Raw genomic sequence first — 57,671 nt, forward strand, 5'->3', positions numbered from 1 at the left:
CTAGTGCCGTGACCACGAACGTTGACGGTGTTGGGGTCAGGCTGCGCGGGTGGTGGGTTGGCCCCAGCGTCGTTGGCGTTCGCTGCGGATGCGGGCGCGTTCGCGGCGTTGGGCGGCCAGGACGTCGGGGTGGCGGGCGTTGGCGTTGCGCCAGCGCAGGTAGGCGTGCAGTTTCCGGGTCAGCGCGGGGTGGTTGGGGTGGTTCGAGCCGGCGATGACGAAGGTGCGTAGCGGTCCGAACTGGGCCTCGATCGGGTTGGCCCAGGAGGCGTAGGTCGGGGTGAAGCAGAGCTCGACCTTGTTCCGGGCCGCCCATCTGCGGATCTTGAGGCCTTTGTGCGCGGACAGGTTGTCCAGGATCACGTAGATCGGTGCCCCGTCCGGGCGGGCGGCGCGGATCGACTTCAAGGCGGCGAGGCTGTTCGCGGCGCTCTTGCGACGCCGCACGACGCCCCAGAGTTGGTCGTCACCGACGGAGTAGCAGCCGTGGAACTGCCGCACGCCGTGCAGCTTATGGTAGTTCGCCGGTAGCCGGTGCGGATGGCCCGCGGGCGCCCAGCCGGTGCCGGCCCGCGGGCGGATGACCAGGGGCCCGAACTCGTCGAAGGCAAACACCCGCTGCGGGAAGTGGCTGCTCACCTGCTCGATCCGGGCGAGCTTGACGTCCCGGTCGGGGTCGGTGGACTCCTTCCACGTCTTCGTCCGCTGGAACGTGATCCGATGCCGGTGCAGGATCTGCCGCAACCTCTCCCGCCCCACCCGGACCCGCCGAACGGCATGCGAGCCCAGGTGCTCGGCGAGTTTGCGGACACTCCACCGGGTGAAGGGCCGCCCCAGCTTCTCGGGGCGGGTGTTGGCCGTCTCGACGATGAACGCCTCTTCATCGAGACTGATCTGGCGGGGACGGCCACCCGCCCACTGAGGGTCCAGGCTGGCCATCCCCATCTCGTTGAACCGGTGGATGACCTGCCGGATCGTGTCCTCGTCGGCCTGCACGAGACGGGCGATCGCCGGCACCGTGTTCCCACCGGCCGAGGCGAGCACGACCATCGCCCGCCGAAGGCGGATCGGCGAGCCGGTACCTCTACGAGTGATCCTCAGCAGCTGCTGACCCTCCTGGTCACTGAGCCGCCGAACGCGAACGGGTTCTGCCACCGCCACAGCCTGACCGCCACGACCCCGCCCAGCCGACAGGCCGGACGGCGTGTCACCCAACACCGTGAACATTCGTGGCCACGGCACTAGCGTGCCGGGCATGGACCTCATCCTGATCCCGGGCTTCTGGCTCGACGGCTCGTCGTGGCGCGGGGTCGCGCCGGCCCTCGAACGGGCGGGCCATCGCGTGCGGGCGCTCACCCTGCCCGGCCTCGACCCGGCCGACGTCGACCGCGCCGGCGTCCGGCTGCGCGACCACGTCGCCGCGGTGGTGGCCGCCGTCGACGAGGCCGACGGGCCGGTCGTGCTCGTCGGGCACTCCGGCGGCGGGGCGATCGCGCACGCCGCCGCCGACGCGCGGCCCGACCGGGTCGCCCGGGTCGTGTACGTGGACGCCGGGCCGCTCGGCGACGGTCAACCCGTCAACGACCAGCTGCCGGTGGTCGACGGCGTGATCCCGCTGCCCGACTGGTCCGCGTTCGGCGAGGAGGACCTGCGCGACCTCGACGACGAGCTGCGGGCGGCGTTCCGGGCCCGGGCGGTGCCCCAGCCCGCGGCGGTCGCCCGCGACCCGCAGGTGCTCACCGACGCGCGCCGCTACGACGTGCCCGCCACGATCATCGCCTGCGAATACCCGGCCGCCCAGCTGCGCGAGTGGATCGACCAGGGGCACCCGTACGTGGCCGAGCTGGCCGCCGTGCGCGACGTCGAGTACGTCGACCTGCCCACCGGCCACTGGCCGCAGTTCACGAAGCCGGCGGAGCTGGCGCAGGCGATCCTCGCGGCGGTCGACCGACGCTGAGACGCCGGCCGGACTGCGGAACGGCGGCGGGCACGGCGCGCCGGGGCTGCGCCCGGGCCGGGGGCCGGGCTACGCCGGGGCGGGGGCCGGGCGGATGACGGTGAACACCGCGCCCGCCGGGTCGGCGAGCGCGGCGACCCGGCCGGTCGCGACGTCCCGGGGCGGCACCAGCAGCCGCCCACCCAGCCCCTGCGCCCGCCCGGCCACGTCGTCGGGGTCGGCGACGGCGAAGTAGACCATCCAGCCGGTGGGCAGCAGGCCCGCCAGCGGCGGGGGCAGCGCCAGCCGGCCCGCCACGGGCCGCCCGGCGGCCAGCAGCAGGGCGTACGAGTCGTCGGGGGCGCCCGGCGGCGTGCTCGCCCGCAGCCCCAGGACGTCGGCGTGGAACCGGTCGGCGTCGGCGGGGGCCGTCGTCATGTACTCGTACCAGCTGGGCCGGCCGGGGCCGGGGGCGACGAGGTCGGTGCCGGCGCGCAGCCGGAAGGACCCGCCGAGCGGGTCGTGCACGTCGTCGCCGTCGAGGCGCGCCCCGGACCGGCCGGCGGCGGCCCGGACGGCCTCGACGTCGCCGACGGCGAGGACCGTCCACCAGCGGGCCGGGGCGGCAGCCGGCTCCAGCTCGGCGGCGGGTGTCCCCCCGGCGTACGCGGAGGTCGCCCCGGCCCGTGCGGGGTGCGGGCCGGCCGGCGCGGCGTACGTCCAGCCGAGCAGGTCGGCGTAGAAGGCGCGGGCGGCGTCGAGGTCGGGGGTGGCGAGCGTGACGCCGCCGGGCAGCGCCGGTGCGGGGGATGCGTTCACCTGGGTCTCCGGGGGGCGGCGGGTCGGTGGTGGGGGGTCGGGTCGGGCCGGGGCGGCGGTCAGTGGTCGGGACGGCGGAGCGGAGCGTCCAGGGCGACGGGACCGTCGTCGGGCACCCGGTTGAGCAGGACGTCCAGCGGGACGGGACGGCCCAGGTGGAAGCCCTGGCCGGCGTCGACGCCCAGCCGGCGCAGGGCGGGCACCAGCGCGTCGCGGTCGACCGACTCGGCGACGGTGCGCATGCCCAGCCCGTGCGCGGCGCGCACGACCGCGTCGATGAGCACCGGGTCGGCGCCGCCCCGATCGGCCTGCCGGACGAAGTCCCCGGCGATCTTGACGGTGCTGAACGGCAGGTGCTTGAGGTAGGCGAACGAGCCGAAGCCGGCCCCGAAGTCGTCCAGGCTCAGCCGGCAGCCGGCGTCGCGCAGCGTACCGGCGAGGTTGCGCACGGCGGCGACGTTGGTGATCGCCGCCGTCTCGGTGACCTCCAGGCCCAGCCGGCGGGCCTCGACGCCGGCCGCGCGCAGCCGCCCCACCACCCAGTCGCCGAAGCCGGGCGACTCCAGCGACCGGGCGGAGATGTTCACGTCGAAGCGGGTCCCGGCCGCCGCGGCCGCCGGGTCGGCCAGCGCCGCCGTGGCGGTGGCCACCACCCACCGGTCCAGCTCCCCGATGAGGTCGTCGCGCTCCACCGTGGGCAGGAAGTCGGCCGGCGCCAGCTCCGGCTCCCGGCCGTCGCGCAGCCGGATCAGCAGCTCGTGGCTGACCACCTCGCCGGTCAGCAGGTCGATGATGGGCTGGGCGTCGAGGCGCATCCGGCGCTCGTCGAGGGCGCTGCGGACCCGGGCGACCACGTTGACCCGCTGCACGGCGTGCCGGTACTGCTCGGGCAGGTAGAGCCGGGCCCGGTTGCGCCCGGCGTTCTTCGCCTCGTAGAGCGCGAGGTCGGCGTGGGCGAGCGCCACGTCGCGGGTGTCGCCGGGGGTCAGCGACGCGGCCCCGATGCTCAGGGTGACCCGCAGGCCGGCGTCGACCAGCGGCACGGGGCTGCGCACCGCGGCGTTGCACAGGCTCTCGGCGACGGCGAGGGCCCCGCCGGCCGTGGCCTCGGGCAGCACGACCGCGAACTCGTCGCCGCCGAGGCGGCCCAGGACGGTGCCCGCCGGCAGGTGCCGGACGAGCAGGCGGGCCAGCACGCGGAGCACGTCGTCGCCCACGGCGTGCCCGTGCACGTCGTTGATGTCCTTGAAGTTGTCGATGTCGATCAGCAGCAGGGCGCCCGAGCGGCCGCCGCCGGAGGCGAGCAGGTCGTCGAGGCGGGCGAGCAGGGCGCGCCGGTTCGGCAGGTCGGTCAGGGGGTCGCGCTCGGCCAGCCGGGTCAGCTCGTCCTGGGCCCGGCGCATGGCCGTGATGTCGTGGGCGGTGCCCAGGACGCGTTCCGGGGCGCCGGTGACGCCGGTGACGACCTCGCCGTAGCACTCGAAGACGCGGATCGTGGCGCGGTCGGGCAGGTACATGCGGTGGGTGTAGGAGAAGGGCGCGGCGTTGGCCAGCGCCGTCTCCAGGGTCCGCTCGATGAGGCCGATGTCGTCGGGGTGCACCAGCTGCCGGTAGGACGGGTAGTCCAGGGTGGTGCCCGGCGGCAGGCCGAACATCTGCAGCAGCACGTCGGACCAGACGACCTCGCCGGTCGCCACGGTCCACTCCCAGGTGCCGACCTTGGCCAGCTGCTCGATGCGGGCCAGTCGCCACCGGTGGTTGCGGCCCCGCTCGCGCTCGCGGCGCTCGGCGCTGACGTCGCGTACCTCGTACACGCGCAGGGGTTGCCCGTCGGAGTCGACGCCGTGGCAGCACACCTGCAACCACCGGGTGGCGTGCTCGGCGGCCGGCCAGGGGACCTCGACGGCCGGGCCGCCCGGCTCCACCCGCGCCAGCGGCAGCTCGTCCGGCCGGACCCCGAGCCGGCCGGCGGCCACGTTGGACCAGAGGCAGCGGCCGTCGGGGGCGAGCACCAGCAGGGCGGTGCAGGAGGCGTCGGCCGCGACCGCCGCAAGAGTCATCACCTGGCGGGCACCCCATCCCTCTCCCCGGGCACGGATCGCACGAGGACGCCCTCGCACGAGGGGCCCCGACGCATGGTCATCCGGCCGCGACGCGGAGTCTACCCACGGTCGTGGCCGCCGCGCGTCCCGCGCGCCGCGCGCCCTGGTCCGTCCGGCGCGGCCAGGTAGTCGGCGAGGTCGCGGCGCGGCCGGTAGCCCTGGGCGAGGGCCCGGCCGAGGTCGAGCACCATGTCGCGGGCGAGCTGGTCGACCGCGTACCGGGTCAGCAGCGGCGGGCGGCGGGTGAGCCCCGACCACGCGGTCGACGCCGACGCGGCGGCACGGGCGAGACCGGCCGGCAGGTGCGCCAGCCGCGCCGGATCGCCCGCCGCGGCGAGGACCGCGCGCAGCACGGCGTCGCGCGAGTACGGCCGGGCGTCGGCGATGTTGTACGCCCCGGCCGGCCAGGCGGGGGCGGCCAGGCAGGCGTCGGCCAGGTTCTCCACGGCGGTGAGGCTGAGCCGCACGTCGGGGCCGGGCACCGGCAGCCATCCGCCCCGGCGGGCCCGCAGCAGCCGGGGCAGCAGGTGCGGGTCGCCGGGGCCGTAGACCGCCCGGGGGCGCAGCACGACGGCACCGGCGGCGAGGGCGAGGCACTCGCCGGCGGCCTTGGTGCGCCCGTACGCGGAGAGCTGCCCGTCGGTCGGGTGGTCCTCGGTGACCAGGGCCGCGCCCTGCGGCCGGTAGACGCTGGCGCTGCTCACCCAGACCAGTGGGCGACCGGCGGCGGCGTCGAGCACCCGGGCCGCCCCGTCGACGTTGACGGCCCGGTAGGCGCGTTCGGCGGCCCGGCCGGGCGGCGGGTCACCGACCGCCGCGGCGAGGTGGACGACGACGTCGGCGCCGGCGAGGTCGGGGGCGGTGCGGGCGGCGTCCCACGGGACGTGCCTTCCGACCGGGCCGGGGCGGCGGCCGAGGCAGCGCACCCGGGCACCGGCCGCCAGCGCGGCCCGGGCCACGGCGGCGCCGCAGAAGCCACTCGCTCCGGTCACCGCCACCTCGGCACCGTGGAGGTCCACGCGCCCGCCCCGCGCACCGGCCGAACTCACGCGCCGGCCCGGATCACCAGGCGCGCCCAGCCGGGCAGCGCGGCGCGGCCGTCGGCGCGGGCCCGCGCCACGACCGGCCGGTGCGGGGCGAGCGCGGCGAGGGTGTCGGCGAGCTGCGCGCGGGCCAGCCGGGCCCCCGGGCAGGAGTGCGGGCCTGCGCCGAAGACGAGCCGCGCGATCCGGGGCGGGGCCGGGTCGGCCGGGTCGGGTCCGGCGCGGTGCGCCCCGGCGGCGTGCCGGGCGACCAGCAGCAGCCGGTCCCCGGCCCGGACGGGGCAGCCGGCTGCGGTGCCCGCCGCTGCGGCGGCCCGGGGCAGCAGCGGGCTCGGCGCGGTGACCCGCAGCAGCTCGTCGACCAGGGTGTCCCGGCGGGCCGGGTCGGCGGCGGCGGCCCACAGCCGGTCGTCGGCGCACCAGGCGACCGCCCGGGGCAGGCCGGACACGGTGGTGTTGACGGCGGCGACGGCGAGCATGCCGGCCAGGCCGGCGGCGTCCGGCGGCACGCCGAGCAGGGCGGTCAGGTCGGCCACGGCGCGGCGGGCGGCGCGGGCCCGGCCGGGCGGGTGCGGGCCCGGTAGCTGCGCGGCGGCGGCCGTGGCGGCGGCGCGGCGGGCGGCGGCGGCCAGGGCGGCGGGGTCGGCGTCGACGCCCAGCAGCGCCGCCGTGGTGACGCCGGCCAGTTCGGCGGCGACCGGCACCAGGTCCACCGGCTCCCCGGCGGCGAGCGGGGCGAGCCGCCGCCGCAGCACCGCCGTCCAGACCGGGCGCAGCCGGGCCACCCCGGCGCCGCCCAGCCCGTCGTGCAGGGCGCGGCGCAGCCGCCGGTGCTCGGGGCCCTCCTGGTCGAACAGGAGCCCGTCGGCGCCGAGCCGGTGGGCGGTCTCGCCGACGGTGCCGGCGGCGGCCCGGTCCAGGGGCAGCCGGGTCAGCGCGTCGAGGTACGCCTGCGGGTCGTGCACGAGCACGGTGCGGCCCAGCCGCAGCGCCGGCCGGTGCCGGGTGGCGACGAGCAGGCCGAACAGCAGCGGATAGCGCCGCAGGTAGACCCGGCGGTCGCGGCGGCGGCCCCGGCCGGGACGTGCGGCCCCGGCGGGCCAACCGGGCCCGGCGGGGGCCGCGTCGGCAGGGGCCGCGGCGGCGGGGCGTTCAGCCACGGCCGCCCCGCCGGGGGCTCGGGACGGGCCGGCCCGTCGCGGCGGCGGCCAGGGCTGCCGTGGCGGCCCGGTCGGGCTTGCGGGACCGTCCGCTCGTCGGCACCGGGGCGATGAGCAGCGCGTCGGGGCGGGCGGCACCCATCCGCGCGAGCACCGGGTCGAGGGCCCCGCGCAGCCGGCCGGGGTCGGTGCCGGGCTCGGGTTCGACGACGGCCACGAGCCGTTCGTCGCCGTCGCCCGCGGGCACGCCGACCAGCACCGCCAGGTTGACCCCGGGCACGTGCAGGGCCGGCTCGTACAGGCCGGGGTAGATGTTCTCCGCGCCGCGCAGGATCATGTCCTTGCTCCGGCCGGCGAGGACGATGCGGTCGCCGTCGAGCCGGGCGACGTCGCCGGTGTCGACCAGCTCGTGCGGCTCCTCGCCGAGATAGCGGTGCGCCTGCCCCGGCCCGGTGAGCAGCAGCCGCCCGTCGGGCCCGACCCGGGCGTCCACCCCGGGCAGCGGCGCGCCGACGAGGTCGCCGTCGCCGGTGAAGGCGGCCTTCTCGGTCGCCTCGACGGCGGCGGCCGGGAAGAGCTCGGTGAGGGCGTACACCCCCCATGCCTGCTCGGCGCCGGCCCGCCGGGCCCGGTCGAGCAGGGTGGCGCTGACCGGCGCGGAGCCGCTGTAGAACCGGCCGGACAGCCGGGGCCGCTGCGCCAGCAGGGCGCGCAGCTGCGGCGGGGTGAGGTAGCTGGCCTGCGGGCACAGCCGGGCCACCTGCCGGGCCAGGACCCGGGGCGAGCGGGCCGGCAGGGCCACCGGCGCGCCGCTGGCCAGGGCCGGGACGAGGACGAAGAACGTGCCGCCGAGCACCGGCGCGCCCGCGCGCGGCCGGACCAGGTCGGCGACGGCGCGCATCCCGGCGTCCAGGCCGGCGCGGCGGTGCACGACCGCCCGGGGCCGGCTGGTCGTGCCCGAGGTGAAGATGATCACCGCGTCGTCGTCGGGTCCGCCCCGGTCGGGGGTCGGGCCGGAGCGGGGGCGCAGCGCCGGGGCGCAGCCGGGCAGCCGGCGGCCGACGGTGCGCACCGGCCCCAGCTCGGCCAGCCGGGGCAGGGCCAGCCGGGCCCGGTCGGCCAGCGGGCGCGCCCACCCCGCGACGGCCTGCGCCGCCGCGTCGGCGACGACCAGGGCCGGGCGGGCCAGGGCCAGGCGCGCGGTGAGCACGTCCGGGCCGGCGCTGGGGTCGAGCACCGCCACCCGCAGCCCGAGCCGGTGCGCGGCGAGCAGCACCGACAGGGCCCGGGGGCCGGGGCGCACCGCCACCCCGAGGGTGTCCCCGGCGGCGAGGCCGTGGTGGTGCAGGGCGGCGGCGTACCCGTCGGCGAGGTCGGCCAGCTCGCCCCGGGTGGCCCGGGTGCGGGTACGGCCGGTGGGGCCGGCGGCGAGCACGGCGGGCCGGTCGGGGTGGCGGCGCAGCACGGCGGCCAGTTCGTTGAGCATCGTGGGACTCGTTTCCGGGCGGGGGTGCGGTCAGCGCGGGTCCGGGGAGAGCCGGCCGCTGCCCCGGTCCAGGTACCAGGCGGCGGTGCGGCGCAGCCCGTACGCCCGCAGCCGCCGGGTGGAGTTCTCCACCACCATGGTGCGCTCGTGGACGATGGCGTCGGTGTGCCGGCGTACCCGGTTGAGGAACTCCCGGTCGGTCGGGGACGGGCGGCGGGGCATGCCCCCGGCGGCGAGGTACGCCTCGGCGGTGATCGCCATGTTGTTGCCCGCGTGCATCCGGTACGGGGCCCGGTAGCCGGGACCCCGGTGGGCGGGGCGCAGCCGGCCGAAGGTGGCGGCGACGGCGACCAGGCAGCGGAACCCGGCCCGGCCCAGCGGGCCGTGCTCGTCGCGGCGGGCCTCGATCCGGCCGCACGCCATGGCAGCCCCGCCGGTGAGGGCGCGGCGGGCGGCGGCCACCCAGCCGGGGTGGGGCAGGCAGTCGGCGTCGGTGCGGGCCAGCAGCGTGGCACCCTGCGCGATCGCGTGCCGGAAGCCGGTGTCGACGGCCGCGCCGACGCCCCGCTGTTCCTCCCGCAGCAGCCGGGTCGGCACCGGCGCGCGCACGGCGAAGCGGCGCACCTCGTCCCGGGTGCCGTCGGTGGAGCCGTTGTCGACCACGAGCAGGGTGAAGTCCCGGTCGGTCTGTGCGGCGAGGGCGGCGAGGGTGCCGCCGATGCGGGCGACCTCGTTGTACGCGGGCACCACCACCCACAGGGCGGTCACGACTTCTCCCAGACCATCGTCATCAGGCTGACGCCGCCGCCGAGGCCGACGAAGAGCACCCGGTCGCCGGGGCGCAGCGTGGCGTCGACGCGGGCGAGCTGCACGCCGAGGGTGGCGCTGGCGAGGTTGCCCAGCTCGCCGACGGTGATCTCCAGCTTGTCCCGGGGGACGCCGGTGACCTCGACGAACCGGTCGAGGTAGGGCAGGGTGACCTGGTGGACCAGGACCCGGGCGTAGTCGGCCCAGTCGAGGCCCGTGCGGCCCCGGACCCGGTGCAGGATGTCGCCGCCGATCTTCTCGAACACGTCGCGCAGGGCGCGCCCGTCGCCGGTGAAGTAGGTGTGTTCGTCGCCGCGGGGGTGGCGGGAGCCGCCGCCGGGGATGCCGCCGACCGTCCAGTGCTCCGACCAGGTCTCGGTGTCGACGTCGACGATCCCGCCGCGCGCGACCGGCTCGACCAGGACGGCGGCCCCCGCGTCGCCGAAGGTGTAGCCGGCGAACGCGCCCCGGGCCTGGTCGAGGTCGGTGACCTGCCAGCGCATGGCCCGGGTGGGGGTCTCCCCCGTCACGACCAGCGCGCGGCGGGCCCGGCCGGCGAGGATCGCCGAGCGGGCCAGGTCGATGCCGTTGAGGAAGCTGTTGCAGGCGTTGGTGACGTCGAGGGCGTGGGCGTGGCTGCCGAGTTCGGCCTGCACGATGTGGGCCGTGGCGGGTTCGGCGACGTCCCGGGTGGCGGAGGCGAACAGCAGCAGGTCCACCTCCTCGGGTTCCCGGCCGGCGGCGGCGAGCGCCTGCCGGGCGGCGCGCACGGCGAGCGTGGAGGCGTACTCGCCGTCGGCGGCCAGCCGCCGGGAGGAGATGCCGGTCATCCGCGCGAGCAGGCCGTCCGGCAGGGTCAGCCCGCTGGCCTCGGCGAGCCGCCGCTGCACCTCGGCGGTGGGCACGGCCTGCCCGGGCAGGCTGGCCCCGACGGCGGTGATGCCCACCCGCCCCCGGGCCGGGCTCAGTGGTGGTGTGGGGTCCATCATGCGTCGAGCTTGCCCAACGCCCCCGGCCAACGGATGAGTAGGGGTGCTCATGTTCGCCCGGCGGGGGCACGGCGCGCGCTCGCGGGCGCGCGGGGTGGCGGCGGAGTCGCCCGCCGCGACGCCACCCTGTGGCGGGAATCACGCGCCGCGGCGGCCCGGCGGGAATACCGGGCCGCCGCGCGGCGCGTCGTCCGGCCCGCTACCTGCGGAAGGGGCCGGTGATCTCGAACGTCGTGCCGGGGGCGTAGCAGTTGACGTACATGGTCCGCCGGTCGTCGGCGAAGCAGGCCCCGGCGAACTCGCCGTACGACGGCGCGGACTCGGTGCCGAGGTTCTGCCGGTTGCGGGCGAACAGGTACGGCTCGCCGTCGACGGTGGTGCCCATCAGGTAGCTGTCGCCGTCGCCGTCCTGGCAGAGCATCAGGCCGCCGGCCGGGGTCATGCAGATGTTGTCGGGCGTCTTGTACAGCTCCGCCCCCGGGTCGGTGCCACGGAACACGACGACCAGCGTCAGCGTGTTGGTGGCGGGGACGTACCGCCACACCTGGCCCTGGTGGTCGGCCTCGGAGCCGTGCTCGCGCACCGCGAAGGAGGAGACGAAGTAGGCCGCGCCGTCGGTGCCCCACCACGCGCCCTCCAGCTTCTGGGCGTGCGTCACGCCGCCGGGGCCGTAGTCCTGCAGCCGCACGGGCACGCTCGTGGCGAGGGGGTCGGGCACGTCGAGCCACTCGACGCCGCCGAAGACGGCCCCGGGCTCTCCAACGGTGGACAGGTCGGCCACGCCGGGCACCCGCATCACCTGGAGCCGCCCGCCGGCCCGCAGGCTGCCGTGGCCGCCGAGCGGCCGGCGGGGCAGGAAGCGGTAGAAGCAGCCGAACTTCTCGCCGTAGGCGTCCTCGGTCTCGTACACCACGCCGGTGCGGGGGTCGACGCAGGTGGCCTCGTGCGCGAAGCGGCCCATGGCCGTGAGCGGCGTCGGGTCCACGTTGCGGTCGGTGCGCCACGGGTCGACCTCGAAGATGAAGCCGTGGTCCTTCTCGTGGCCGCCCTCGCCCCGCCGGATCTCCGTCTCCTCGCAGGTCAGCCACGTCCTCCAGGGGGTCACCCCGCCCGCGCAGTTGGTCGAGGTGCCGCCCAGGCTGATCCGCTCGGCCACCCCGCGCGGCCCGACGACCAGCGTCGTGGTCCCGCCCACGGCGACGGGGTCGTAGGTCAGCTCGGCGGGCGCGACCACCGGCGCGGCGGCGCCCACCCGGTTCTCGTGGTTGCGGACGAGCCGGACGTCCCGGCCGGGGCCCGAGAACGCGGCCATCCCGTCGAAGCTGCTGGGCGCCGCGCCGCCCGGCGCGGTGCCGCGCTCCCGGGAAAGGACCCGGTAACGGAATCCGCGGGGCAGGTCCAACAGCCCGGCCGGGTCGGCCACGAGTGCGCCGTATCCGCCGCCGTGGCCCGCGAGGGCGGGGGCCGCCGTGAAGAGCGCGTCAATTGTGCCCGAGAGCGCGACACCTGCGCCCATGATTCCTGTTTGCGCGAGGAAACTTCGCCGGTCGAGACCCAAGACAGCTCCTTAGTACGAGAGGGCGAGCAATCGTAACCGCTCAATGCCAGGACTGTCGTTGCGCGTTACCCGTACATCGTCCGTACCAGTGCCCCTATTTCTTTTCGCGGGCCCCCTGTCCCGGCGGCCGGCGGGCGTCCGGCGCGCGCCCCGCGCCGGGCGCGCGCTGCTACGGTGCGGGGCGTCGCGGGCCCGGAGCCGACGGGCCGTCGCACGGGGAGGTCGGGCCGGGATGCCGCTGCGCGTCGTCACGTACAACATCTGGGGCACCGGAACCCCGCACCGGTACTGGCACGACCGGGCCGTCCTGCGCGGAGCCCGGGCGGGCAGCCCGGCCCTCGCCGAGGCCGACGAGCGCCGGGTGTGGCGACGCCGGGCCGCGCTGTTGACCCGGGCGCTGGCCGACGCCGACGCCGACCTGGTCGCCCTCCAGGAGGTGCCCGCGCCGGCCGGGTCGGGGGCCGGGCGGGCACGGGAGCTGGCCGACGGGCTGCCCGGGCGGTGGGAGGTGGCGCACTCCGGCCCCGGTCACGCGCCCGGCCTGGCGGTGCTGAGCCGCGCGCCGATCCACTCGTGGCGGGTCTTCCCCGTGCCCGGCTTCGGCGGCTTCGGCGGGCACCCGGGCGTGCTGGAGGTGTCGACGTCCGCCGTCACGGTGTGGGTGGCGCACCTGCCGGTCGGGCCCGACGAGGTGAAGGAGGCGTGCCTGCGGGGCCTGGAGGCGGCGGCCGGGGCGGCCCCGCCGGAGCGCCCGCTGCTGCTCTGCGGCGACCTGAACTGCCCGGCGGACGGCGCCCTGATGGGCCGGTTGCGCGACCGGGGCGCACTGGTCGACGCGTGGGCGGCCGCGGGCGGCTCCCCGGCCGCGCTGACCATGCCGGCGCCGACGCCGACCTGGCGGCTCGACCACGTCCTGGTGCGCGCCGCCGACCCGGTCCGCGCGAGCCGCCCAGCCCTGCTGGGCACCGCCTGCGACGACAGCGGCCAGTATCCCTCGGACCATTTCGGGGTGTCGCTGTCGCTCGACGTGCGGACGCCCGCGTCCGCATCGTCCGACCCCGCCTCGCATTGACCGACGACAAAGCAATGCGACCGCCGACACGCGAAGGGGAAACGGCGTCAGGGGTCGCCCCCGATCGGCAACGCTGGTACGTTGACCGCGATCCACGCCGATACCCGATCGTGACACCGCCGGCCGGAAGGAGAAGGAGTTGTCTCATGGTGGCGTGTCCGTAGCCGTCATGACGCATCCGTCCCGGCGACACCTCGCGGAGGACCTCGCGCGGCGGCTGGCTCCCTACCCGGTCGAGATCGTCCTCGACCCCGAGCCCGACGGCCCGCCGCGGACGCTGCGCACCGCCAGCGCGGCGTGGGCCGCCGTCGGGCCCGGCTGCACCCACCACCTGGTGTTGCAGGACGACGCGGTGGTGTTCCCCGGTTTCCTGGAGCACGCCTTCCGGGCCGTGCAGGCCCGGCCGGACGGCGCGGTGGCCCTGCACAGCGACTGGGGGTCGCGCAACGGCGCCGCCGTCCGGATGGCCGCGCTGCTGGGCGCGCGCTGGGTCCGCGCCGTCTGCGACTACGTGCCGACCATCGCGCTGGCCCTGCCGGCCACGGCGGCCAAGGGGCTCGTGGACTACCTGGCCGGACAGGACCCGGACGAGGCGGACGACGTCGCCGTGGCCCACTTCGCGCGGGAGGTCGGGCTGCCGGTCCACCTCACGGTGCCGAACCTGGCGGCGCACCACGACGTGCCGAGCGTGGTCGGCAACAACGACCGGGGCCGCCGCGAGGCGTCCTGCTACGTGGGCGAGCCGCCGCCGGGCTGGTCGCCCGACCCGGCGCGCACGCTCGACGGCTTCGACTGCCTGCCCTACTTCAAGCACAGCGAGCCGCGCGTCGTGGTCGAGAACGACCGGCCCACCAACAACTGGAGCCCGGTGCCGCTGGAGGCCGCCGTCGACCGGTTCGGCGTCGACGTGCCGGCGCTGCGCGAGCGCTACGCCCGCGACGTGGCGGACCCGCAGCCCTGGCTGGCCGACCTCGCGGCGCGCGTGCCGGCCGACCAGCTGTGGTCGCTGTGGGTGACGGCGTGCCTGATGGGCCTGGCCCGCACACGGGTGGAGCCGTTCCGGTCGCTGTGGGACTCGTGGGGCCGGCCGGTCGAGCCGGTGCTGCGCGATCGGGTCCTGGCCACGCTCGCCCTCGGCGGGATGTTCCCCCGGGTGACGCACCCCGAGGTGGAGCGGCTCGGCGCGGCTCCGGCGCGGCTGGCCGCGTTGGGGTTGGCCGCCGGCGACGCCTGGGGGCGCGACTGACCGCCGGGGCCGCCCGCGCCCCTCGTCGTCCGTCAGATCGGAGCACAGCGCCATGGCCCCCACGGCCGCACTGGTCGAGGCCTCCGGCCTCGTCAAGGAGTTCCGCCGCCCGCGCAAGGCGCCGGGCCTGGCCGGCGCGCTCCGGCACCTGGTCACCCGGCGCTTCGACGTCCACCGCGCCGTCGACGGCATCGACCTGCGCGTCGACGAGGGCGAGTCCGTGGCGTACGTCGGTCCGAACGGCGCGGGCAAGTCGACCACCGTGAAGCTGTTGACGGGCATCCTGGTGCCCACCGCCGGCGAGGTGCGCGTCGCCGGGGTCGTGCCGCACCGGGACCGGGTCGCCAACGCGCGCAACGTGGGGGTGGTCTTCGGCCAGCGCACGCAGCTGTGGTGGGACCTGCCGGTGCAGGACACGTTCGAGCTGCTGCGCGACATGTACCGCATCCCGGCGGCCGACTACCGCCGGTCGATGGACCGGCTCTGCGAGGTGCTGGAGATCGGCCCGCTGCTGCCGGTGCTGGCCCGCAAGCTGTCCCTCGGGCAGCGGATGCGGGCGGACCTCGCCGCCGCGCTGCTGCACGAGCCCCGCATCGTCTACCTCGACGAGCCGACCATCGGGCTGGACGTCTCGGTCAAGGACCGGGTGCGCGCCTTCCTGCGCCAGCTCGTCGCCGACGGCACGACCGTCCTGTTGACCACGCACGACGTGGGCGACATCGAGGAGGTGTGCCGGCGCATCGTCGTCGTCGACGAGGGGCGGATCCGGCACGACGGCCCGGTCGACGTCCTGCGCGACACCCTGGCGGGCCACTCGACGGTGCGCTTCCAACTGGCCGCGCCCGCGCCGCTGGAGCTGATCCGACAGCACCTGCCCGACGCCGAGGTGAGCGCCGGGGCCGGCGAGCGCGACCTGGTGGTCCGCTTCGACCGGACGCTGCGCCCGGCGGGCGCGGTCGCGGCCGCCGTGATGGGGCTGGTCGAGGTGCGGGACCTGCGCATCGACGACGAGGGGGTCGCCGACCTGATCCGCCGGCTGCACGAGCGCGACTCCCCGGCCGCCCTGACCGGTGCCGGCTGATGCGGCCCTACCGGGCCATGGCGCGGATCGCCTGGCGCAACGCCCTGGCCTACCGGGTGCCGTTCCTGATGAGCCTGTCCATGCTGGTGTTCAACCTGGTGGCCATGTTCGCGCTGTGGCGGGCGCTGCTGGGCGACGGCAACTCGCTGGCCGGCTTCACCTGGCCGCAGATGAAGGCGTACCTGCTGGTGTCGTTCTTCACCAACTGCCTGGTCTCGACGTTCACCGACTTCGCGATGGCCTCGCGGATCCGCAGCGGCGCGGTGGCCGTCGACCTGGTCAAGCCGGTGGACTACCAGAAGGGCCGCTTCGCCGAGGCGCTGGGCTTCGCGCTGCTGGAGACGGTGGCGGGGGCGACCGTGTGCGCCGTGGTCCTGGTGGCCTTCGGCGGGGTGCCGCTGCCGCCGCCGGGGCGGCTCGCGCTGTTCGTGGCGAGCCTCGCCGCCGTGGTGCCGCTGAAGTTCCTCATCGTCTACATGTGCGGGCTGCTCTGCTTCTGGACGCAGAACTACCTGGGCATCAGCCTGGCCCGGGTGGCGGTCTCCGGGATCCTGTCCGGGGCCACGGTGCCGTTGGCGTTCTTCCCGGCGTGGCTGCGCCACGTCGCCGAGGTGCTGCCGTTCCAGGCCGTCACGAACACCCCCGCGATGCTGTTCCTGGGCCGCTCCCCCGGGCTGCCGGGCGCGCTGGCGGTGGCGGTGCAGCTGCTGTGGATCGTCGCGCTGTGGTGGCTGGCCCGGCGGCTGTGGCACGTCGCGGTCCGCCGGCTCACCGTGCACGGGGGCTGAGCCGGTGCACACTTTGCGCGTCTACCGGCGCTGCCTCGGCGCGCACCTGCGGGCCACCCTGGAATACCAGGCCGACTTCTGGATCCTGGTGGTCGCCGCCGTGCTGACCCAGGGGGCCGGCCTGCTGCTCATCGCGACGATCTTCGCCCGGGTCCCCCGCATCCACGGCTGGGGGGTGTGGGAGGTCGTGTTGATCTTCGGGATGATGGTGCTCGCCCAGGGCGCCAGCGAGCTGCTCGCCGAGGGCACGTGGGGGCTGGCGGGGCTGATCAACCGCGGCGAGCTGGACCGGATGCTGCTGCGGCCGTACCCGTGCCTGTTGCAGGTGTGCAGCAGCCGGGTGGGCATGAACGCGTTCGGCAACCTGACCGTCGGCGGCGGGCTGCTCGGCACCGCGCTGGCGCACCTGGACGTGGCGTGGACGCCGGGGCGGGTGGCGCTCGCGGCGGTGCTGCTGCCGAGCGCGCTGCTGATCAAGGTGTCGCTGACGGTGGTGGCGAACTCCACCTCGTTCTGGCTGCGGGGGGCGATCAACACCTTCGCCGCCGGCCTGGACCAGCTCGGTGAGCTGACGAAGTATCCGCTGAGCATCTACTCGGTGGGGTTGCAGGCCGTGCTGGCGACCGCCCTGCCGTTCGCGTTCATCGGCTTCTTCCCGGTGTCGGCGTTCCTCGACCACGGGCGGCTGGCGTGGGTGGGCCTGCTGACGCCGGTGGTGGCGGCCTGGTGCGTGCTGCTCGCCGTCGCCGTGTTCCGTCGGGGGCTGCGCCGCTACGACAGTGCCGGGAACTGAGCCGACCGAGTCGGCCCCGGGCGGCCGCCGCCCACCCGCCTCAGCCGACCGACGCCCGGGGGCCGTCGAACGCGTCGAGGGTGAGGGTGGCCTCGCCGGCCCGCGCGCGGATCGCCGCGACGGTCTCGTCGACCGTCAGGTCGCCGTTGTCCAGCCAGAGGCCGACGCCGGCCAGCTCGCCGGCCATCTCGTCGGCCAGGTGCAGCCAGCCGTGCAGGACCGTCTTGTGCGGGCGGCGCTCGTCGCGTACCGCCGCGACGGCCAGGTCGGGACGGAGCATCACGAAGCCCAGCGGCGCGGGGTGCAGCAGCTCCAGGTAGTGCCGCAGCCGCTGCCGGGACGTCACCACGTAGTCGAGGGCGACCAGGAAGTCGGCGGCGAGGAACGAGCGCGCCAGCAGGCACTGGTTGCGGACGTTGAGCAGGATCTGCCGCTCGGCCTCCTCGTCGTGCTGCGGCTGCGGCGGCCGGCTGCCGGCGACGATGAGCCGTTGCAGCGCGTCGCCCTCGACGTGCACGCCCCGGGGCACGGAGCGGGCCAGCGCGCGGGCGGTCGTCGACTTGCCGGCCCCCGGCACCCCGGTGACCATCCACACCCGGGGCCCGGCGTCACCCCCCGGCACCGGCCATGACCTCCTCGCGCACGTCGCGCAGCAGGCGCAGGGCGCGGGTCAGGTCGCCCGGGTCGGCGGACAGGGCGGCGAGCGCCGCCTCGACGCCGCCGCGGAACCCGGCCGGGGTGGTCGGGAAGGTCGCCGCCTCCGCCACCGCGCCCTTCTCGTTGACGAGGTAGCGGCCGGCGGTGGCGAAGAGCACCTGGGTGAGGCAGGCGACGGCCCGGTAGGCGCAGCCGGTGACGTACGCGACGTCGCCCCGGCCGGCGGCGGTGACCGCCGTGTCGAGGGCGAACTGCGACTCCCAGCCGAACTGCCCGACGAGTGCCTTCGCCAGCGGCTCCGGGTAGGGGTCGGTGAGCGAGCGCAGCTGCGCGAGCACGCCCTGCGGGTCGTGGAACGCGACGTTGTGGTGGAGCTCCCCGGCGTAGATGACGGTGCAGAACCCGTGCGGATGGCCGGGCTGGTAGTGGATCTCGGGCCGCCCGGCGGCGCACGCCCGCACGACGGCGCGGACGCGGTCGACCTCCCGCAGCAGGACGTCGGTCTTCACCCCGTCGACGACGAGCCAGCCGCCGCCGTTGATCCACGGCCCCCACTCGCCGTAGTCGGTGCACCCGGCGTCGCCGCTGTCGTCGATGCGGGCGAACGCGGCGCTCAGCTCCCGGACGTCGGGCCGGCCGTCGCGGTGGTAGTAGACCCCGACGTCCACGTCGGAGCTGCGGTCGGCGGTGCCCCTCGCGCGCGATCCGCCGAGGGCGAGGCCCGCGATGCCGGGCAGCCCCGAGAGCGCGTCACGGATCTTGGCGAGGATCGCGTCCTGTTCGGCGTCACCCACGGGCCGCCACCCTTTCTGTACCGTCACCGGCCGCGTGCCAACGTAGCACATCCCGGGCCCGCGCCCGGCCGCCCTCAGGGGCCGGCAATAGGGGTTTCCAGCCGTTCTCGACGTGTCGTATAAGGGCGTCGCATCGGCACTGGGAAATCAATTCTGGACCGGTTGAAGACATTGACGTACGCTGCGGTCTGACGACACGGTGGCGTCGCCATGGCATCGAGCGCCATCGACGGCCACGACCGAACCACGAACCATTGCGGGGGCTCTCATGATTCGGCCTTTGCCGTGACGGATGCGCAACGCCGGGCGCTCGCCGAGAAACTGCGCCGCCACGCGGCGACGGCCGGGCGGCCGGTGCGATCCTTCCTGCGCCGGCCGTACCCCACCGTCTTCCCGTCCACGGCGCGGCTGCGCCGCTGGCGGCACCGCGGCCACGCCCGGCTCGCCCACGGCCGCACGTTCTGGGGCGACCGGCTGCGGGTGCGGCTGCCCGACGAGATCTCCATCGCGATCCGCCGGCACGGCTTCATCGAGTACGAGCTGAGCGCCTTCCTGCTGCGCCACCTGCGCACCGGGGCGACCTTCCTCGACGTCGGCGCCCACCTCGGCTACTTCACGGTGCTGGCGGCGCGCTGCGTCGGCGAGTCCGGCCGGGTGGTGTCGTTCGAGCCCACGCCCGCGACGTACGCGCTGCTGGCGCAGAACGTGGCCGACCTCGGCAACGTCACGGCGGTGCCGGCGGCGGTCTGGTCGTCGCCGGGGACGCTCTCGCTCACCGACCACGGCGTCGGCTACAGCCCCTACAACTCGGCCTACCGCTCCCGGCTGCCGGCGGCGGTGCGGCAGCGGGTGGCCACCACCGTGCACGAGGTCGCCGCGGTCACCCTCGACGAGTACGTCGCGGCGCGGGCGCTGACGCCCGACGTGGTGAAGGTCGACGCCGAGAGCGCCGAGAAGAACGTCCTGGAGGGCATGGGCCGCCTGCTGGGCACGGTGCGCCCGGTCGTCTCGCTGGAGGTCGGCGACCTCGACGTGCCGGGCGCGCCGCGCAGCGCCGAACTCGTCGAGTTCATGGTCGGCCACGACTACCGGGCCTACGAGCTGTCCGACGGAATACCGCGACCACATCGACCGAGGTCATCGTATGAATACGACAACCTCGTCTTCGTCGCCGCCGAGAAAGGACACCTGTTCGATGTATGACGTCGTCGTTCGGTCCGGCACGGTCGTGGACGGCACCGGGGACGCCGCCCGGACCGGTGACGTCGCCATTTCCGACGGCCGGATCGTGGCGGTCGGCAGGGTTTCCGGCCGGGGCCGGCGCGAGATCGACGCGGACGGGTGCATCGTCACTCCCGGATTCGTCGACATCCATACGCACTTCGACGGCCAGGTGACCTGGGACCCGTTGTTGACGCCGTCCTGCTGGCACGGCGTGACCACGGTGGTGATGGGCAACTGCGGCGTCGGTTTCGCCCCGGTGACCGAGCCCAACCGGGAGTGGCTGATCGGGCTGATGGAGGGCGTCGAGGACATCCCCGGCGCGTCGCTGTCCGAGGGCATCCGGTGGGCGTGGGAGAGCTTCCCGGAATACCTGGAGGCAGTCGCCGGCCTGTCCCGGGTGATGGACGTCGGCGCCCAGGTGCCGCACGGCGCGGTCCGGGCGTACGTGATGGGCGAGCGGGGCGCCGCCAACGAGCCGGCCACGCCGGAGGACATCGCCGCGATGACGGCCATCGTCCGGGAGGCGATGCACGCCGGGGCGCTCGGGTTCTCCACCTCCCGCACGACCACCCACCTGGCGATCAGCGGCGAGCCGGTGCCCGGCACGTTCGCGGCCGAGGACGAGCTGTTCGCCCTCGGCGGGGTGCTCGGCGAGCTGGGCACCGGCGTGTTCCAGCTGGTGCCCGCCGGGGCCGGCGGCGAGCCGATGGAGGACCAGTTCCGCGAGGTCAAGTGGATGCGGCGGCTCTCGGCGCAGGTGGGCCGGCCGATCACGTTCGGCCTGTTCCAGAACGACCACGAGCCGCACCTGTGGCGGGAGATCGTCGACATGGCGCGCCGGGCCAACGAGACCGAGGGCGCGCAGCTGTACCCGCAGATCGCCGGGCGGCCGTTCAGCGTCATCGTGGGCTTGGAGAGCACCCACCCCTTCAAGCGCCGCCCCACCTACCAGGAACAGCTGGCGCACCTGCCGCTGGCCGAGCGGGTGGCCCGGATGCGCGACCCCGAGATCCGGCGGCGGATCCTGGCCGAGTCCCCGGCCACGGTCAACCCCCGGGCGCACCTCTTCCCCGAGGACTACGAGAAGTACTTCCCGTTCGGCCGGCAGCCCGACTACGAACCCGGGCGCGAGGACAGCGTCGCCGCCATCGCGGCCCGCGCCGGCCGCGACTGCGAGGAGGTCATGTACGACCTGCTCGTCGCCGGGGACGGCACGCAGACCTTCCTGCGTCCGCTGCTCGGCTACAGCGAGTTCAGCCTCGACCCGATCCACCAGATGCTCCGCGAACCGCACTGCGTGGTCGGGCTCAGCGACGCCGGCGCGCACTGCCGGCTCATCTGCGACGCGAGCACCCCGACGTCGCAGCTGACCCACTGGGCCCGGGACCGCTCACGCGGCGAACGGCTCGGGCTGGAGTTCGTCGTACACAAGCAGACCTGGCAGACGGCAGCCCTGTACGGGCTGCGCGACCGGGGGCTGCTGCGGCCCGGGTTCAAGGCCGACGTCAACGTCATCGACTTCGACAACCTCGCGCTGCGGCCCCCGCAGTTCGTGCACGACCTGCCGGCCGGCGGCGGCCGGCTGATCCAGCGGGCCGACGGGTACCGGGCCACGCTGGTCTCCGGCGAGGTGACGTTCGTCGACGGCGAGCACACCGGCGCGCGCCCCGGCCGGCTGGTCCGGGGCGCCCGCGACACCGCCGGGGCGCGGCCGTGAGCCGGGCGCGGCGGCTGCGGGTGGGGCTCGTCGGGTGCGGCCAGATCGGCCGCATGTACGCCGAGCACCTGGCGGCGTCCGGCGACGTGGCGCTCACCTGCCACGACGTGCGCGCCGGGCAGGCGGCGGCGCTGGCGGCGCAGGTCGACGGCGAGGCGTGCGACGACGTCGAGCGGCTCCTCGACGGCGCGGAGGCGGTGGTGGTGACCTCCTCGACGGAGAGCCACGACGCGCTGGTCGCGCTGGCGCTGGAACGCAAGCTGCCCACGTTCTGCGAGAAGCCGCTGACGCTGGACCTGCACCGGACCCGGGAGCTGGGCCTCGCCGCCGACCACGGCGGCACCCCGCTGTGGATCGGCTTCCAACGCCACTTCGACGCCGGGTTCAGCGCGCTGCACGACCGGATCGCCGACGGCGACCTCGGCACCGTCTACACGGTGCGGATGTTCTCCCACGACGCCGCCTGGCCGCCGCTGGAGCGCCTCGCCGCCTCCGGCAGCATCTTCCGCGACCTGATGCTGCACGACTTCGACATGGTGCGGTGGCTCACCGGCCGGGAGGTCAGCGGCGTCGCCGCAATCGGGGACGTGCTGGCCGTGCCCGAGCTGGTCGAGCTGCACGACTACGACGCGGTGGCGGCGACGCTGGGCGTCGAGGGCGGCGGGGTCGCCGTGCTCACGGCGGGGCGGCACAGCCCGCTCGGCTACGACGTCCGCATCGAGGTGCTCGGCTCGCGGGACTGCCTGACCGTGGGGCTCGACGAGCGGACCCCGATGCGGCAGGTCACCGAGCACGGCCCCGACCGGCGCCCCCGCCACCGCGACTACCGCGACCGCTTCGCCGCCGCGTACCGCGCCCAGATCGACGCGTTCCTCGCCGCCGCGCGGGGCGGCGAACCCGACCCCCGGGCGGGCACCTGGCGCGACTCGTACGCGGCGCTGGCGCTGGCCATGGCGGCGGAGCGGTCCGTGCGTACCCGGTCCTTCGAACCGCCGGTCGAGGCGACGCCGTAACGCGCGGCCCGCCGTGACGCGGCCCGGGGAGCGCACCGACGCACCGACCCGTCGGGCGGGGCGCACCGGCCCCGGCGACGTACCGCCACCTGACTGAAGGGTTGTCCCATGACCAGACGCGCACTCGTCACCGGAGCCGGCGGCTTCATCGGCGGCCACCTGGTGACGTACCTGCAGGACCAGGGCTGGTGGGTCCGCGGCGCCGACCTGCGGCTGCCGGAGTTCCGCGCCACGACCGCCGACGACTTCGTCGTGGGCGACCTGCGCGACCCGGAGGTCTGCCGGCGGGCGTGCGACGGCGTCTCCGAGGTGTACGCCCTCGCGGCGGACATGGGCGGCATGGGCTTCATCTCGAAGGACCCGGCGACGATCCTGCGCAACAACGCGCTGATCAACCTGCACACCGTCGAGGCGGCCCGGCTGGCCGGCGCGCGGCGCTACTTCCTCGCCTCGTCCGCCTGCATCTACCCCGAGTACGCCCAGACCACCCCGGACGTGCGGCCGCTGCGCGAGGACGACGCCTTCCCCGCCGGCCCGCAGGACTCCTACGGGTGGGAGAAGCTGATGGCGGAGCGGCTCTGCGTGTACTACGCCGAGCAGTACGGCCTGGACGTCCGCATCGCGCGCTACCACAACGTGTACGGCCCCTACGGCACCTGGGACGGGGGGCGGGAGAAGGCCCCCGCCGCGCTGTGCCGCAAGGTCGCCGAGGCGCCTCCCGGCGGCGAGGTGGAGATCTGGGGCGACGGCCGGCAGACCCGGTCGTTCTGCTACGTCGACGACTGCGTCGAGGGCACCTACCGGCTGATGCGCAGCGACCACGCCGAGCCGGTGAACATCGGCTCCGACCGCCTGGTGACGATCGACGAGCTGGCCGCCCTGGTGATGACGGCGGCCGGCCGCGACGACCTGCGCCTGCGCCACGTCGCCGGGCCGCAGGGGGTGCGCGGGCGCAACTCCGACAACACGCTGGTGCGCCAGGTGCTGGGCTGGGCCCCCCGCATCCCCCTCGAGGAGGGTCTCGCCGTCACGTACCGGTGGATCGCCGGTGAGGTCGCGGCCGCGCGGGGCGCCGCGGCGCACGCGACGCCGGCATGACGTCCCCCGGTTTCGTCCTGTTCGACCTCGACGGCACGCTCATCCGGCCCGGCGCACCGGTGCAGCGCCTCCACATGTCCACGATGGCCGCCGCCATCGCCGACGTCTGCGGCACCGCCGAGGAGTTCCGCTACGAGGGCGGCCAGCTCTTCTACGCCGACATCGACCTGGCGGGCTTCACCGACGCCGGCACGGTGCACGCGGCGCTGCGCCACCACGGCGTCCCCGCCGGCCGGCTCCCCCGGCTCACCCGGCAGGTCATGGACGCGCTCGCCGCGCGCATCGGCGGGTCCGCGGCCGACGGGGACGCGGGCGCCGGCGACCTGCTCCCCGGCTGCCGGGCCCTGCTGGAGGCGCTGCGCGGCCACGGCTGCCCGCTGGGCATGAGCACCGGCAACGCCCGGTCGGTGGCCCGGTGGAAGATGCGCCGCACCGGCCTGGCGGACCTGCTGCGCGACGGCGGCTTCGGCGACGCCGCCCGCGACCGCGACGACGTGGTGGCCGCCGGGGTGGCCGCGCTGGGCGGCCACGGGCCCGGCGTGGTGGTCGGCGACACCGCCAAGGACGTCACGGCGGCGCACGCGTCGGGCCTGCGCTGCCTCGCCGTCGCCACCGGGGCCACGCCGGCCGACGAGCTGCGCGCGGCGGGCGCGGACGCGGTCGTGGCGGACCTCGGCGGCAGCGCCGCCCTCGACGCGGTGCTGCGGCTGCTCACCCCCGTTGCATCCACAGAAGGAGTCCGATGAGCGAGACACTGCCCCGCGTCGACGTCGTGATGACGACCATCGGCGACGGCGAGGCGTTCCTGTCGGCGTACCGGACGCTGCTCGGCGCGGCCGACGCGTACGGGCGGGTGCGGATCGTCGTCATCCCCGACCGCAAGACGCCCGCCGCCCTGTTCGACAACGTCGAGCGGGCCCGCCGCGACGGCCTGCACGTCGTCTGCCCCACCGTCGCCGAGCAGGACGCCCTCCTGGCCGACCTGGGCGCCCCCACCCTCGTGCCGTACGACTCCGACAACCGGCGCAACGTCGGCTACCTGCTGTCCTGGCAGTCCGACGCCGACTTCCTCGTCTCCGTCGACGACGACAACTTCCCTATCGACGGCGACTTCCTCACCGCCCACGCGATCGTGGCCGCCGGCCCCCGGCCGGCGCGGGTCGTCACCGCCGCCTCCGGCTGGTGGAACCCGTGCGGGCAGCTCACCGTCGCGCCGATGCCGGTCTACCCGCGCGGTTTCCCGTACGCGCACCGCAACCCCACCCCGACCTCCGAGCGCACCGAGACGGTCGACGTGCGGATCAACGCCGGGCTGTGGCTGGGCGACCCCGACGTCGACGCGATCACCCGCATCGCCGTGCGGCCCGAGGTGACCGCCATGCCCGCGCCGGCCCTGGTCTGCGACACCGACACCTGGGCGCCGGTCAACTCGCAGAACACCGCCGTGCACCGCGACGCCATCCCCGCCTACTACTTCCCGCGCATGGGCTACCGCCACCACGGCCAGGAGATCGACAGGTATGCCGACATCTTCAGCGGCTACTTCGTGCAGGCGTGCGCGAAGCGGCTCGGGCACGCCGTGCGGTTCGGCGACCCGCTGGCCCGACACACCCGCAACGAGCATTTGCTGCTGCGGGACCTGCAACAGGAACTCACCGCGATCGCGGTCCTGGAGGACGTGCTCGGCTGGCTGCACGACGCCAAGCTCGACGGCGACACCTACGCCGAGGCGTACGTGTCGCTGTCGTACCAGCTCCAGGACGCCGTCGAGGCGATGACCGGCCGGGTGTGGACCCACGAGCTGCGCGGCTTCGTCCACCAGATGGCCCACCTGATGCGGCAGTGGGTCGGCGTGCTCCAGCGCTGCCACGGCGGAACGCCGGCATGACCCGGCGCACCGTCCTCGTCACCGGCGCGACCGGGGCGATCGGGCAGGCGGTGGCGCAGGCGCTGGCCGGCCCGGACGTGTCGCTGGTGCTGCACTACCACCGCGACGAGGCCGCCGCCGAGCGCCTCGTGGCCGAGCTGACGCCGCACACGGCCGGCGTCGCCACCGTACGGGCCGACGTCGGCACCGACGCGGGGGTCGCGGCCGTGCTGTCGGCGGCGCGCCGGTCCGGGCCGGTCGACGTGCTGGTCAGCAACGCGGCGGTGCTGCGCCCGGCCCCGGTGGCGCGGGTGCGCGCCGACGACTGGTCGGCCACCCTCGCGGTCAACCTGACCGCCGCGATGCTGCTCATCCGGGGCGTGCTGCCCGACATGACCGGCCGGGGACACGGCCGGATCGTGGTCACCACGTCCGTGGCGGGGCTGCGCGGCTGGCCGTTCCAGGCGGCGTACGCCAGCGCGAAGGCGGGGCTGGTGGGGCTGGTCAAGTCGGTGGCCCGGGAGACCGCCCGGTTCGGGGTCACCGCCAACGCGGTCGCACCGGGCTACGTGCCGTCGGCGATGAGCGCGCAGGGCGGCGACCCGGCCCGCGCGGCGATCCTGGCGCAGACGCCGATGGGTCGGGCCGGCACGCCCGCCGAGGTGGCCGCCGCCATCGCGTTCCTCGCCTCGCCCGGGGCCTCCTACGTCACCGGGCAGGTCCTCGCCGTCGACGGGGGGATGAGCGCGTGACGACCCCCCGGTACGCGCTGCTCTTCCCCGGCCAGGGCGCGCAGTTCCCCGGCATGGCCCAGCGCTTCCACGACGCCTCCCCCGCCGTGCGGGACCTGTTCGACCTGGCGGAGTCCCGCACCGGCCTGCCGCTGCGCGAGATCTGCTTCCGCACCGAGCGCACCGACCAGGCGCGGACGGACTGGAACCAGCCGGCGGTGTTCCTCGCCGGCCTCGCCGGCTGGTACGCCCTGGTCGAACAGACGGCGCGGCGCGGCGCGGAACACCCGCCGGTGTGCGTGGCCGGGCACAGCCTCGGCCACTTCACCGCCCTCGCGGCGGCCGGGGCGTTGTCCGCGACCGACGCGCTGGACCTGGTGGCCCGGCGCGGCGAGCTGATGCACCGGGCCAGCCTGGCCGCCGACGGCGCGATGGCGACCCTCATCGGGCTGTCCGAGCCGGCCGTCGCCGACCTGGTCCGCGCGGCCGGGGACGACGCCGTCTCGGTGGCGGCGGTGAACGGCCCCGACCAGGTGGTCGTCTCCGGCGCGGGCCCGGCCGTCGCCGCCGTCTCGCAGCGGGCCGTGGCGGCGGGCGCGGAACGGGTGGTGCCCCTCGCCATCGCCCTCGCCGCGCACTCGCCCCTGATGGCCCCGGCCGACGCCGGGTTCGCCCCGCTGGTGGCCGACGCCGACCTGCGGGAGCCCCGCGTACCGGTGGTGCTGAACACCACCGGGCGGGCCAGCCGCGACGTCGCGGAGATCCGGGCCGACCTGCACCGGCACATGCTGGCCCCGGTGCGCTGGTGGCAGTGCCTGGCCACCGCCCGGGACGCGGGCGCCGACCTGCTGGTCGACGCGGGGCCCGGCCGCACGCTGAGCAAGGTGCTGCGCCGGGACCTGCCGGCCGACGCCGTGCACTCCCTCGACCATCCCCGTGGACTGGAGGCGCTGCTCCCATGACCCGAAAGGTCCTCTTCTGCCCCTGGTCGGCCGGCGGCGGCGCCGGGTACACCGGCCGGGCGCTCGCCGCCGCCGCGCGGCTGCGCGGGCGCTTCGAGTGCGCCTTCGGCCCGTCCGGGGTGCCCCGGATGGTCGCCGAGGGCGGCCACCGGATGATCGGGGAGCCGGCGCCGGACGGCGCGCCGAAGCGGGTGCCGGCGTTCCTTCCGTTCGCCAACGTGGAACGCGTCTACGCGGTGACCGCGCGCTACTACCGCCGGTCGGTGCTGGCCGAGCACCTGCGGCGGGACCTGGCCGCCATCGACGAGTACCGGCCCGACGTCGTAGTCACGGACATGCAGCCCACGGCGGTGCTCGCCGCCCGGCTGCGGGGCCTGCCCCTGGTGTCGATCGCCGACACCGACTTCCTCAGCCCCGACCCGCTGGCGTGGATGCCGTGGAGCGCCGCCGACCCGACGACGCTGCTGCCGCACCCGAGCGCCCTGGACGCCCTCGACGCCGTCGCCACCGAGCACGGGCTCGACCCCGTCGGCAGCATCCCCGAGCTGCTGTGGGGCGACCTGACGGTGGTGCCGAGCGCGCCGGAGGTGGAGCCGCCCCCGCCGGCACCGCCCGGCCGGTCGGGTCCGGCGTACGTCGGCCCGCTGTACTGGGATCCGCCCGGAGCGCCGTACGTGCCGCGCGCCGCCGCCGGCACCCGCCGGGTGTACGTCTCCATCGGCAGCGGCGGGATGGTGACCGACACCGCGCTGCGGGAGGTGCTGGCCGCGTGCGACCGGCCCGACCTGTCGGTGTTCCTGTCGGCCGGGTTCGCCGCCCGCGAGTGGCTGCACCGCTACCCGAACGTCGAGCTGGGCGGGTTCACCGGCATCACCGGGCCGATCGGCTGGGCGGACCTGGTGGTCAACCACGGCGGCTACTCCACGGTGCTCGCCGGCCTGCTGCACGGCAAGCCGCAGGTGGTCCTGCCGTTCATGAGCGAGCAGGAGGCCAACGGCCGGCAGTTCCTCGCCGACCACGGCGCGGGCCTGGTGGCGCGGACCACCGAGGTCGAGCCCGACGGCCGGATCCGGTACGTCAACCGGCACTCGGGGGCCACCGACGATCCCGTGGTGCCGGCGGCCGACCTGGCGGCCACGATCGGAGAGGCGCTCGACGACGCCACGCTGGCGCAGCGGGCCGGCTACGCCCGGGACAGCCTCGCCCGGCTGCGCGCCGAGTCCGACCTCGCGGAGTCGTTCGCGGCCCTGCTGCGCTGAGCGGCCCTCGTCCGCGCCGAGCAGCCCGCCGCTGTGCCGAGCGGCCCGTGTCCCACCACGGCACGCCGCCGGTGCCCGACGCCGGCCCGCCCGCGCGGGTCAGCGCCAGGTGCCGGCGGCCAGCCCGCGCAGCAGTTCGGAGCGCAGCAGCTTGCCGTTGACGTTGCGGGGCAGCCGGTCGACGACGACCACCCGGGCGGGCACCTTGTACGCGGCCAGCCGCCCGTGCAGGAAGGCGTACAGCGCCCGGTGGTCCAGCTCGCGGGCGGTCTCGACGAACGCCACGACCTCCTGCCCGCCGCCGGGCCCCGGCGCGCCGACGACCGCGCAGTCCCGCACGGCCGGGAACGCCCGCAGCGCGTCCTCGACCTCGGCGGCCGGCACCTTGTTGCCGGCGACGTTGAGCGTGCCGCCCCGGCGGCCGAGCAGGTGCAGCCGCCCGTCGCCGTCGAGCCGGCCCACGTCGCCGGTCGGCTGGGGCCCGTGTCCGGCCGGCCCGGGGGCCGGCCCGGCGGCGTGGACGCGGGTCGGCGGGCCGGCGCAGGACACGAGGACGTCCCCGGGGCCGGGCGCGGGGTCGACGGTCAGCGTCACCCCGGCGACCGGCCGGCCGACGGAGCCGGCGACCGACTCGGTGTCGAGGGTCAGCATGCCGTGCTCGGAGGTGCCGTAGTGCTCGCCGATGCGCCAGCCCACCGCCTCCGCCCACCGCCGGCGGTCCTCCGGCGGCAGCGGCGCGCCCGCCGAGACGCAGAGCCGGGGCCGGTGCCGGGTGGCGAGGCCGGCGGTCGAGAACCACCGGTACAGCAGCGGCACGGACAGCAGCACCGCCACCCGGTGCCCGTCGACGGCGTCGGCCACCGTGCGAGGGCCCGGCCGCTGGTCCAGCGCCACGTACGTGCCTCCGGCGACCAGCGTCGTGACGATGCCGCCGCACAGGGCGTAGCTGTGGTGCGGCGGGGTCGTGCAGGCGACCACCTCGCCGGGGGACAGCTCCAGCGCCGCGGCGAACGCCCGCGCGTTGGCCGTCACCGCCGGCCAGGGCCGCTCCACGCACTTCGGCCAGCCCTCGCTGCCCGAGGTGGACAGTCCCAGCCCGGCGGGCCCGTCCCCGCCGGGGTCGCCGCCCGGCCCGTCGTGACCCGCGACGGCGAGCCGGTCGGCGTCCCCGGCGGCGAACCCGTCGAGCCCTGCGAACCCGGCGAGCCCTTCGACCGTGAGCCGGTCGCCGTCGCCGGTGACGAGCCGGTCGGCGCGGAACAGCGACCGGGCCCGGTCCCGCTCGTCGTCGGCGGCCCGGGCGTCGCCGACGAGCAGCGGCACGTCCGCGATCGCGGCGGCCACGACCGTCACGGCGACGTCGTCGGCGCACCGCGCGACGGTGGCGGCCCGGCCGGTCAGCCCCGCCGCGAGCCGGTCCGCCCGCCGCAGCAGCTCGGCGTAGGTCAGCGTCCGGTCGCCGGCGACGACCGCCGGGCGGTGCGGGCTCCTGCCCGCCACTTCGGCGAGCGCGTCCGCGAGGGTGGCCGGGCCGCTCATCGGGCGAGCACCACGTCCCACGCCCCGGGCCGACCGGCCACCACGACCACGACCCGGCCGGCGGCCTCCCCCTCGGCGGCGGCGGTTTCCGTGCCGGCGTCAGCGGGCGGGGCGACCGCCTCGGCGAGGGCGCACACCGGCCCGACGGCCGGCGAGGACGCCCCGCCGACCCACGTCCGGGCCCGGGGGAACGCCGCGCCGAACTCGGCGCGGGCGGCCTGCTGGACGGCGACGGTCGCGCCGCACAGCCGCACGTCGGCGACGGCGGCCGGGTCGACGCCGGCCGCGTCCAGCACGTCGGGCAGCGCCCGACCGGACGCCACGCCCCGGGCCACCGACAGCAGGTGGCGGTCACCGGCGTCCCCGGTCGCCTCCCGGCCGAGCAGCACGGCCGCCACGTCGCCGAACTGGGCGTGGTGCGGCACCCCGAGCCGGTCCAGCGCCGCGTCCGCGAACGGGGTGAGCGCCTCGTACGCGCCGACCAGCACCGTGTCGGCCTGGCCGGTGGCCAGCCGGCGCACCGCGTGCAGGAGGGCCTGCATCCCGCCGTCGCGGCCGAGCAGCGTCGTGGCGGCGCCGCCGAGCCCGTGCGCCACCGCCGCCGCCGACACCAGCGAGTGCGGCGAGTAGTAGACGAACATCTCCGGCGCGAGCCACTTCGGCCCGGCCTCGTCGAGCTGCTCGTGCATGACCTCGCCGACGCGGGCCATGCCGTAGAGGGTGCCCACCGCGATCTCGGTCTCCCGGCGGGCGGCGGCGTCCAGCCCACCGGCCGCCACGACCCGGCCGACGACGTCGGTGAACCGGTCGACCACGACGCGGGTCAGGTCGGGCTCGGCGGGCCAGCCGTCGCGCCCCCGGGCCCGGTTGCGCGCCGCCTCGTCGAGGGCGAACCGGTCGCTGCCGCCGGCCGCCAGGCGCACCGTCGTCACGGTCGCCGCGCCGGCCGCCGCCGTGTGCACGCCCGCTCCCGTGCCCACCCCGGCTCCCGTGCTCACGCCCGCTCCCAGACGACCGCCGTGTTGACGCCGCCCAGGCCGCAGGAGACGGAGACGGCCGACCGGGCGTCGGCGAGGTCCCGGGGCTTGGTCACGATGTCGTACTCCCTCCACTGCGGGTCGACGGGCTCGGCCGCCGTCGTCGGGGTCAGCGTCCCGTGCCGCAGCGACAGCAGGCACGCCAGCGACTCGATGACCCCGGCCGCGCCCTGACAGTGCCAGAGCAGACCCTTCACGCTGTTGATCGGCAGCGCCCGGACCCGGTCGCCGAAGACGTCCGCGAGCGCCCGCATCTCGGCCACGTCGCCGAGCTTGGTGCCTGGGCCGTGGGCGTTGACGAACGAGACGTCGCCCGGCGCGAGGGACGCGGCGGCCAGCGCGCGGCGCAGCGCCAGCTCGATCCCCGCGGACTCGGGGGCCGCCATGTGGGTGGTGAAGCTGCTCGCCCCGTAGCCGGCCAGCCGGCCGAGGACGGCGTCGTCGCCGGGGGACGGCCGGCGCAGCAGGCAGGCGGCGGCGGCCTCGGACAGCGCGATGCCCCGCCGCGCCTCGTGGAACGGCTGGCAGCCGTCCACGCCGAGCGTGCGCAGGGCGGCCAGGCCGTGGAACGCGGACTTCGACACCGTGTCCGCGCCGACGACGAGCGCCTCCTCGGCGTCGCCGGCGAGCAGCAGGTCACGGGCGTACCCGAGGGCCACCGCCCCGGAGGCCGACGCGCTGCCCACGGTGACGGCCGCGCCGAGGCCGAGCTTCTCGGCGGCGCGCTCGGCGACCCACCCGGCCAGCGCCGCCCGGTCGTCGCCCGCCCCGGCGAGGGCGTGGCCGAGGGCGTTGCCGCCGGTGTCGGTGGTGCCGACGACGAGCGTGACGCCGGCCCGGCGGCCCAGGTCCAGGCCGTCGAGCGCCTCCCCGGCGGCCAGGCAGACCAGGTCGAGCAGGCGGTCCGGTGCCACCACCTCGGCGGCGGACGCGCCGGCCACCGCGCCGGCCCGGTGGCCGCGCGCGGCGTCGTACGGCATGGGCAGCCGGTGCGCCCGCTCGGCCAGCAGGCCGTCCCACAGGGCCGGCACGCCGTGGCCGGTCGGTGCCACGACGCCCATCCCGACCACGTCGAGCCGGCCGCCGGTGCGGCCGTCCGGCCGGTCGGCGGCGACGGCCGCGGCGGCGAGGGACGCGACCGACGCCGCCGGGTCGAGCACGGCGTCGTCTCCGATGGTGAGGTCCCACCGCTGGTGCAGCTCGGCGGCGACGGTGATCAGGGTGACCGAGTCGACGCCGAGGACGGCCAGCGGCTCGTCGTCGCCGAGGCCGTCGACCTGCGCCGGGTCGCGGTAGCGGGCCAGCAGCTCGCGGACGCGGTGGACGACCTGCCGCCGGCCCGGTTCAGCCATGGGCGGCCGCCTCGGCGGCGCGGAAGCCGGCTGCGGTCGCCTCCAGCGCGGCGTCGACGTCCTCGTCGGTCATGGCGCCGCAGACGTACCAGTGGTGGTTGGGGTGCAGGAGCAGGCCCCGCCGGGTCGTCTCGGTGTAGAACGCGTCGTGCGCCCGGCCGCGCGCCGCCTCGTCGGGGTCGGTGAACCGCAGGAACGGCATCTGCGGCACCCCCAGCACCCGGCCGGGCAGGCCGTGCTCGGCGAGCTGCTTGGCCAGCCCCGCCTGGAGCCGCTCGCCGAGGCGCTCGACGTGCGTGAGGATCGCACCGTCACGCAGCTGGCTGATGGTGGCCACCGCCGCCGCCATCTCGGCGCCGTTGACGTGGAACGTCGAGCTGATGTGCACCTCGCCGACGGCCCGCATGACCTCCTCGCGGCCCACCAGGGCCGAGATCGGGTAGCCGTTCGCCATGGCCTTGCTGAACGTGACCAGGTCGGCCCGGACGTCGTAGCGCTCCTGCGCGCCGCCGGGGGCCACCCGGAAGCCGGAGCGCATCTCGTCCAGGACGAACAGCGCGCCGTGCTCGTGGGCCAGCTCGGCCGCGCCGGCCAGGAAGCCGGGGGCCGGCGGGTCCACCTCGAAGGGCATCATCAGCAGGCAGGCGACCTCGCCGGGGTGGCGCTCGAACGCGGCCCGCAGGCTGTCCAGGTCGTTGTAGTCGAAGCTGTCCACCACGGCCTGGGCCTCGGTGGGCACCCCGCCGGGGCGGGTGGCGCACCAGTCGTGCCAGCCGTTGTAGCCCCAGCGGATCACCCGGGTCCGCCCGGTGTGCACGCGGCTGAGCCGGACGGCGGCGCTGGTGGCGTCCGAGCCGGTCTTGAGCAGGAAGACCTTCTCGGCGTGCGGGATCACCGTCGTCAGCAGCTCCGCCAGCTCCACCTGGACCCGCTTGCGCAGCGTGATGGCGAAGCCGTCGCGGATCTCCCGCAGGACCGCCTCGGAGACCACCGGGTCGGCGTGCCCGAGGATGATCGTGCCGTAGGCCAGGATCAGGTCGAGGTAGCGGTTGCCGTCGACGTCCCAGATGTGGGCGCCGCTGGCGCGCTCGCCGTACAGCGGGTACGCCCCGTCGACGAGGCGGTCGCGGGCCAGGACGTAGCCCTCGTAGGCGAGGGTGGCGTCGACCGCCACGGCGCGCCGCCGCAGCGCCTGGGACTCGCTCAGGTCGAGTGGGCCTTCTCCGGTCATCGGTTCCTCTCCTCGTCGCGGTGCTGGTCGGCGGGCGCGACCCGGTCGGCGTAGCACCACGCCTGGTTGCGCACGATCCGCCGCCAGACGCCCTCGTCGTCGCCGTCGGCATCGGGGTCCGGCGCCGGCAGGTCGAGCTGGCGGTGCAGCTCGTCGCCGAGCCGGGCCAGCGCCGCCTCGCACGCCTCGAAGACGGCGAGCACCGGGGCGTACACGGAGGTGTCGTCGGCCTGCGCGCCCGCCCAGCGGTGCGCGCCGATGAGGGTCCGGCCGAGCTTCTGCGCCGCACGGGACGCGGCGAGCAGCTCGGTGGCCAGCGCGGGATACGCCTGCTCGACGGCCAGCGCGGTGAGGAACAGCGACGGCTGGACCGCGCCGAGCACGACCACGTGCAGGGCCCGGGCGGCGGGCCCGGTCAGGCCGTCGCGCCGCCAGCGTCGGGCGACGGCGCGCAGCGCCGGCAGGTCCTCGGCCAGCGCCACGGCGGTCGGCTCCAGCAGCGTGGCGCGCAGCGCGGCGGCGTCGTCGTGGGGCGGGGTGAAGTGCGCGGTGGCGAACCGGCAGCAGCCCCGGACCACGTCGGGGGTGACCGGGATCCGGCGGCGGTACCCGTCGGCCGGCGGCGCGTCGGTGTCCAGCACCTCCAGCACCTCGCCGTCGTACGCCACGGCGAGCACCATGTGGTCGAGGAAGTGCGCGACCCCCTCGAACTCGTCGCCGGGCCAGTAGTAGCGGTCCGGCATCAGCACGCACGGGGTGCCCGAGGCGACCAGCGCGGTGAACTCGTCCCAGTGCTCGTGGCCGTCGACGGCGTTGCGCCAGTCCAGCCGGCCGTGCCGGAACCAGGAGGACTTGCGCCGGTCGCCGCGCAGGTCCAGCGGCACGGCGAGGGCCTGGGCGATCTCCCGGTTGTCGAAGCCCTCGGCCCGCAGCGCCGACTCGACGCAGCGCAGCAGGCAGCTCAGCCCGTCCAGGGGGCCGTCGTCCCAGCCCAGCGACAGCCCCGGGTCCATGACCGGGGGGCGGCGGGTCCGCGTCGCGCCCTCAGCCATTGATCCGCGCGTCGATCGCCTTGGCCAGGTCGCCCACCGTGACGTACCGGTTCAGCTCGAAGTCCTCGTCGGCGAAGTCGGCGTCGTACTGGCGCTCGAAGTGCGACATCAGGTACGCCATGTCGATCGAGTCGACCGCCAGGTCGAGCAGCCGGTCGTCGGGGCCGATCGAGTCGACCGGGTTGCCCTGGCGGCGCAGCAGCAGCGCGACGAGCTGGTCGAGGGTGCTGTCGGCGTCGGTCATCTCAGTTCTCCTTGATCGATTCGCTGACCGGGATGCCCACGTGGCGGCCGGGCACGGCGGAGATCGCCAGCATCCGGTCGCCGACGGCGATGGCGGTGCAGTTGGTCACCGCGCCGGCCGCGTCGAACAGCCGCACGTGCCAGTCGTCCTGCACGATGGTGTTGATCGTCGAGTCGCCGATGCGACACTCGATCAGGCGCAGCGGACGCATCTCGGTCTTGATCCGGCCGACCAGGACCGGACGGGCGCGCCCGGCGGTGTTCACGGCGAGGACCTGCTCGCCGGCGCTGAGGTCGGTGATGTACGCGGTGCGCCCGGCCGGCGTCCACACGTAGGAGTGCACGGCGCCGGCGTTGACCCGGAAGGGCCGCAGGTTCATGTACGGCAGGTAGTGCACCTCGGCGCAGACCAGCAGCCCGCCCGAGGAGGTCGAGCCGACCAGGATCCCCTCGTCGGGCTCGAACAGGTCGGTCGTGTCCACGCAGCCGCGCATGCCCATGCCGATGGACCGCACCGCCGTCACCTCGGCCTCGACCAGGTCGAGCTGCTCCGTGCGCCGCTCCAGCAGCTCCCGGGCCAGCCGCACCACCTCGCCGGGGGTGGAGACACGCAGCAGCATCGCGTCCGGGCCGTGCTGGAGCACCCCGCGGGTGACCAGGGCGTCCACGGAGTTGTGCACGCGCTTGACGACCGTGGTGCGCTGCGACTGGGCCTCGGCGACGATGAGCTCCAGCGGGATGTTCGTCTCGTCGGCGAAGCTGACCAGCAGCACGTCGACGTGGCCGAGCGCCGCCACGGCCTCCTGCATCGTCTCGGCGTCGGTGACGTCGATCCAGCGCCCCCGGCGCCAGCGGCCCCCGTGCGGCACGGCGGCGAGGGTGGCGTGGTCGGCGGCGATGACGGTCAGCGCCCGGGACGGGTCGAGCTTGTCGAGCTGGGCCGGCTCGGTGACGAGCACCGCCACCTCGACCCGGTCGGGCAGGGCGGTGTCGGGCACCGCGTCCGGCGGGACCATGACGCCCCGCACGGGTGCCTGGACGACCGCCGCCACCATGTCGGGCAGGCCCTCGCGCAGGTGCGACAGGTCGCACCAGAGCGGGATCAACGCGTCACTGTCGGACACGGTCGTGCCTCCTTCGTCGGGGTCAGCCGGGGTTGTTGGCGTGCACCAGCGCGTGCAGGTCCGCGAGGGCCGCCTCGGGCGCGGCGTGCTGCTGCACCTTGCGCCCGATGCAGACGCCCGCCGCGCCCGCCCACAGGGCGTCCTTCACATCGAGCAGGACGTCCTCCCAGGAGTCGGACGGCTCGCCGCCGGCCATCACGACCGGGGCGAAGCAGCCGTCGACGACCGTGGCGAACGAGTCGGCGGAGCCGGTGTAGGGGACCTTGACGATGTCGCTGCCCAGCTCGGCGGCGGCGCGGGCGGCGTGGGCGATCTTCTCCGGGGCGGCGGTGGGGTCGACGCCGGCGACGTACACCATCGCCAGCAGCGGCATGCCCCACTGGGCGCACGCGCCGGCGAGCTGGGCGAGGTCGCGCAGCATGTCGGTCTCCTCGGGCACGCCGAAGGTGACCTGCGCCGACACGGCGTCGGCGCCGATCCGGACGGCCTCGACGACGTCGCCGGTGAGCGTCTTGACGTGGCCCCGGCCCGACAGGGCGGTGCCGGCGGAGAGGTGCATGACGACGCCCGTGGACCGGGCCACCTCCGCCGGCACCCGCCGCAGCACCCCCCGGTGGCCGATGATGCCGTTCGGCGCCCCCGCCAGCAGCCGGACGAGTTGGGAGTCGATCGCGTCCAGCCCGGCGATCGGGCCCATCGTCACGGGTTGGTCGATCGGCATGAGCACGGTGCGTCCACTGGTCGGACCCCACAGCCGCCGCAGCCGCCGCTCACGACCCGTTGACTCCATGTGTGCCTCCTTCAGGCGGACGATGACCCGGACCCGGGCGACCGCGGACTCGCGTGGTGACCAGGACGTGCGCGAACGGGCCGGCCGTGGACGCACGGCCGGGCGGGGCGGGGCCTCGCCCGGCCGCCCAGGGGGCACCCGCTCAGGGGGCCGGCACGGCCGGGTCAGGTGTCGGGGCCGGGGTCACCGGCAGGCGGCGTGGGCCGCGACTTCGCCATTCCCCCGTGTACGTCAGCATCGTGGGTAGCCAACCGCCCGTCGTATCCGATTCGAGTCGCCGCCACATCCGCAAAGCCCAGCAAGCATTGTGGGACATTTGCCGGCGTCAGTGTAGCGAGGATCAGGACGCGGGACACCCCTTAGTCTCGACCCCTAACATCGCCCCGTCCGCCGTCACGCGACACAGCGGTCGGCAGATCGACGCCGATCACGCGCCGCCACTGCCGGACGATGGGCCGAAACCCGCTCCCACGTGCCCGGACGCCAGGCAGAGCCGCGCGCCGCCGTCAGCAGGTCGCGCCGCAGGGAGCACGCCGACCAGCCGAGCCGCGACATTTGTCGACATGACGGATGTCAATGACAGCGGTAGCCTGAGCAACGCCGGTAAACCATTCGTCCGCACACCTGCGGCGCGGTTCAGTCGCGCGCTGCCGACGACGGAAGCTGCCGGTCGTGCAGCCGGCTGAGCAGGGCCAGCGACGTGATTGCGCCGAGCAGCGCCAGGAACATGTCCCACTGGGTGTCCCAGACGTCTCCCTGGGTGGCGAGGAAGTCGTCGGCGGCCGAGCCTCCGGCCACCGCCGCCCACCACTCGATCATCTCGAAGAAGGCGCTGAAGGCCAGGCAGGCGCAGACCACGAGCGGGGCGAGCCAGCGGCTGCCCCGCAGCGGGGAGCGGCGGACGAGGATCTCCCGGACCAGGATGGCCGGCACGAAGCCCTGCGCGAAGTGCCCGAGCCGGTCGTACGGGTTGCGGGACAGGTCGAACAGGTCGCGCACCCAGTCGCCCAGCGGGGTGCGCGCGTACGTCCAGTGGCCGCCGGCGATGAGGATCAGCGCGTGGACCGCGAGCAGGCAGCACAGCAGCGTGCTCAGCGGGAAGCGTCGCCAGGTGAGCAGCACCACCGGCACGCCCACGATCACCCAGACCGTCTCCAGCAGCCAGGTGAGCCGGTCGTACGGCCGGATGCCGGACGCCACCAGCGCCACCAGGACGAGGGCCAGCAGTGCCGGGGGGAGGACCGCGCGCGCTCGGGACACCGACGACCGCCTGTTCGGTTGTGCCAGGCCGGCAGCCGCCGGTCGGTCGCCGACGATATCCCCCGCTGATCGGCCGCTCGGCGGCAGGGCGGGCGCGCGCCGGGAGTCAGCGGCCGGAGTCAGCGACCGGGGGCGGAGCCCGCCTTCAGGGCGGCCACGAAGCCGCCCCACGCGGCCGGGCCGAAGGCCAGGGCCGGGCCCGCGACGTCCTTGGAGTCGCGTACGCCGACCGCGTCGCCGCCGAGCCGCACCTCCACGCAGTTGGCGTTGCTGGAGCTGCGGGACGACTTGCACCAGTCACGACGACGGCCGGTCACGTCATCTCCTTGGCGATGCGGCGGATCAGGTCGACCGACTCGTCCGACCTTAACGCGAGTTCCCGGGTCTCGGCGAAGGTGACGATGTAGTCGGTCACCCGCACGGACTGGTCGATGATGTCGATGGAGGTCAGGATCTCCTGCCAGACCAGGTCGGGCAGCCGGGCGAGGGAAACGACAGGATCTCGAACGGCCCGCCGAACGCGGGGTGCGCCCCGGCGCTGAACGGCAGCACCCGCACCTCGACCTGCTCGGGCCGCTCGGTGGCCAGCCGGACGAGGTGGTCGAGCTAACGGCGCATCACCTGCTGGCGCAGCGCGCCCTCGCTGAGCAGGGCGGACACCCGCAGCGGGTGCGCGCCGTCGAGGCGTGCCTGCCGGGCCATCCGCACGGCCACCCGCCGCTCGACCTCGGTCAGCCGGATCGTGGTGGTGCCGCCCCGGATCACCGCGCGGGCGTACTCCTCGGTCTGCAACAGGCCGTGGATCGCCTCCGGGTGGAAGCTGCGGATGTGCTCCGCGCCGGCCCGGAGCTGCTCCAGCTCGGCCGCATCGTCGGGCTCGAACTCGTACGCCTCGATCATCCCCCCAGCCGGCGGGCGGGTGACCCGGCCCGACTCCACCCCGGAGACGTACGCCTGGATGATGCCGATGGCGCGACCGGCCGCCGCCGCGGTGAAGCCGACCTCCTCGCGGCGCTGGCGCAGCCGGATGCCCAGCTCCCACGCCTGCACCACCGGCGACGACTCCAACTGCGACAGTGCCGCGCGGCCCGGACGACCCCGGGGATCCAGCGGGCATGGTTCTTCCTTCACGGACCAGCAACAGGGTCGGTGGGTCTACCAGGAGGAGAAGGTTCCGCACGCGTTCTCGCTGTGCCGGGTGCTCGACGCCGGCACCTTCGAACAGTCCTACGACCTGCTCGGCGTCGTCCAGGTCACCGTGGACCGGCGGTACCCGCAGCAGCTACCCGCCAACCTGCGACCGTGGGCGCTGGCCACCCTCGCCAACGGCGGGTACGGCTTCGGCCGCTTCTACGCCGCCTACAGCACCTTGGACGCCGGCGGCGAGCCCGATCGCGCCCTCGCCGAGGAGTACATCGACTGGTCCGGCACCGGCGTCCTCGCCCCGGCGCAGCCGGACGCCGCAGAGCCGGCCTGATCCCGCCAGGCGGGCGGATCCGGTACAGCAGGCACTACTTTCCGGCCCCGGCGGTGCCGCCGGCCCACCCCGGTGCCCTACTGTCGCTGCTGTCCCGCGGGGAGGAGGCGACGATGGCGTCGGACGAGCACGATCGGCCCGGCCCGGCCGCCGGTCGCCGGTGGCTGCCCTCGGCCCGGGTCCGCGTCAGCCTGGACGCGTTGGAGCGCCTCGTCGGCGGGCTCGGCACCGCCGTCCTCGCCCTGTCCGCCCTGGCCCTGCTGACGGTCACGGCGCTGACCTGCCTGGTCGGCGTCGGCCTGCCGGCGGTGCCGTACGCGCTGCGGGCGCTGCGCCTGGTCGCCGACCGGGAACGCGACCGGCTGTCCCGCACCGGCCCGGACATCGCCGCCGGGCTGCCGGCCCCGGAGACCCTGCGGTCCGCCGTGGCCGACCCGACCGTACGGCGGGAGGCGCGCTGGCTGGTCACGCACGCCACCCTGGGGCTGTTCCTCGGCCTGCTCGGCCTGACACTGCCGATCAACGTGCTGCGCGACGGCACGTTCCCGCTGTGGTGGCGGCTGCTCCCGGCCGGCGAGGCGACCTCGGCGCTGGGCTTCCCCGTCGTGACCGACACCGCCGGGGCGCTCGGGGTCGGCCTGTTCAGCCTCGGCTGGCTGGCCCTCGTCGGCTACGCCACGCCCGCCCTGGCCCGCCTCCAGGAGCTGCCCGGCCGCCGGCTGCTCCCGCCCGCCCCGGGCGCCGACCTGGTGCTGCGGGTCGCCGAGCTGACCGCGACGCGGGCCGCCGCGCTCGACGCCCACGCCGCCGAGCTGCGGCGCATCGAGCGGGCCCTGCACGACGGTACGCAGAACCGCATCGTCGGCGTCACCGTGCTGCTCGGCGCGGCACGCCGGGCGGTGGCCCGCGACCCGGCCGACGCCGACGCCCTCCTGGAGCGGGCGCAGCGCGCCGCCGAGGACGCGCTCGCCGAGCTGCGCGCGGTCGTCCGCGGCATCCTGCCGCCCGTGCTCACCGACCGCAGCCTGCCCGACGCGCTGCTGTCGCTGGCCGCCACCTGCCCCGTTCCGGCCCGCGTCGACGCGGACGTGCCCGGCCGGTGCGCCGCGTCGGTGGAGGCCACCGCATACTTCGTGGCCGCCGAGGCGCTGACCAACGTCGCCCGGCACAGCGGGGCGCGACGGGCCACGGTGACCGTGCGCCGCGCCGGCGACCGGCTGCGCGTGACGATCGTCGACGACGGTCGCGGCGGCGCGGACGAGCGCGCCGGGTCGGGGCTGTCCGGCATCCGGCGGCGGGCCGAAGCGCACGACGGGAAACTGACCCTGACCAGCCCGCCGGGCGGTCCGACCACTGTGGAGGTGGACCTGCCGTGCGGATCGTGATCGCCGAGGACGACGCGCTGCTGCGCGAGGGCCTGGCGCTGCTGCTGCGCGCCGAGTCGCTGGACGTCGTCGCCACCGCCGACAACCCGACCACGTTCCTGGCCGCCGTCGACGCGCACTGCCCCGACGTGGCGATCGTCGACGTGCGGATGCCGCCCACCCACACCGACGAGGGGATCGTCGCCGCCGTCGAGGCCCGCCGCCGCCAGCCCGGCCTCGCCGTCCTGGTGCTCTCCGCGTACGTCGAGCAGGCGTTCGCCACCGACCTGCTCGCCCGGGGCGGCGCCGGGCTCGGCTACCTGCTCAAGGAGCGGGTGGGCCGGGTGGAGGAGTTCCTGGTCGCCCTGCGCCGGGTGGCCGGCGGCGGCACGGCCATCGACCCGGACGTGGTCGCCCAGTTGCTGGTCCGCAGCCGGCCCGACACCCGGCTGGACCGGCTCAGCCCCCGCGAACGCGACGTGCTGGCGCTGATGGCCGAAGGGCTGGGCAACGCGGCCATCGCGGAGCGGCTCTTCGTCACCGACGGGGCCGTGCACAAGCACATCCGCAGCATCTTCGCCAAGCTCGACCTCGCACCCACCGACCGCACGGACCGCCGCGTCGCCGCCGTCCTGCACTACCTCAACACCCCCACCCCCACCTGACCCACCCACCCCCACCCCCACCCCGCCCCGCCCCCCGCCCCGCCCCGGTGATCAAGAGGTTTGTGTCAGGCCGAAGATCAAACTTGACGCAAACCTCTTGATCACCGTCGTCGGCCCGGTCGGCGCGCGTGCCGGTGGGCGGCGTGGGGGGTGGGGTTGTCCCGGTTATTACGATGAGTTCTCGTCGATATCGCGCTTCGGGGGGATTCGCGTGTCATCTTCCGGATCCGGAGGAAGGCGGGGCCGTCGCAGGCCACGGGTGCCACGGCCGACGGACACGCCGCACGGCACGCCGACGGGCACGCCGACGGGCAGCCGGGAGCCCGGCCCGGCCAGCACGCCGCAGCCGCCGCCGACACCGGCGCCCGGGGCAGGGCGGGCGGCCCCCGGGAGCGGCCGGACGGTGCCCGAGGCCACGCCGGAGCACGCCACGGAGCAGAGCGGCGGGCCGCCGGCCCAGTTCTCCCGGCGTGCCGTGCTGTGGGCGGCCGGCGGCGGCCTGGCGAGCGCGGTCGTCGGCGCGGTGGTCGCCGAGGTGGCCAGCCGGCTCACCTCCTCCGACCAGGCGGTGCGCGACGACCGGGCCGTCGAGGCGGCGAAGCAGTCGGCCGCGCAGCAGAAGCCGCCCCTGTCCGTCAACGCCTACTACTACGACCGCTCCGACGACGCCTCCGTCTGCCTGTTCCCGGGGCCGCTGACCGGCGAGCAGCGGCACCGCCTGCTCGACCTGCCGAGGACGCCGACCACCGTGGCCGACCTGGCCGCCACCGGCGACGCCGTCGACACCGTGTACCCGGGCGGCCCGCGGCACCCGTACCGGCTGTTCACCCGGATCCGGCTGTCGGTGGTCGGCCAGTGGACCGGCCCGGTGTTCGTGACCCAGATCCGGGCCCGGGTGCAGCGGCGCTCCGCGCCGTTGTCCGGCGCGTACGTGTACGAGGGCAGCCAGGGCGGCGGCGAACCGCTGAAGATCGGCTTCGACCTGGACGAGCCGGACAGCATCGCGCGGGTCGTCACGGAGAAGCTCGAACTCGGTGCGGCCTACGTGGACGGGCACTCGCTGACGCTGTCGCCGGGCGAGCCGCTCACCGTGGACGTGCAGGCGCAGACGGACCGGTCGTACTGCGAGTGGGTCATCGAGCTGGACGTCGACCTCGGCGGCGAACGGCGGGTGCTCACCGTCGACGACGACGGCCGGCCGTTCCGCAGCACCAGCCTCGCCCGCCACTACCAGGAGCGGTACTACGCGAAGATCACGGGCGGCTGGGGGGCCGACGGTCCCGGGCCCTTCGAGGGCCGGTCGTGAGCGCCGGTCGACGGCTGCTCCGGGTCGTCGCCATCGGGGTGCTGCCGGCGGTGCTGGCCTTCGCCGCGGTCTACGCGCTGCGCTCGGGCAACGACGGCGGCGGCGACCGGGTCGAGCCGGGCCGCACCACGGCCACCGGCGGCGCTCCGCCGGATCGGGCGGGCGCGGGCGGGCGGCCGGCCGCCTCCGCAGGCCCGGCCGGGGCCGTCGAACTGGCCGCCACGCTCTCCGGCACCGCGTACAGCACCGAGCTGACGTTCGAGGTGCCGGAGGCGCGGGCGCGGGTCAGCCCACCGGAGTGGGTGCACGACTGCGGCCGGTTCGCGGCGTGGGCGCGGGACAACGGTGGCGTACCGGTCGGCCCCGAGCCCGTCCACACGCTGACGCTGCGTGCCCGGCGCAGCGTGGACGTGCAGGTCGCCACGGTCCGGGCAGTGCCGGTCGCGCGGGTGGACCGCGCCCGGGAGCAGGGGCCGTGGGTCGAGCTGGCCTGCCGCGACGGCGTCGCCTCCCCCGCCGCGTCCCCGCCCGGCCGGTGGCGCGGCGGCGAAATGCCGCACCCCCTCGCCGCCGGGCAGACCCTGGAGGTCCCGGTCGAGCTCGACGGGCTCGACGAGTCGGGCGGCCCCGTCGCCCCGTTCCCGAGCGGCGTGTCCGACTACCGGCTGCGGGTCGAGCTGGAGGTCGACGGGGTGCCGCGGACCTACGACCTGCGCGACGGGGACCGGGATTTCCGGTGCTGCGGGCGCATCACCTACATGGGCTACCAGGCCGCCCGGTACGAGTGGACCCTCTCCCCCGCCCGCGCGCTGCGGTACTGCGCCGAGCTGCGGTACACCGGCGAGCCGCCGCCGCGCACGTGCACGCCCCGCGCGCCGGCCTGACCGGGGTCGGCGTGGGACGGGTGCCCGCCCGACCCTGCGAGGCACACGCCGACCGCGCGAGGCACACGGCGGCCGGGCAAGGCGCACGCCGACCCCGCGAGGCATGCGCCGACCGCGCGGGCACCCGCCGACCGGGCGGGACACGCGGCGGCCTGGCTCCGGGCGGGGTCCCTATGATCCGGTGATGGCGCTGCTGCACCGGGCGGAGATCCGCCCCACGAAGCTCGAACTGTTGTCGGCCTGGCTGCCCCGTCGTCCGTGGTTCCTGGGAGACGCCGCCGCCGGCGTCGAGCGCGTCGCGGCGTACCGCTTCGACGACCCCGCCGGGGAAGTGGGGATCGAGACGCTGCTGGTGCGGGCCGGCAACGGGCCGGTGCACCAGGTGCCGCTGACCTACCGGGGCGCGCCGCTGGGCGGGGCCGACGCGTGGCTCGTCGGCACCTGCGAGCACTCGGTGCTGGGGCCACGCTGGGTGTACGACGCCTGCGGCGACCCCGTCTACGCGGCGGCCCTGGCCGGGGCGATCCTCGCCGGCACCGGCCAGTCGCAGGAGTACTTCGAGGTGGACGGTCGGCGCGAGGAGCGGGCGCCGAGCATGGGGATCGCGGTCGACGGGGCGGGCCTGGCCGGCGCTCCGGGGATCGACGCGGTCGACCAGGTCGACGACGGGGATCCGAGCCGGATCCTCGCCGGCTCCGTGGAGCTGGCCATCCTGCGGCGGGTCGGCGACGATCCCGACCTGCCCGGCGCCCGGCTGACGGGCACGTGGGAGGGGCAGCCGGCCCCGCTGCCGCTGGCGTACGCGTCGCCACGCTGACGCTGACGCTGACTCCGACCCGCCCGCCGCGCCGGCCCCGGACCGCCCGCCGCGCCGACGCCGGCTCGGACAGCAGGCGGCGACCAGCCCGGACAACGGGCGGCGACCGGCCCGGACGACATGCCGCAACCAGCCCGCACGGCAGGCGGGGCCACCGTCACCGGGCGGCGACGGTGGCCCCGGCACCGGGGCGGGTCAGGCCCTGCGGGCGGGCGGTCGGCTCCCGCGACCGGCGTCGACGGCCACCTGGTCGAGGGCGGGCGCGCCATCGACGGCGTCGGCGGCCACGGCGGCCGACCTGGCCGGGTCGGGCAGGTCGAGGCTGGTGCGCAGGGTGACCGGCCGGAGCAGGAGGGCCGCGACGACGCCGACGACCGCGATGGCCGCGGAGATCAGGAAGATGTGCCCGGTGGCGTCGCCGTACGCGGCCCGGACGATCTCGCGCACGGGCGCGGGCAGGACGTCGAGGTTGAGGCTGCCGCCGCCGGAGCTGCCGGAGACGGGGATGCCCGCGGCGGCGAGGTCGTGGGTGATCCGGTCGCTGACCCGGTGGGCGAGGACCGCGCCGAGCACGGAGACCCCGATGGTGCCGCCGAGAGAACGGAAGAACGCGACGGTGGAGCTGGCCGCGCCGATGTCGCGCAGCGACACGGTGTTCTGGACCGCGAGCACGAGGTTCTGCATGGTCATGCCGACGCCGGTGCCGACGACGAACATGGCCACGCCGACCAGGACGAGCGACGTCTCGTGGTCGATGGTGCCGAGCAGGGCGAACCCGGCGACGAGGAGGATCGCGCCGACGACGATGTAGGGCTTGATCCGCCCGGTCCTGGTGATCATCCGGCCGGCGATGATCGACGAGCCGAGGACGCCGGCCATCATCGGGATGGTGAGCAGGCCGGCCTCGGTGGGGCTGTAGCCGCGCCCGATCTGGAAGTACTGGCCGAGGAAGACGGCGCCGCCGAACATGGCCATGCCGACGGCGAGGCTGCCGAGGATGGCCAGGGCGGTGGTGCGCTCGCGGACGATGCCGAGCGGGACGACCGGCTCGGCGGCCCGGGACTCGACCCAGGTGGCCAGGGCCAGCAGGAGCACCGCGCCGCCGACCATCGCGGCGGTCTGCCAGGACAGCCAGGCGAACGAGTCGTCGACGAACGAGATCCAGATCAGCAGCACGCTGACGCCGGCGGCGATCAGGGCCGCGCCCAGATAGTCGATCTTGACGTTGTCGCGGCGGACGGTGGGCAGGCGCAGGGTGAGCTGGAGCAGGACGAGCGCGACCAGGGCGACGGGCACCCCGACGAAGAAGCACCAACGCCAGCCCAGCCAGGACGTGTCGACGATGAGGCCGCCGAGCAGGGGGCCGCCGACCGTCGCGACGGCCATGACGCCGCCGAGGTAGCCGTTGTAGCGACCGCGCTCGCGCGGCGGGATCATCGCCGCGATGGCGACCTGGACGAGGGCCTGGAGGCCGCCGACGCCGATGCCCTGGAACGCGCGGGCGGCGATGAGCTGACCGGCGGTCTGGGAGAAGCCGGCGACCACGGAGCCGGCGAGGAAGACGACGATGGCGACCTGCACCAGCGTCTTCTTGTTGAACAGGTCCGCCAGCTTGCCCCAGATCGGGGTGGTGGCCGTCGCGGTGAGCAGGGTGGCGGTGACCACCCAGGTGTACTGGGTCTGCGAGCCGTCCAGCGCCCCGATGATCTTCGGCAGCGCCGTCGACACGACGGTGCTGCTGAGCATGGCGACGAAGAGCACCAGCAGCAGGCCGCTGAGCGCTTCGAGGGTCTGCCGATGGGTCATCGGCGCGGCTTCGGCCGTCGTGGTGGGTGCGCTCATCGCGCGGCCTCCAGGTTGTCGTTGTCTGCGGGGGCGGACCCGAGGTCGGCCTCGCCGCCGGGGGCGGACCCGAGGTTGGTTTCGCCGCCGGGGGCGGACGCGGGGTCGACTCTGCCGCCGAGGGCGGACCCGAGGTCGCGGGTGAACCGGCCCAGCGCCGAGCACAGTGCCGCCACCTCGTCGGGGGTCCAGTCGGCGAGCGCCCGGTCGAGCAGTTCGCCGTACCAGCCGTAGGCGTCCGCGAGGGCCGCCCGGCCGGCGGGGGTGACGGCCAGGCAGCTGGCCCGCCGGTCGGTGGGATCGGCCCGCCGCTCGACCAGGCCGTGCGCGACGAGCGAGGCGACGGCGCGGCTGACGGTGGACGGGTCGAGCCCGGTGTGTTCGGCCAGCTCCCGGGCGTGGGCCCCGGCGGCGAGCTGCTCGATCTGGGTAAGCATGCCGACCAGCCCGAGCGGCACGGACGGCCGGTCGTCGGCGCGCCGTTGCTTGATCAGCCGCACGCTCTTGAGCAGGTCGTACAGCCGCGCGCCCAGCTCCCGGGTGGTCTCCACGCCGCCCTCCCCACAGTGATGGTTGCTGCAAGCAACTATCCTCCGAACGTGCCCACTGGGCAAGTTTGCGCGTTGAGAAGTAGATCACCGGCCACGTATCGTGACGCCCATGGACCAGGTCACCGGGCTGCGCGAGCGCAAGAAGGCGGCCACCCGCCTCGCCCTGCACGAGGCCGCCCTGCGCCTCGCCGCCACCCAGGGGCCCGACCGGGTGACCGTCGAGGCGATCGCCGACGCCGCCAACGTCTCCCGCCGCACCTTCTCCAACTACTTCTCCAGCAAGGAGGAGGCGTTCTTCCACGGCGACACCGTGCGGCTGCGCCGGATGCGGGAGCTGATCCGCGACCAGGCGCCCGGCGAGCGGCCGTGGACGGTGCTGAGCCGGGCGGCCGAGCGCCTCACCGCCGAGGTGTACGGCGACCCCGACCCGGCCTGGCTGGCGCACCGCCGGCAGCTGCGGGCGCACCCGAGCCTGCTCGCCCACCACCTGGCGGCGTACACGACGGTCGAGCGGGAGGTGGCCGCGGAACTGGCGTCCCGGCTCACCGGCCCGCACGCCGCGCTGCGGTCCCGGGTCCTGGCCGCGAGCTTCCTCGCGGCGCTGCGGGTCGCCATCCAGCACTGGATCGACCACCCGGACGGCCCGCTGCTCGACACGATCCGCACCGCGCTCGCCGAGGCGGACCCCGCCGGCCCGCCGGCCCACCGCGACTGACGGCGACCCCACCGGCCCGCGGCCCGCCGGGCCGGACGACCGCCTTGAGCATCCGGGCACGGGCGTGAGATTCTTGTGCGTCGATGACCAGCCGCGCGCGGGGCTGACCGTCGTCCAATGGGCAACCGGTGGCCGGCGCGGCCTCCCGGGGGACGGCGACATCTGCGACCAACGCCAGATCAGTCCGTCCAGAGCCGCCCGCCGACCCGGCGGCGCTCTGCCCGTGGTCAAGAAGGAACAGCATGAACAACCCGAGCACGTACGGGTATCCACGCCACACCCCGCCGCCGCGCCGGCCCGGCCGACGCCGGTGGACGGCCCTCGCGGCGAGCGCGCTGCTCGCCACCGGGGCCCTCGCCGCGATCACTCCCCCGGCCGTCGGCGCGGCCGCCGACCCGGTCGTCGTCACCGTCAACGCCAAGGCGGGGCTGGCCGGCGTGCCGAACACCGCGCTGGGCGTCAACCAGGCGATCTGGGACTCGAACCTGGGCACGAACGAGACGTCGGACCTGCTGCGCGCGGCCGGCGTCCAGATGCTGCGCTACCCGGGCGGCTCGTACGCCGACATCTACCACTGGAAGGACCACACCGCGCCCGGCGGGTACGTGGCCCCGAACACCGACTTCGACACCTTCATGGCCGGGGCGAGGCGGGTCGGCGCCCAGCCGATGATCATCGCGAACTACGGCACCGGCACCCCCGCCGAGGCCGCCGACTGGGTGCGCTACGCCAACGTCACCAAGAAGTACGGCGCGAAGTACTGGACGATCGGCAACGAGAACTACGGCAACGGCCTCTACGGCTCGGCCTGGGAGGCCGACGACCACCCGGACAAGAGCGCGACCTACTACGCGAACCTGGTCGTCGACTACGCCGACGCGATGAAGGCCGTCGACCCGACCATCAAGGTCGGCGCGGTGCTGACCATGCCGGGCAACTGGCCCGACGGGATCACCGCCGGCAGCGACCCCGGCCCGTGGAACCAGGCGGTGCTGTCGATCGCCGGGCCGAAGGTCGACTTCGTGGACGTGCACTGGTACCCGGGCGGCAGCGCCGCCGAGTCCCTGCAGCGCACCGCCCACATCGACGAGGCGGCCCACCTGCTGCGCCAGCAGATCGCCCGGTACGCGGGGCCGAACGCCGCCCGCATCGGCATCAGCTTCACCGAGCTGAACGTCGACACCGGCCGCAACACCCAGCCCGGCGCGCTGTTCCTCGCCGACGCATACAGCGACCTGCTGGAGAACGGGGTGTTCACCGTCCAGTGGTGGAACGTGCACAACGGCATCGACAAGGTGTCGCAGGTGGCCGGCCACCCCGACTACGGCGACTTCGGGCTGCTCTCCAGCGGCACCTGCACCTCCGACGGCACCGTGTGCGAGCCGCCGCTGAACACGCCGTTCGCCCCGTACCACGGGCTGTCCATGATGAACCTGCTCGCCGGGGCCGGCGGCCAGTTCGTCCGGGCCGGCACCGACGAGGCGCTGGTCACCGCGCACGCCGTGCGCCGGCCCAACGGTGACCTCGCGGTCATGCTGGTCAACAAGGACCCGGACAACGCCCGCCCGGTCACCATCGACTACGCCGGGTTCGCCCCGTCCGCCGCCGCGCCGACCGTGCACACCCTCACCAACGGCGCGACCGCCATCGCCACCAGCCAGTCCGGCAGCGCGACCAGCCGCACCCTGCCGCCGTACTCGCTGACCACGCTGGTGCTGCGCCCGGACGCGGTGGTCACCGGGGCGCCGGGCGCACCCGCGCAGCCCACCGTCGCCGACGTCACCGACCGGGGCGCGACGGTCTCCTGGCCCGCGCTGCCCCCGGCGGCCGGCGGTCCCCTCAAGTACGAGGTGTACCGGCAGAACGGCACGGTCAGCGAGCAGCTCGGCGAGACCACCGCCACCTCGCTCGCGGTCGGCAACCTCGTGCCGGGCACCCGGTACACCCTCAACGTGCTGGCCCGCGACGGCGCGGGCCGGCTCTCCTGGTCGTCGCCGCCGGTGACCTTCACCACCGCCGGCCCGGCGGAGAGCACGTGCGGCGTGCGCCTGCGCGACACCACCAACTGGGGCAACGGATACGTCGGCAGCCTCGACATCGTCAACAACGGCGCGAACCTGATCGACGGCTGGACGCTCACGTTCACCTGGCCGACCACCTGGCAGCGGGTGGACAGCGGCTGGAGCGCCAACTGGGCGCAGAGCGGCCGGACCGTGACGGTCACCAACACCGCCGACAACTCGAAGATCGCCGGCGGCGGGGGCAGCACGAGCGCCGGCTTCGTGGGCGCGTACAGCGGCCCGAACGTCTGGCCCACCGCGTTCGTCCTCAACGGCACCCCGTGCGCCGTGCTGTGACGCGCCCGCCGACCCGCCACGCCGGGGTCGGCTGACCGGCCGTCGCCGCCGGCGGGAGCCCTCGGGCCCCGCCGGCGGCACCCGGGCCGGACGCGACGGGCCGCCCGCCGGCATGATCGAGGTCATCCGGCAGGGGCCTGAAACGGGGCGGTAATCGGGCAGAGCGGTCGATAGCCTGGGTCGGTGCCTCCGCGGATCCCCCATCCCGAGCCCGGTGTCCCCGACACGTCGGGGCCGCTGCGCTACATCTGGTGGCTGATCCGCTGCCAGCCGTGGCGGGTGCTGCGCGGCAGCGTGTTCGGCACGGCGTGGATGGTCGGGCTGTCGGTCCGCCCCTACCTGGTCGCCCGCGCCATCGACGACGGCCTGCGCGAGGGCGACGGGCGGGCGCTGCTGTGGTGGGTCGCCGCGATCGTGGCGGCCGGGTTCGCGCTGGCGTGGCTGGGCATCATGCGGCACCGCACGATGACGTTCATCCGGGAGGACGCCAGCGCCCGCTCCGCCGAGGTGCTGCTGCGGGCGCTCTCCCGCATCGGCGCGGTGCTCCCCCGCCGGCTGGCCGCGGGCGACGTCGCCACCGTCGGCGGGTACGACATCGTGCGCACCTCGCACGTGCTGACGCTCAGCGGCCCCGGGGTGGGTGCCGTCATCGCGTACGGGGTCGTCGCCGTGCTGCTCTGGTCGGTGGACCCGCCGCTCGCCGCGCTGGTGCTGCTGGGCGTGCCGGCGATCGCGGTGTCCGTCGGGCCGCTGCTGCGCCGCCTCGAACGCGCGGAGTCGGCCTACCGGCAGCAGCAGGGCGAGCTGACCACGCGGGCCGACGACATCGTCGCCGGCCTGCGGGTGCTCGCCGGGGTCGGCGGCCGCCACCTGTTCGCCCGCCGGTACGCGGCCCGCTCCCGGGCCCTGCGGGGCGAGGGCTACCGGGTGGGCGCGGTGGCCAGCTGGATCGACGCGCTGACGCTCACCATGCCGGGGCTCTTCCTGGCGGCCGTGGTCTGGCTCGCCGCGCGGACGGCGGCGAACGGCGACATCACCATCGGGCAGCTCGTCGCCGTCTACGGCTACACGGCCGTCCTCGTCGTGCCGGTCTGGTTCCTGCTGGAGGGCGGCTACATGCTCATCCAGGGGCGCGTCGCGGCCCGCCGCATCGTCGGCCTGCTGCGGCTGACCCCCGATCCGGCGGGCGGGCCGGTGACCGCGACCGCGCCGCGGCAGCCGGCCGAGCTGCGCGACCCGGCCACCGGGCTGGTGGTGCCGCCGGGCCGGCTGGTGGGCGTCGCCGCCGACGACCCGGCCGAGGCCGTCGCCCTGGCCGACCGGCTCGGCCGGTACGTCGCCAGCGACGTGACCTGGGGCGACGTGCCGCTGGCCGGGGTCGACCTCGACGACGTGCGCGCCCGGATCCTGGTCGCCGACCACGACAGCCACCTCTTCGCGGGCACCCTGCGGGAGCTCCTGCGCGGCCGGGCGGCGGGCGGCCACGCGCGCCCCGCCACGGCCGGCGACGACGCGGCCGGCACCGGACCTGCCCGCGCCGAGGCAGCCGGCGACGACGCCGACGTCTGGGCCGCGCTGCACGCCGCGTCGGCGCAGGACGTGGCCGACGCGCTGCCCGACGGCCTCGACACCCCGATCGGGGCCCGGGCCCGGACGCTCTCCGGCGGCCAGCGGCAGCGGGTGCGCCTCGCCCGGGCCCTGCTGGCCGAGCCGGAGGTGCTGATCCTCGTCGACCCGACGTCCGCCGTGGACGCCCACACCGAGGCGCGCATCGCGCAGCGCCTGCGCGAGGCGCGGGCCGGGCGCACCACGATCGTGCTGGCCACGTCGCCGCTGCTGCTCGGGCACGCCGACACGGTCGCGCACCTGAGCGCCGGCCGGGTCGTCGCCGCCGGCACCCACGCCGACCTGCTCGCCCGCGACCCGGGCTACCGCGCGCTGGTCGCCCGCACCGAGGGCACCGCCGACGGCGAGCACGGCGAGTCCGCCGAGGGCCGGACGGCCGAGGGCACAGCGGTCGAGGGCACAGCGGTCGAGGGCACAGCCGTCGGGGGCCGGGCCGCCGGCGACGAGACCGTCGAGGCCGGGCGGGCGCGGCGGTGACGAAGCTTCCGGTGGCGGGCCGGGCCGCCGTACGCACGGCCGCCCTCGACCTGATCGCGCGGGACCGCCGAGCCGTGGCCGTCGTGCTGGCGCTGCACGTCGCCGCGACGGTCGCCGGGCTCGGCGCGCCGTGGCTGCTCGGCCGGATCGTCGACGAGGTCTCCGCCGGGGCGGGCGTCGCCGCCGTGGACCGGCTGGCGCTGGCCATCGCCGCCTGCGTGCTGGCCCAGGGGCTGCTCTCCCGCTACGCGCAGTACGCCGGGCACCGGTTCGGCGAGCGGGCCGTCGCCCGGCTGCGCGAGGAGTTCGTCACCCGGATGCTCGCCCTGCCCGTGTCCGTGGTCGAGCGCGCCGGCACCGGTGACCTGGCCACCCGCAGTTCGGTCGACGTGACGACGGTCGGCACCACCGTGCGCGAGGTCGTGCCGACGGTCGTCATCGCCGGGACGCACCTGCTGCTGCTCTTCGCGGCGGTGTTCCTGCTGGATCCACTGCTCGGGCTCGTCGCGCTGGCCGGGCTGCCGTCCATCTGGGTGGTGACCCGCTGGTACCTGCGCCGGGCCGGGCCCGCCTACCTCGCCGAGGGGGCGGCGACGGCCGAGCTGACCGAGGCGCTGACCACCACGGCGGAGGGCGCGCGCACGATCGAGGCGCTGCGGCTGGGCGCCGACCGCGTCGCGTACGGCACCGGGCGGGTCGCCGGGGTGTGGGCGGCGCGGCGGGCCACGCTCGCGCTGCGGTCGGTGTTCTTCCCCGGGGTGGAGGGCAGCTACGCGCTGCCGATCGCCGCCGTCCTCTGTGTCGGCGGCGTCTTCCTGTCGCGCGGCATGGTCAGCCTCGGCGAGGTGGTCGCCGCCGCGCTCTACCTCCAGCAGGCGATCGACCCGCTGGACCGGCTGTTGCAGTGGGTCGAGCAGGCGCAGCGCGGCATCGCCTCGCTCGCCCGGGTCCTCGGGGTGGGGCTGGTGCCGCCGGAGCCGCGCGGGCGGGCCGACGCGCCGCACGGGCGACGGCTGGTGGTGCGGGGCGCGCGGTTCTCGTACGCCGAGGGTCACGAGGTGCTGCACGGCATCGACCTGGCGGTCGAGCCAGGGGAACGCCTCGCCGTCGTCGGCCCCTCGGGTGCGGGCAAGTCCACCCTGGCCCGGCTGCTCGCCGGGATCGACGCCCCGCAGGAGGGGGTGGTGAGCCTCGGCGGCGTCGCGGTCACCGACCTTGACCCGGCCGAGCGGCGTCGCCGGATCGCGCTCGTCACGCAGGAACACCACGTCTTCATCGGCTCGCTGCGCGACAACCTCGCGTTCGCCGCGCCGGACGCCACCGACGAACGCATGCTCGCGGCCCTGGACACGGTCGGCGCGGACTGGCACGCCGACCTGCCCGACGGCCTCGACACGCAGCTCGGCGACGGCGCCCGGGGCCTCGGCGCGGCGGAGGCCCAGCAGTTGGCGCTGGCCCGGCTGGTGCTGGCCGACCCGGACACGCTGATCCTCGACGAGGCGACCGCGGCACTGGACCCGACGACCGCCCGGCGCACCGAACGGGCGCTCGCGGCGGTGCTCGCCGGGCGGACCGTCATCGCCATCGCGCACCGGCTCAACACCGCGCACGACGCCGACCGGGTGGCGGTGCTGGAGGACGGGCGGATCACCGAGATCGGCGGCCACGACGAGCTGGTCGCCGCCGACGGCGTGTACGCCTCCCTGTGGCGCTCCTGGCACGGCTCGTGACGGCTGGTCGCCGGCACGCCTCGGGAAAGCCCGACGGTCTGCGCGCCGGGTGAAACCTGAGGGCGGCGCGGGGCGTCACACCCGCGCAGGGCGTCGTCCGGGAGCACCGTCCGGGGCACCCGACGGTCCCGCCGGGGCGGGTATCGTCCAGCAACCATCGTCCACGAAGGAGCCCATGTGCATCTGACTCATCCAGCGAGAACGCTGAGCCGCCTGCTGGTGTTCGTCGTGGGGGCCACCGCGCTGGTCGCGGCGCCGGCCTCGGCGGCCCCGGCGCAGAACTGGGGCCGGCCGCAGCTCCCGCCGGCCTCCGGCTGGACCCCGGTCCCCGGCGACTCCGGGGCGAAGTCGGGGCCCGCCGCCACCGTCTACGGCGGCGACCTGCACCTGTTCACCCGGGGGGCGGGCGACGCCGTCCGGGTCGACCGCTACAACCTCACCACCGACACCTGGTCGGGTTGGGCGACGGTGCCCGGCACCGCCGGGGCCAGGTCCGCGCCCGCCGCCACCATCTACGGCGGCGACCTGCACCTGTTCGCCCAAGGCGCGGGCGGCACCGTGCGCACCAACCGCTACAACACCTCCACCGACACCTGGGCCGGCTGGACCACCGTCCCCGGCACCGCCGGAGCGAAATCCGCACCCGCCACCACCATCTACGGCGGCAGCCTGCACCTGTTCACCCAAGGCGCAGGCAACACCGTGCGCACCAACCGCTACAACACCTCCACCGACACCTGGGCCGGCTGGACCACCGTCCCCGGCACCGCCGGGGCCACATCCGCACCCGCCACCACCATCTACGGCGGCGACCTGCACCTGTTCACCCAGGGCGCAGGGAACACCATCCGCACCAACCGCTACAACCTCACCACCAACGACTGGACCGGCTGGACCACCATCCCCGGCACCGCCGGAGCCAAGTCCGCACCCGCCACCACCATCTACGGCGGCGACCTGCACCTGTTCACCCAAGGCGCAGGCAACACCGTGCGCACCAACCGCTACCACCTCACCACGGGCGACTGGACCGGCTGGACCACGGTGCCCGGCCCCGCCGGGGCGCGGTCGGTGCCGGCGGCGGTCGTCTACGGCGGCGAGCTGCGGCTCTTCGTCCGCGGCGCGCAGCACCGGATCCACCAGGCGCGGTTCGGGCTGTAGCCCGTCCGGCGCGTTTCCCCGGGCCGGGGAGGACTGATCGTTCCTCCCCGGCCCGCTGCGCGTCTCGGCGGCACCCGTTCGGTGGCCGGCTGCGGTGCAATCCGGTGCGCTCAGGTGCAGGACAGCGCCGGCCCGCTGCCGGTGCAGGCCCCACACGTGCAACGCGCTGAGGTGGCTGAGCGCGGCCCGCCCGCCGGCCCAGGCGCAGACCGCCCGCTGGCCGAGGGCGGGGTGCAGGCGACCGAGGGCGGGCAGGGTACCCCGATCCGCCTCCTCGCTCAGCAGGCGGGCTTCGGCGAACACCTCGGGCAGCACCCGCAGCACGCGTGCTGAAGGGTCCACGGGGGCACCACCTGTGTCGCCATCGCCCTGGTGACCAGCCCGCCGCCGCGCCGCGCCAGGTCCCGCAGCACCTCGTCCATGCCGGTGACCGTGCCGACCGGCGCGGCACGGCGCAACCGGCCACCGGCCGGTCCTGTGGACGACCGCCGGGCTGTGGACGGCGCCCATCGCGGTGGAGCGTCTGCCATGGAGCCGGGCCGGCCCGGGTTGTGGAGTCATCGGTGTTTGCCTATGGTGCTCGGTAACCGGTTTCAGAAACCGGTTACCGAGGACGCACGACGGAGCGAGGGAGTCCATGGGCAGCGATCGGCTGACGGTCCGGGAGATCGCCCGGCTGGCCGGGGTGTCGGTCGCCACCGTCTCCCGGGTGTCCAACGGGGTCGGTCAGGTGTCCGAGGAGACCCGGCGGCGGGTGCAGCGGGCCATCGAGGAGCACGGCTACCGCCCCGACCACCTCGGCCGGGCCCTCGCCGCCGGCCGGCACGGCGCGGTCGGCCTGGTGTTCCCCGGGCTGTCCGGCCCGTACTTCTCGGAGCTCATCCAGGGCTTCGAGGCCGAGGCGGTGCACACCCGCACCAGCGTCCACATCCTCTGCACCCACCTGCGGGACGACTCCGACGCCCAGGTCGTGGAGATGGCCCGCCGGGTCGACGGGCTCGCCGTCTTCGGCGGCACCGTCTCCCCCGACACGCTGCGGGAGCTGGCGGCACTCGTGCCCGTCGTGGTGCTCGCCGGCGAGGGGCCGCCCGGCGTGCCGTCCGTACGCGCGGAGAACGTCGCGGCGGCGACGGCGCTGACGCGGCACCTGCTGGCCGACCACGGGCTGCGCGGGCTGGTCTTCGTGGGCGACCCGCGCAACTCGCCGGACGTGACCGGCCGCTGGGAGGGTTTCCGCGCCGCGCACCGGCAGCTCGGCCTGCCGCTGCCCCGCGCGCCGCTGCGGGTCGGCCTCGAACAGCACGACGGGGTGTTCGCCGCCGACCAGCTGCTCAGCCGGGCGGCCCCGCCGCGGGGCGTGGTCTGCGCCAACGACGAGACCGCGCTCGGCATGCTCGTCGGCGCGGCGGCCCGGGGCGTGCGGGTGCCCGCCGACCTGGTCGTCACCGGCTTCGACGACATCCCGATGGCCGCGCTCGTCAACCCGGCCCTGACGACCGTCCGGCAGCCGGTGCGCGAGCTGGCCGGGCGGACCGCGCGGCTGCTGCTGCGGGCCGCGGCGGGCGAGGCCGGGGGATCCGACGCCGCCCTGGTGCTCCCGACCGATCTCGTCGTCCGGCGCAGCTGCGGCTGCCCCGCGACCACCGGGGCCGGCCCCGCCACCGCGCACGGGCCCACCGACAGGCACACCACCACCGAGCACGACCCCACGGCTGCCGGGCACCGTCCGGCGACGGGTGCCCGCACCGCGCGGTAACCCCGGCCGTGGCGACCCATCCCCCTCAGGAGGCGCAATGAGGCACTGGAGACACGCGACGGCGGTCGTGGCCGCGCTCGCGCTGGGCGTGACCGGCTGCGGCCGGGACGACGGCGGGCCGGGCGCCGGCGGGCCCTCGGCCGGCGGGGCGGTCGCGGAGGGCAAGGCCACCGGCGAGATCACGGTCTGGGCGATGGGTGCCGAGGGGGAGAAGCTGAAGGCCCTGGCCGACGACTTCACCCGCGAGAACCCGGCGGCCAAGGTCACCGTCACCGCGTTCCCGTTCGACGCCGCCCACGACAAGCTCGCCACCGCGATCGCGGGCCGGCAGACGCCGGACGTGAGCATGATGGGCTCCACCTGGATGGGCGAGTTCGCCAAGACCGGGGCCCTGGACCCGACGCCCGCCGGGCTGTTCGACCAGGCCGCGTTCTTTCCGGGCGCGTGGGACACGACGGTGGTCGACGGCACCGCCTACGGCGTCCCCTGGTACGTCGAGACGCGGCTGATCTACCACCGCACCGACCTCGCGGCGAAGGCCGGGGTCGGCAAGCCGGCCAACTGGCAGGAGCTGACCGCGTTCGCCAAGGGGCTCAAGGAGTCCGGCGGGGCGAAGTGGGGCATCTCGCTGCAACCGGGCGGCACCGGCGCGTGGCAGTCGTTCCTGCCGTTCGCCTGGCAGGCGGGGGCGGACGTGCTGGCCGACGGGAAGTTCACCCTGGACACCCCGCAGATGCGGACGGCGCTGGAATACTACGCGTCGTTCTTCCGGCAGGGGCTCGCCCCGAGCCAGGTCGCGCCGGGCGCGCAGGAGAGCGGCTTCGTCTCCGGAGACATCGGGGCGTTCGTCTCCGGCCCCTGGCACATGAGCATCCTGCGCGAGCAGGGCGGCGCGGCGCTGGAGGGCAAGTGGGACGTCGCGCCGATGCCCCGCGAGAAGGCGGGCACCTCGTTCATCGGCGGCGCTGACCTGGTGGTCTACCGGGACACCGACAACCGCGACACGGCCTGGAAGTTCGTCCGGTACCTCACCTCGCCGGCCGCCCAGCAGAAGCTCTACGACCTGGTGGGCAGCCTCCCGGCGGTGACGGCGACCTGGCAGTCGGGCAAGCT

General features: G+C 75.8%; 51 protein-coding genes and 1 pseudogene (1 of these 52 running past the window's edge). 28 read left to right on the forward strand and 24 right to left on the reverse strand.

Translation table 11 applies throughout. From position 1 onward, the window contains the following. Positions 1 to 36 precede the first annotated feature (36 nt). Positions 37 to 1,155 carry an IS630 family transposase gene (locus tag LPU61_RS22890; RefSeq protein WP_229406245.1) on the reverse strand — a complete coding sequence of 373 codons (1,119 nt, stop codon included), beginning with the start codon at positions 1,153 to 1,155 and terminating at the stop codon, positions 37 to 39. Positions 1,156 to 1,255: 100 nt separating this feature from the next. Between LPU61_RS22890 and LPU61_RS22895 the strand changes: the two genes are divergently transcribed. Continuing rightward, positions 1,256 to 1,957: an alpha/beta fold hydrolase gene (locus LPU61_RS22895; RefSeq protein WP_229406076.1), complete on the forward strand. Its 702-nt coding sequence runs from the start codon at positions 1,256 to 1,258 to the stop codon at positions 1,955 to 1,957. A gap of 69 nt (positions 1,958 to 2,026) precedes the next feature. On the opposite strand, the gene LPU61_RS22900 is transcribed toward LPU61_RS22895, so the two are convergent. The 8 genes from LPU61_RS22900 to LPU61_RS22935 all read right to left on the reverse strand — a co-directional run bounded on the left by LPU61_RS22900 (position 2,027) and on the right by LPU61_RS22935 (position 11,858). Further along, positions 2,027 to 2,755, reverse strand: coding sequence for a VOC family protein (locus LPU61_RS22900; RefSeq protein ID WP_229406077.1), 729 nt, complete (start codon positions 2,753 to 2,755; stop codon positions 2,027 to 2,029). Positions 2,756 to 2,814: 59 nt separating this feature from the next. Further along, positions 2,815 to 4,815 (reverse strand): bifunctional diguanylate cyclase/phosphodiesterase, encoded by a 2,001-nt coding sequence (locus LPU61_RS22905; RefSeq protein WP_229406246.1) that lies wholly within the window; start codon positions 4,813 to 4,815, stop codon positions 2,815 to 2,817. Positions 4,816 to 4,916: 101 nt separating this feature from the next. Then, positions 4,917 to 5,876 (reverse strand): NAD(P)-dependent oxidoreductase, encoded by a 960-nt coding sequence (locus LPU61_RS22910; protein WP_229406078.1) that lies wholly within the window; start codon positions 5,874 to 5,876, stop codon positions 4,917 to 4,919. Positions 5,877 to 5,902: 26 nt separating this feature from the next. Beyond that, entirely contained in the window at positions 5,903 to 7,060 is a 1,158-nt protein-coding gene (locus LPU61_RS22915) for a cytochrome P450 (RefSeq protein WP_229406079.1), read from the reverse strand. Further along, positions 7,053 to 8,546, reverse strand: coding sequence for a class I adenylate-forming enzyme family protein (locus LPU61_RS22920; protein WP_043963267.1), 1,494 nt, complete (start codon positions 8,544 to 8,546; stop codon positions 7,053 to 7,055). The genes LPU61_RS22915 and LPU61_RS22920 overlap by 8 nt, the downstream gene beginning before the upstream one ends. 30 nt (positions 8,547 to 8,576) lie before the next feature. Then, positions 8,577 to 9,314, reverse strand: a complete 738-nt coding sequence (locus LPU61_RS22925) for a glycosyltransferase family A protein (protein ID WP_199486029.1) — start codon at positions 9,312 to 9,314, stop codon at positions 8,577 to 8,579. Next, positions 9,311 to 10,342, reverse strand: coding sequence for a 3-oxoacyl-ACP synthase III family protein (locus LPU61_RS22930; protein ID WP_229406080.1), 1,032 nt, complete (start codon positions 10,340 to 10,342; stop codon positions 9,311 to 9,313). Before LPU61_RS22930 ends, LPU61_RS22925 begins: the two co-directional genes overlap by 4 nt. 199 nt (positions 10,343 to 10,541) lie before the next feature. After that, entirely contained in the window at positions 10,542 to 11,858 is a 1,317-nt protein-coding gene (locus LPU61_RS22935; RefSeq protein ID WP_063838575.1) for an alkaline phosphatase PhoX, read from the reverse strand. Positions 11,859 to 12,132: 274 nt separating this feature from the next. Between LPU61_RS22935 and LPU61_RS22940 the strand changes: the two genes are divergently transcribed. The 5 genes from LPU61_RS22940 (at position 12,133) to LPU61_RS22960 (ending at position 16,880) form a co-directional block, all read left to right on the forward strand. Beyond that, positions 12,133 to 12,972, forward strand: a complete 840-nt coding sequence (locus LPU61_RS22940; protein ID WP_229406082.1) for an endonuclease/exonuclease/phosphatase family protein — start codon at positions 12,133 to 12,135, stop codon at positions 12,970 to 12,972. Between the two features lie 154 nt (positions 12,973 to 13,126). Further along, a complete protein-coding gene (locus LPU61_RS22945) occupies positions 13,127 to 14,218 on the forward strand; it encodes a hypothetical protein (protein ID WP_229406083.1) in 1,092 nt (363 codons plus the stop codon). A 52-nt stretch (positions 14,219 to 14,270) separates the two neighbouring features. Further along, positions 14,271 to 15,299 carry an ATP-binding cassette domain-containing protein gene (locus tag LPU61_RS22950; protein WP_043963264.1) on the forward strand — a complete coding sequence of 343 codons (1,029 nt, stop codon included), beginning with the start codon at positions 14,271 to 14,273 and terminating at the stop codon, positions 15,297 to 15,299. Next, entirely contained in the window at positions 15,299 to 16,087 is a 789-nt protein-coding gene (locus tag LPU61_RS22955; protein ID WP_229406084.1) for an ABC-2 family transporter protein, read from the forward strand. Before LPU61_RS22950 ends, LPU61_RS22955 begins: the two co-directional genes overlap by 1 nt. 4 nt (positions 16,088 to 16,091) lie before the next feature. Further along, entirely contained in the window at positions 16,092 to 16,880 is a 789-nt protein-coding gene (locus tag LPU61_RS22960) for an ABC transporter permease (RefSeq protein WP_043963262.1), read from the forward strand. 40 nt (positions 16,881 to 16,920) lie between these two features. Here LPU61_RS22960 and LPU61_RS22965 read toward each other — a convergent pair whose 3' ends face one another. Together LPU61_RS22965 and LPU61_RS22970 are read right to left on the reverse strand one after the other, a co-directional pair. Further along, complete coding sequence (locus LPU61_RS22965; RefSeq protein WP_198956553.1) at positions 16,921 to 17,502, reverse strand: AAA family ATPase; 582 nt, start codon at positions 17,500 to 17,502, stop codon at positions 16,921 to 16,923. Further along, complete coding sequence (locus LPU61_RS22970; RefSeq protein ID WP_052503781.1) at positions 17,489 to 18,331, reverse strand: nucleotidyltransferase domain-containing protein; 843 nt, start codon at positions 18,329 to 18,331, stop codon at positions 17,489 to 17,491. The genes LPU61_RS22965 and LPU61_RS22970 overlap by 14 nt, the downstream gene beginning before the upstream one ends. Positions 18,332 to 18,616: 285 nt before the next feature. On the opposite strand from LPU61_RS22970, the gene LPU61_RS22975 reads away from it, so the two are divergent. The 9 genes from LPU61_RS22975 (at position 18,617) to LPU61_RS23015 (ending at position 28,202) form a co-directional block, all read left to right on the forward strand. Further along, positions 18,617 to 19,534 carry an FkbM family methyltransferase gene (locus LPU61_RS22975; protein ID WP_229406085.1) on the forward strand — a complete coding sequence of 306 codons (918 nt, stop codon included), beginning with the start codon at positions 18,617 to 18,619 and terminating at the stop codon, positions 19,532 to 19,534. Then, a complete protein-coding gene (locus LPU61_RS22980; RefSeq protein ID WP_043963261.1) occupies positions 19,527 to 21,272 on the forward strand; it encodes an amidohydrolase family protein in 1,746 nt (581 codons plus the stop codon). The genes LPU61_RS22975 and LPU61_RS22980 overlap by 8 nt, the downstream gene beginning before the upstream one ends. Further along, positions 21,269 to 22,285 (forward strand): Gfo/Idh/MocA family protein, encoded by a 1,017-nt coding sequence (locus LPU61_RS22985; RefSeq protein WP_229406086.1) that lies wholly within the window; start codon positions 21,269 to 21,271, stop codon positions 22,283 to 22,285. Before LPU61_RS22980 ends, LPU61_RS22985 begins: the two co-directional genes overlap by 4 nt. 108 nt (positions 22,286 to 22,393) lie before the next feature. Further along, entirely contained in the window at positions 22,394 to 23,383 is a 990-nt protein-coding gene (locus LPU61_RS22990) for an NAD-dependent epimerase/dehydratase family protein (RefSeq protein WP_229406087.1), read from the forward strand. Continuing rightward, positions 23,380 to 24,129, forward strand: a complete 750-nt coding sequence (locus tag LPU61_RS22995; protein ID WP_052503779.1) for an HAD family hydrolase — start codon at positions 23,380 to 23,382, stop codon at positions 24,127 to 24,129. The genes LPU61_RS22990 and LPU61_RS22995 overlap by 4 nt, the downstream gene beginning before the upstream one ends. After that, positions 24,126 to 25,271, forward strand: a complete 1,146-nt coding sequence (locus tag LPU61_RS23000; protein WP_043963259.1) for a hypothetical protein — start codon at positions 24,126 to 24,128, stop codon at positions 25,269 to 25,271. Before LPU61_RS22995 ends, LPU61_RS23000 begins: the two co-directional genes overlap by 4 nt. After that, the gene (locus LPU61_RS23005; RefSeq protein ID WP_229406088.1) at positions 25,268 to 26,002 is read left to right on the forward strand and encodes an SDR family NAD(P)-dependent oxidoreductase; all 735 of its coding nucleotides are present in this window, start codon (positions 25,268 to 25,270) and stop codon (positions 26,000 to 26,002) included. Before LPU61_RS23000 ends, LPU61_RS23005 begins: the two co-directional genes overlap by 4 nt. Then, the gene (locus LPU61_RS23010) at positions 25,999 to 26,943 is read left to right on the forward strand and encodes an ACP S-malonyltransferase (RefSeq protein ID WP_229406089.1); all 945 of its coding nucleotides are present in this window, start codon (positions 25,999 to 26,001) and stop codon (positions 26,941 to 26,943) included. The genes LPU61_RS23005 and LPU61_RS23010 overlap by 4 nt, the downstream gene beginning before the upstream one ends. After that, positions 26,940 to 28,202, forward strand: coding sequence for a glycosyltransferase (locus tag LPU61_RS23015; protein WP_229406090.1), 1,263 nt, complete (start codon positions 26,940 to 26,942; stop codon positions 28,200 to 28,202). The genes LPU61_RS23010 and LPU61_RS23015 overlap by 4 nt, the downstream gene beginning before the upstream one ends. A gap of 99 nt (positions 28,203 to 28,301) precedes the next feature. Here LPU61_RS23015 and LPU61_RS23020 read toward each other — a convergent pair whose 3' ends face one another. From LPU61_RS23020 to LPU61_RS23070, 11 genes and pseudogenes are all read right to left on the reverse strand, one after another. After that, complete coding sequence (locus LPU61_RS23020) at positions 28,302 to 29,741, reverse strand: class I adenylate-forming enzyme family protein (protein WP_229406091.1); 1,440 nt, start codon at positions 29,739 to 29,741, stop codon at positions 28,302 to 28,304. Beyond that, a complete protein-coding gene (locus tag LPU61_RS23025; RefSeq protein WP_144420244.1) occupies positions 29,738 to 30,739 on the reverse strand; it encodes a hypothetical protein in 1,002 nt (333 codons plus the stop codon). Before LPU61_RS23025 ends, LPU61_RS23020 begins: the two co-directional genes overlap by 4 nt. Beyond that, the gene (locus tag LPU61_RS23030) at positions 30,736 to 32,130 is read right to left on the reverse strand and encodes a beta-ketoacyl synthase N-terminal-like domain-containing protein (RefSeq protein ID WP_229406092.1); all 1,395 of its coding nucleotides are present in this window, start codon (positions 32,128 to 32,130) and stop codon (positions 30,736 to 30,738) included. The genes LPU61_RS23025 and LPU61_RS23030 overlap by 4 nt, the downstream gene beginning before the upstream one ends. Continuing rightward, on the reverse strand, positions 32,123 to 33,361 hold the full coding sequence (locus tag LPU61_RS23035; protein ID WP_052503775.1) for an aspartate aminotransferase family protein: 1,239 nt from the start codon (positions 33,359 to 33,361) through the stop codon (positions 32,123 to 32,125). The genes LPU61_RS23030 and LPU61_RS23035 overlap by 8 nt, the downstream gene beginning before the upstream one ends. Continuing rightward, a complete protein-coding gene (locus LPU61_RS23040; protein ID WP_229406094.1) occupies positions 33,358 to 34,413 on the reverse strand; it encodes a hypothetical protein in 1,056 nt (351 codons plus the stop codon). The genes LPU61_RS23035 and LPU61_RS23040 overlap by 4 nt, the downstream gene beginning before the upstream one ends. Then, positions 34,406 to 34,657, reverse strand: coding sequence for an acyl carrier protein (locus LPU61_RS23045; protein WP_229406096.1), 252 nt, complete (start codon positions 34,655 to 34,657; stop codon positions 34,406 to 34,408). The genes LPU61_RS23040 and LPU61_RS23045 overlap by 8 nt, the downstream gene beginning before the upstream one ends. Before the next feature lies 1 nt (position 34,658). Next, complete coding sequence (locus LPU61_RS23050) at positions 34,659 to 35,780, reverse strand: 3-dehydroquinate synthase II (RefSeq protein WP_052503773.1); 1,122 nt, start codon at positions 35,778 to 35,780, stop codon at positions 34,659 to 34,661. Between the two features lie 22 nt (positions 35,781 to 35,802). Next, positions 35,803 to 36,570, reverse strand: coding sequence for a class I fructose-bisphosphate aldolase (locus tag LPU61_RS23055; protein WP_229406097.1), 768 nt, complete (start codon positions 36,568 to 36,570; stop codon positions 35,803 to 35,805). A 636-nt stretch (positions 36,571 to 37,206) separates the two neighbouring features. Beyond that, entirely contained in the window at positions 37,207 to 37,830 is a 624-nt protein-coding gene (locus LPU61_RS23060) for a DUF2238 domain-containing protein (protein ID WP_043963253.1), read from the reverse strand. A gap of 119 nt (positions 37,831 to 37,949) precedes the next feature. Beyond that, entirely contained in the window at positions 37,950 to 38,147 is a 198-nt protein-coding gene (locus LPU61_RS23065) for a DUF397 domain-containing protein (RefSeq protein ID WP_229406099.1), read from the reverse strand. A gap of 130 nt (positions 38,148 to 38,277) precedes the next feature. Beyond that, a pseudogene (locus tag LPU61_RS23070) lies at positions 38,278 to 38,961 on the reverse strand (helix-turn-helix domain-containing protein). Between LPU61_RS23070 and LPU61_RS23075 the strand changes: the two are divergent. From LPU61_RS23075 to LPU61_RS23100, 6 genes are all read left to right on the forward strand, one after another. After that, on the forward strand, positions 38,858 to 39,307 hold the full coding sequence (locus LPU61_RS23075; RefSeq protein WP_229406100.1) for a hypothetical protein: 450 nt from the start codon (positions 38,858 to 38,860) through the stop codon (positions 39,305 to 39,307). The pseudogene LPU61_RS23070 and the gene LPU61_RS23075 overlap by 104 nt on opposite strands. A gap of 113 nt (positions 39,308 to 39,420) precedes the next feature. Further along, positions 39,421 to 40,692 carry a sensor histidine kinase gene (locus LPU61_RS23080; RefSeq protein ID WP_229406101.1) on the forward strand — a complete coding sequence of 424 codons (1,272 nt, stop codon included), beginning with the start codon at positions 39,421 to 39,423 and terminating at the stop codon, positions 40,690 to 40,692. After that, on the forward strand, positions 40,680 to 41,336 hold the full coding sequence (locus LPU61_RS23085) for a response regulator transcription factor (protein ID WP_043963251.1): 657 nt from the start codon (positions 40,680 to 40,682) through the stop codon (positions 41,334 to 41,336). Before LPU61_RS23080 ends, LPU61_RS23085 begins: the two co-directional genes overlap by 13 nt. Before the next feature lie 403 nt (positions 41,337 to 41,739). Continuing rightward, the gene (locus LPU61_RS23090) at positions 41,740 to 42,642 is read left to right on the forward strand and encodes a hypothetical protein (protein WP_043963250.1); all 903 of its coding nucleotides are present in this window, start codon (positions 41,740 to 41,742) and stop codon (positions 42,640 to 42,642) included. After that, positions 42,639 to 43,526, forward strand: a complete 888-nt coding sequence (locus LPU61_RS23095; RefSeq protein ID WP_229406102.1) for a hypothetical protein — start codon at positions 42,639 to 42,641, stop codon at positions 43,524 to 43,526. Before LPU61_RS23090 ends, LPU61_RS23095 begins: the two co-directional genes overlap by 4 nt. Before the next feature lie 184 nt (positions 43,527 to 43,710). Beyond that, positions 43,711 to 44,343 (forward strand): hypothetical protein, encoded by a 633-nt coding sequence (locus LPU61_RS23100; RefSeq protein WP_043963248.1) that lies wholly within the window; start codon positions 43,711 to 43,713, stop codon positions 44,341 to 44,343. Between the two features lie 195 nt (positions 44,344 to 44,538). Here the strand turns inward: LPU61_RS23100 and LPU61_RS23105 are convergent, their stop codons facing one another. Further along, positions 44,539 to 46,185 carry an MDR family MFS transporter gene (locus LPU61_RS23105; protein WP_229406103.1) on the reverse strand — a complete coding sequence of 549 codons (1,647 nt, stop codon included), beginning with the start codon at positions 46,183 to 46,185 and terminating at the stop codon, positions 44,539 to 44,541. Next, positions 46,182 to 46,736, reverse strand: coding sequence for a MarR family winged helix-turn-helix transcriptional regulator (locus LPU61_RS23110; RefSeq protein WP_063838574.1), 555 nt, complete (start codon positions 46,734 to 46,736; stop codon positions 46,182 to 46,184). The genes LPU61_RS23105 and LPU61_RS23110 overlap by 4 nt, the downstream gene beginning before the upstream one ends. Before the next feature lie 109 nt (positions 46,737 to 46,845). Here LPU61_RS23110 and LPU61_RS23115 point away from each other — a divergent pair, with 109 nt between their 5' ends. From LPU61_RS23115 to LPU61_RS23145, 7 genes are all read left to right on the forward strand, one after another. Continuing rightward, a complete protein-coding gene (locus LPU61_RS23115) occupies positions 46,846 to 47,451 on the forward strand; it encodes a TetR/AcrR family transcriptional regulator (protein ID WP_043963246.1) in 606 nt (201 codons plus the stop codon). A 242-nt stretch (positions 47,452 to 47,693) separates the two neighbouring features. After that, on the forward strand, positions 47,694 to 49,808 hold the full coding sequence (locus tag LPU61_RS23120; RefSeq protein ID WP_229406104.1) for a cellulose binding domain-containing protein: 2,115 nt from the start codon (positions 47,694 to 47,696) through the stop codon (positions 49,806 to 49,808). Positions 49,809 to 49,991: 183 nt separating this feature from the next. Further along, positions 49,992 to 51,911 carry an ABC transporter ATP-binding protein gene (locus LPU61_RS23125; RefSeq protein ID WP_374199709.1) on the forward strand — a complete coding sequence of 640 codons (1,920 nt, stop codon included), beginning with the start codon at positions 49,992 to 49,994 and terminating at the stop codon, positions 51,909 to 51,911. After that, positions 51,908 to 53,641, forward strand: coding sequence for an ABC transporter ATP-binding protein (locus LPU61_RS23130; RefSeq protein WP_229406105.1), 1,734 nt, complete (start codon positions 51,908 to 51,910; stop codon positions 53,639 to 53,641). Before LPU61_RS23125 ends, LPU61_RS23130 begins: the two co-directional genes overlap by 4 nt. A gap of 177 nt (positions 53,642 to 53,818) precedes the next feature. Beyond that, positions 53,819 to 54,802, forward strand: a complete 984-nt coding sequence (locus LPU61_RS31520; protein WP_255700188.1) for a hypothetical protein — start codon at positions 53,819 to 53,821, stop codon at positions 54,800 to 54,802. A gap of 637 nt (positions 54,803 to 55,439) precedes the next feature. Next, the gene (locus tag LPU61_RS23140) at positions 55,440 to 56,558 is read left to right on the forward strand and encodes a LacI family DNA-binding transcriptional regulator (protein ID WP_063838573.1); all 1,119 of its coding nucleotides are present in this window, start codon (positions 55,440 to 55,442) and stop codon (positions 56,556 to 56,558) included. A 37-nt stretch (positions 56,559 to 56,595) separates the two neighbouring features. Continuing rightward, on the forward strand, positions 56,596 to 57,671 hold the 5' portion of the coding sequence (locus LPU61_RS23145; protein WP_043963242.1) for a sugar ABC transporter substrate-binding protein. Its footprint extends 196 nt past the window's final position; the window shows 1,076 of its 1,272 coding nt (coding positions 1-1,076); its start codon is at positions 56,596 to 56,598; its stop codon lies off the right edge, out of view.

The organism is Micromonospora sp. NBRC 110038 (assembly GCF_020884815.1).
In the GTDB taxonomy this organism is placed as follows: Bacteria; Actinomycetota; Actinomycetes; order Mycobacteriales; family Micromonosporaceae; genus Micromonospora; species Micromonospora haikouensis.

Coding starts and splice junctions, on each gene's coding strand:
- LPU61_RS22895 (WP_229406076.1), top strand. CDS start 1,256: ATGGACCTCATCCTGATCCCGGGCTTCTGGCTCGACGGCTCGTCGTGG.
- LPU61_RS22905 (WP_229406246.1), bottom strand. CDS start 4,815: ATGACTCTTGCGGCGGTCGCGGCCGACGCCTCCTGCACCGCCCTGCTG.
- LPU61_RS22920 (WP_043963267.1), bottom strand. CDS start 8,546: ATGCTCAACGAACTGGCCGCCGTGCTGCGCCGCCACCCCGACCGGCCC.
- LPU61_RS22930 (WP_229406080.1), bottom strand. CDS start 10,342: ATGATGGACCCCACACCACCACTGAGCCCGGCCCGGGGGCGGGTGGGC.
- LPU61_RS22935 (WP_063838575.1), bottom strand. CDS start 11,858: ATGGGCGCAGGTGTCGCGCTCTCGGGCACAATTGACGCGCTCTTCACG.
- LPU61_RS22940 (WP_229406082.1), top strand. CDS start 12,133: ATGCCGCTGCGCGTCGTCACGTACAACATCTGGGGCACCGGAACCCCG.
- LPU61_RS22950 (WP_043963264.1), top strand. CDS start 14,271: ATGGCCCCCACGGCCGCACTGGTCGAGGCCTCCGGCCTCGTCAAGGAG.
- LPU61_RS22955 (WP_229406084.1), top strand. CDS start 15,299: ATGCGGCCCTACCGGGCCATGGCGCGGATCGCCTGGCGCAACGCCCTG.
- LPU61_RS22980 (WP_043963261.1), top strand. CDS start 19,527: ATGTATGACGTCGTCGTTCGGTCCGGCACGGTCGTGGACGGCACCGGG.
- LPU61_RS22990 (WP_229406087.1), top strand. CDS start 22,394: ATGACCAGACGCGCACTCGTCACCGGAGCCGGCGGCTTCATCGGCGGC.
- LPU61_RS22995 (WP_052503779.1), top strand. CDS start 23,380: ATGACGTCCCCCGGTTTCGTCCTGTTCGACCTCGACGGCACGCTCATC.
- LPU61_RS23000 (WP_043963259.1), top strand. CDS start 24,126: ATGAGCGAGACACTGCCCCGCGTCGACGTCGTGATGACGACCATCGGC.
- LPU61_RS23005 (WP_229406088.1), top strand. CDS start 25,268: ATGACCCGGCGCACCGTCCTCGTCACCGGCGCGACCGGGGCGATCGGG.
- LPU61_RS23015 (WP_229406090.1), top strand. CDS start 26,940: ATGACCCGAAAGGTCCTCTTCTGCCCCTGGTCGGCCGGCGGCGGCGCC.
- LPU61_RS23020 (WP_229406091.1), bottom strand. CDS start 29,741: ATGAGCGGCCCGGCCACCCTCGCGGACGCGCTCGCCGAAGTGGCGGGC.
- LPU61_RS23030 (WP_229406092.1), bottom strand. CDS start 32,130: ATGGCTGAACCGGGCCGGCGGCAGGTCGTCCACCGCGTCCGCGAGCTG.
- LPU61_RS23035 (WP_052503775.1), bottom strand. CDS start 33,361: ATGACCGGAGAAGGCCCACTCGACCTGAGCGAGTCCCAGGCGCTGCGG.
- LPU61_RS23040 (WP_229406094.1), bottom strand. CDS start 34,413: ATGGCTGAGGGCGCGACGCGGACCCGCCGCCCCCCGGTCATGGACCCG.
- LPU61_RS23045 (WP_229406096.1), bottom strand. CDS start 34,657: ATGACCGACGCCGACAGCACCCTCGACCAGCTCGTCGCGCTGCTGCTG.
- LPU61_RS23055 (WP_229406097.1), bottom strand. CDS start 36,570: ATGGAGTCAACGGGTCGTGAGCGGCGGCTGCGGCGGCTGTGGGGTCCG.
- LPU61_RS23075 (WP_229406100.1), top strand. CDS start 38,858: ATGCCCAGCTCCCACGCCTGCACCACCGGCGACGACTCCAACTGCGAC.
- LPU61_RS23080 (WP_229406101.1), top strand. CDS start 39,421: ATGGCGTCGGACGAGCACGATCGGCCCGGCCCGGCCGCCGGTCGCCGG.
- LPU61_RS23100 (WP_043963248.1), top strand. CDS start 43,711: ATGGCGCTGCTGCACCGGGCGGAGATCCGCCCCACGAAGCTCGAACTG.
- LPU61_RS23105 (WP_229406103.1), bottom strand. CDS start 46,185: ATGAGCGCACCCACCACGACGGCCGAAGCCGCGCCGATGACCCATCGG.
- LPU61_RS23115 (WP_043963246.1), top strand. CDS start 46,846: ATGGACCAGGTCACCGGGCTGCGCGAGCGCAAGAAGGCGGCCACCCGC.
- LPU61_RS23120 (WP_229406104.1), top strand. CDS start 47,694: ATGAACAACCCGAGCACGTACGGGTATCCACGCCACACCCCGCCGCCG.
- LPU61_RS23140 (WP_063838573.1), top strand. CDS start 55,440: ATGGGCAGCGATCGGCTGACGGTCCGGGAGATCGCCCGGCTGGCCGGG.